Source organism: Ruegeria sp. CDSA034, assembly GCF_059612275.1.
Window position 1 is genome coordinate 1 of the sequence record NZ_JBXWQH010000014.1, and the last position, 54,291, is coordinate 54,291.

Below are 54,291 nucleotides of genomic sequence, written 5' to 3' on the forward strand. Positions count from 1 at the left end.
GTGGCAACCACCACCACGCACAAAACCCTGCGCGGTCCGCGTGGCGGCATGATCCTGACCAATGATGAAGATATCGCTAAAAAAGTGAATTCGGCGATCTTCCCCGGCATTCAGGGCGGCCCGCTGATGCATGTGATCGCAGCCAAGGCCGTGGCCTTCGGCGAGGCGCTGCAACCCGCGTTCAAGGACTACATCAAGCAGGTTGTGGTGAACGCACAGGCGCTGTCGGACCAGCTGATCAAGGGTGGTCTGGACACGGTGACCCACGGCACCGACACCCATGTGGTGCTGGTCGATCTGCGACCCAAGGGCGTGACCGGCAACATTGTCGACAAGGCTCTGGGCCGGGCGCATATCACCTGCAACAAGAACGGCGTGCCGTTTGATCCGGAAAAACCGACCATCACGTCGGGCATCCGTCTGGGCTCCCCCGCCGGCACCACCCGCGGCTTTGGCGAGATCGAATTCCGCCAGATCGCAGATTGGATCATCGAAGTCGTCGACGGTCTGGCCGCCAACGGCGAAGACGGCAATGGCGCGGTTGAAGCCAAGGTCAAAGCCGAGGTTGCAGAGCTTTGCGCTAAATTCCCGATCTATCCAAACCTGTAATCCACACAGGGATCACAAATCAGAACGGCGTCCAATGGGCGCCGTTTTTTTTGTTGGGAATGCAGTCAGATGTAACCGCGCCAGCGCAGAACAAACACGGCCAAAGCCGCCAGCGCCAGAAATCCCAAAGCAAGAGCCCCCAGAAAGTTCAGAAACCAGCCCCAGCGGCGATCGGCCAGGTTTATACCGCTCAGATGGGTCTGAACCTCTTCCGATGCCTTGGCCAGTTTCGGAGTGTCCAGCACCAACCGCAGTTTAGGGTGCGAGGCCATCTGCTCCGCACCGGCCAGCATCATGGCCTGCTTGTATACGCGGCGCGGCAATCGGCGCTTGGCCTTGCGGACAGAAGCCGTCAGCGTCTGGTCCTTTACACCCAGCTTTTCACGCAGCAATTGCACCGTCTGCGCGATCTGGCTTTGGATATCTGTGGTTTGCGACATGACGTGGCCTCCTGCCTGCGCAATCTAACCTCACCCCACAGGGGCGACAATGGGGGCTGGTCGTTTCAAACGCACGCAGGTATCAAACCAGAATGCTGAACACGATCATTCACGGTGAACCGACCTCAAACCCTCCTCTGCTGATCGCGCATGGGCTGTATGGATCAGCCCGAAACTGGGGGGTTATTGCGCGCCGACTATGTGACGAAAGGCAGGTCGTTGCAGTCGATATGCGTAACCACGCCTACAGCGAATGGACCAACGAGCACGGTTATCCCGATTTGGCCGACGATCTGGCCGAGGTGATCCTGCACCTTGGCGGCAAAGCGGATGTTGTCGGGCATTCTATGGGTGGTAAGGCCGCGATGATGCTGGCGCTGAGTCGCGGAGATTTGGTGCGCAAGCTGATTGTGGCGGACATTGCGCCTGTTACTTATACACACAGCCAAATCCAATTCATCGAAGCCATGCGAGCCGTGGATTTTTCAACGATTGAAAGACGCTCGGACGCCGAGGGACAGTTGGCGGCGCAAGGCGTCGAAAAAGCGTTGCAGAGCTTTTTCACGCAATCTCTGGACGTCAAGGGGAAGCGTTGGCTTCTGAACCTTGACACGCTGGCGGCCGAGATGCCCAAAATCATGGGCTTTCCGGAAACTGATGCATCCTGGGACGGCCCGGCCCTGTTTTTGTCCGGTGGCGATTCCGATTACGTCCTGCCCGAACATCGCAGCACCATCCGCGCGCATTTTCCCGCCGCACGATTTGCGAAAATCCCCGGCGCAGGCCATTGGCTGCACGCCGAGAAACCTCGTGAGTTTGAAGCCGCTGTCAGGACCTATCTGAACGCCTGATCAGGCTGCGTTCTGGTACAGTTTCTTCGCTACAAACCAAGACACTGGCAAGGCAGCCACACAGCCAGCTGCGGCTGCTGAAACGATTGCAACCGTAGACACCAATCCCGCGGACAGGACGGCAATAACGCCCGACCCGGCCAGAGCGGTTGCGATCAAAGTATAAAGGATAGAGGCAAGGCGTAGCATCGTCAGTTGTCCTTTTGTCAGAAGCCCGATTATCGCTTTAGACAACTGGTATGCTATACGCCTTGATCTGCGTCAGATTTCAATGGACAGAGGTCAGAAATCAGGTCACTTCGCCGCCACCGTTGACCCAGTCCGGCAACCCACCGATGTTGTAAACCTTTTCATACCCCATATCTCTCAACAGCTTGCCCGCCAGTGCCGCACGACCACCAGCCGCGCAATACAGCACGATTGCGCGGTCTTTGCGCAGCTCGGGGTCATGAGATTTCAGGGTGTCGTCAGCGCGGAATTCCAGCATACCGCGCGGGATATGATGCGCGCCTTGCGCACGGCCGGTTTGCTGCAGCTCTACCGCGTCGCGCACGTCCAGCAACAAAGCACCCTGCCCGATCAGTTCCTTTGCTTTGATTGTGTCAATCCGTTCAACGGCAGCGTTTGCTGCCTCCATCATCTGGCCTACAGTCAATGGCATAAAGCGTCCCCTCTGGTGAATCTCACCAGAGGCTAACACGCTGGCGCAGGAAAGAGCAGGCCGATAAGGCGATCAATGTTCGCGGAAGGCGCGAGACATGCTGTCGGTCACAGGTTTTGCGATATAGGCTGCAAAGGTGCGTTCCTCGGTCTGTATCATGATCTCAGCCGGCATTCCGGGTGTGGGAACAAATCCACGCACGCGGTCCATCTCATCGGGTTCCAGCGAGATGCGCGCCAGATAGACCTCTTGGATGACACCAGCCGAATCTTCGACCAGCGCGTCCGCCGAAACATAGAAAACCTCGCCGCTGAGTACTGGGGTGGTCCGCTGGTTCAGCCCCACAAGGCGTACCGTCGCCTGCTGACCGGTCACGACACTGTCGATTTCCGTCCGAGGAATCTGCGCCTCAATGATCAGGGGCGCATCCGAAGGCAGGATTTCCGCAATGGGTTCACCCGTTTCGATAACGCCACCAGCAGTGTGATAATGCAATCGCACCACCGTACCTGTGACCGGAGCGCGAACAACCGCACGGTCCAGAATGCTACGGGCCTGCCGGGACTTTTCGCGGACGCTTTCCAAATCAGCGGCAATCACGCCCAATTCGTCCAGAGCGGCCTCGCGATAGGCGGAACGTGTGCGAGATATCTGTTCTTCGTATTTCAGAATCATCTGGTTGATTTCGGCCGTTTCAGCCGTCAACCGCGCCTGTTGGCCCTCGGCCTCGGCCTGCACGCGACGGATCGTGTTGATGTCGCCCTTACGCACCAGCCCCTTTTCGAACAAGGCCTGTTTGGTTTCAAACTCTTCCTGCAGGATTTCCGAACGCCGGACCATGCTTTCCAACTGCGCCTCAAACCCGCTTGAACGAATTTTCAACGCTTCCATGTTGCGTTGCAGCAAAGCGATATCGTTCAGCAATGTCTTGCGAGAGACATCAAAGCTGATCTTTTGCCCGTCGAGGATAGCCATAACCTCGACATCGTCAGACGCCTCTATCAACTCCGGCGAAAACTCCAGCCGATCACGCTCATTATTTTCAGCCGACAAGCGTTCGGTCATGGCTTGCAGACGGGTCATGCGAATGAACAGTTCGCGTTCATTTGACTCGGCCGAGGTCTGATCAAGGGTCATAAGAACCTGCCCCTTGATAACGGACTGACCTTCGATGACTTTGATGTCGTCGATAATCCCCCCTTCAAGATGCTGTACGATCTTGTTCTGTCCTGTCGCAACAAAACTGCCCTGCGCGATCACCGCCGCAGCCAGTGGCGCACGGAAAGACCAGATGCCAAACCCGCCAAAGCAGACAACCAGCAAAACGATACCGATTACAACAAAGCGGTGGATCGTGCGCGGAACCTCGGCATACCAAACGGTTGGGTCCTTGGGATCGTTGTTTACGGGTACAAGTTCGTTCATGCCGGTCCCCCCTGCTGCGACTGAATGCCGGGTCTGTTCCCACGCGAGGAGTTCAGCTGTTGCAGCACCTGCTCACGGTGACCAAACAGCGCCACGCGACCATCGGTCAGCAGCATGATCTTGTCGACAACACTAAGCAGCGTCGGTTTCTGCGTGATCACCACGACGGTGATCTTGCTTTCCTTGGCCTGCGCAATCGCCCGCGACAGCGCTTGGTCACCGGCAACATCCAGGTTCGAGTTCGGTTCGTCCAGAACCACCATGCGCGGATTGCCAAAGAAAGCACGCGCCAGTGCGATACGCTGCTTTTGCCCGCCCGACAGCGGAGAGCCATCAGCCGCAACCACGGTTTCATATCCTTGCGGCAAAGTGGCGATCATGTTGTGCACATCAGCCAGAACAGCCGCGTCGTGGATTTGTTCATCTGTCGCATCGGCACGCATCCGGCCGATATTGTCCTTGATCGTACCGGGGAACAGTTGAACGTCCTGCGGCAGATACCCGATGCTCTCGCCAAACTGACGGGGGTCCCAGTTGCGGATGTCCATCAGATCCAGACGCACACTGCCGGATGTCGGCAGGATCGACCCAACCAGCGTTTTACCCAACGTGGTCTTGCCGGCGCCGGAATTGCCGATAACGGCCAGCGTTTCACCGGGGTTGAGCGAGAAGCTGATCCCATTCAGGACAACACGTTTGGTGCCGCCTGGGACGTAAAGCAAGCGTTCGACATCCATCCGCCCCTCGGGACGTGGCAGGCGCAGCTTTTCAAACTGAAGGGCTGAATTGGACAGAAGGTTTTTGATCCGACCAAACGCAGCCCGCGTCAGCAGGAATGAGTTCCAGCCTTCAATCGATCCTTCGATAGGCGCAAAGGCGCGCCCGGCGATGATCGAAGCGGCGATAACCATACCGCCTGTCATCTCGCCCTGCAGCGCCAGATACGCACCCCAGCCCAGAATGGCGATTTGTGTCAGCAAGCGCACAGCCCGCGAGATCGCCGCGAAAATCACGTTCCGGTCCTGCGCCCGCACCTGCCACGTCAGGGACTGAGCCGTGTCGCGGCCCCAGATGCGTACCGCCTCGGGAATCATCGCCAGAGCGTTGATGATCTGGCTGTTACGCGCCATCGAGTCGAGGTGCAGGTTCGCCATCGACTGGGATCTGTTCGCCTCGGCAAAGGGCTTGGCGGTCATTTTCTGGTTCACTATCGCGATAATCATCAGCAACAGCGCGGTGACGATGACGATTGATCCAAGCTGCGGATGGACCAGGAAAATCATCAGAATGAACAGCGGCGCAAAAGGTACATCAAGGAACGAAATCAACGTCCCTGACACCAGGAAGCCGCGCACCTGCTGAAGATCACCCAGCGTCTGGTATTCGCGCCCGTTGCCGTGCAGCGACGCATGTGCCGCTGCACTCAGAACGGGCGCGCCTAACCGTGCGGCCACCTCGACCGCTGTACGCATGAGAATAAAACGGCGCACCGCGTCGAAGGCCGCCTGAAAGATCACTGCCCCCGCAACAATTGCGGTCAGCATGATCAGCGTATCCAAAGACCGGCTGGTCAGCACCCGGTCGCTGATTTGAAACAGGTAAATCGGGATGGCAAGGATTAGAATGTTGGTTGCGCAGGTCAGAACCAGAACAAATGCGAGATTGCGCCAGATCGCCTTTAAAGAGACGCGCAGCGTATTTTGGAAATCCTCTGGCGGCGTGCGTTTGTGAAATGTCTGGGGTGGCCCATTGCCGTCACCTCCGCCCGTTTTTCGGAGTTGCATCGGCTCGTTCGCCTTAGCCTCGATAGTGGCACCTATGTGTTCACCGCCCTTCGAGCGCGTTTGGGGGGTCACCCGCGCTGTCGTTTCCGTGGCAGTGTCAGGATCGGGGCTTTGGGCTTCTTCGGCCACCCCAGCGTCGCGGCCCTGGGCATTCTGATCTTGAGCGGGCTGCGACTGTTCGCGCCGGGGGGAAGCCGCAGCACGAATTGGTGGTTCCGATCTGGGTTTGGTCGCCTGCTTTTTGGGCTTCACAGCTTTTGCGGCGACCGCATCATCCTTTTTCGCAGTCATCTTTGGACTGTCCTTTGGATCTGGCACACGCATTTCTTTGTTCAGGCGCAAACTTTGCGCCTCAGCTGTTTTTGGTTGGGGTCCATCGCTGCCATTTGGCTGCGCGGGAGTACCAACGCCCTCAATATCAAGCGGGCTGGCATCAGGAGAACGACGCGACGAAAAAACAATCGACATTTTAAAACTTTCGGAGCACTCGCAAAAAATACAGTCTTTACGCTAACACGGTTTGACTTAAACGGGTAGAAAATTCACGCCAACATGGTTTGCATCGCATCATCGGTGCTGGCAATTTCAGATGGCGTAAGGTTCGATTGTGCCTGTCCGATAGCGTTTTCGCCAATCGCTGCAGTCTCTTCCATAAGCACAGCAATGGCTTCATTGGCCAACTCAGAAGCGTCTGGCACTTCGGGTATGTCAAGCAACGAGGCCTGGTGCAACAGCAGTTCCGAATACTCGCCGCCCGCCGCCATAACCGTTGAGTCGACACCGACTTTGGTAACGTTGGCTGCATTTAACAGGGCATTGCCAGCCCCGTTGACCACCGCATCGACGGCAGCGGCAGCATCAACCGAAAGATCGTCCTGATCTTGCAACAATGTGACCTGTTCGACCGAATTGATCTGTACCAGATCGCCTTCGATCTTCAGTACGCGGATCAATTCCATTCCGGCATAATCGGGATTGGATGTTAGCGCGTCTTCAAACGCCTCGCGATCAACCTGCTGCAGCGGCATGGCTTCGGCATGGGCCATGTCCAGCTCTTCAACCGTGTCCTCGCCCGTCGTTGTCAGAGACGCCTGGTTCATGACCAGATTGTCGTCACCTTCTGCCGGCTTGCTACCGTTGCCATAGACGTCATCATCCAACAACGCGATAGTCTGGTGCAGCATATCGACCGAAATCATGTTCCCGCCGATCATGATCAAGTCATAGAAGTTACCCAACTGAACGATGTTTGTGACGTTGCTCAAAACGTTGTCGCCCAACGTGAACAAGCTGGTCGAAGCTGAGATTTCCGTGCTGATCTTGTCGATATCGGTGGCGTCAATCACCTGCTTGATAAAGTTCGTGACCCACAAGTCTCCTTGTATCCACGTGACCGAGACGATCGGATCCGCACCTGGTTCTGCAGCATCGTCGTCTTGCCACCACTGTTCGTTGGCTTCGGTCCCGATGTATGAGGCCTGAACTACATTCGTGTCGCTTTGCACACCGGGTTCACCCTGGTCGATGTCGGACACGACTGCCACCTGGCTGACAACCGTTAAGCTAACGGACTTACCACCCACTGCGATGACCGGCGCGTCGACCCAGGCTACTGTGATGGCAACCTCGTTGACCGCAAGGTTTCCGCCCGCAATGACCGTATGGCCCTCGCCGAACTCGTCGTCATCCGAGCGGTCCCATTCGGCCGGCAACATGTCCGGCGCATCATTTTCGTCCTCGTCTTCTTCAGTCTGATGATGTGCCGGAAGAAGATCGTTCCAATCCGGGATTTCCTCGACCACTTCGCCATTCACGATAACACCCAGCGCGTCTTCACCGTGGAACTGATGAATGGTCACGCCTTCGATTTGCGAAATCATCGGCGACTGCATCTGCTCGGCGAGACTTTCTAGGTATTCCAGTGACTTGTAGTCTTCAATATTCAGGGAAGGCGTAGCAATAGCGTGCATCGACAGAGCGACATCCAGCATCTGCTGGCCTTGTGCGATCTGGATTTCGACATCGCGGAAATCGCCATGTCCGACCACGTCGTTGTCGCTCATGACAATTGTCTGGAAGTTATAGGTCACGGCCGAGCCGATGATGAGCGGCGGGACCTGTGGGTCCAAAATCAATGTAGCTGTCTGGGCTTCACCAAACTGAGCATCAGGAATGTATGGGGCGGGTCCAAAAGCCGAACCGGAAAACATTTCGGACATCTCCACCGGCCCGTCGGGCATCGGCGGCAAAGGTAGGTCGGAAGGAGGCGGCAGAAGCATATAAGGGAGCGCATCATAGTCGCCCGGATCGAGTTTCAGATCTGCTTTGACCCGGATGGACATCGGGTCTTCGAGTTCGTCCAAGTCGTTCTTGCGCCGAAGCGCGGTAAATTCTTCGTACTGCTCCCGCAGGCGGGCTTGTTCAATGGTAAGCTGAAAGGTTCCAACAAAATGCGCAATCGTTTCTGTAATACTGTCGAGAGACATATCGGTTTCCTTTTCCCCGCCCCGGCCTAAAATTTCCGCTTTGGGTTTGTTGTGCCGAGGCCACTTGTCGCGGCCTCGGCAGTTTCATCAGATGGTCGGGGCCCGATAATTCGGGCCCTGACTGCGACTTATACGTCGTTGTCGTCGCTGTTGTGGGTCGCGGTCATCGAACCACCAACCATGGTCGTATCGACCGAGTTGCCAAGAACGTTGGCACCCATGACGATCGACTGGTTGAACGCCGATGTGTCGACTACGGCAGCTGCCGAAGCGTAGGACTCGCCGTTGACGATTCCGTCGCCCTGGTTGCCCGTGCCCCAGGATCCAGCGTTGCCGCCGGTTCCGCCAGCACCCGAGTATGCACCCGAAGCAGCGCCACCATCGACGTCAGCACCGTAGGTTTCACCACCGTTAGCCGTGCCTGCTGCACTGCCAGAGGTTCCACCGTATCCGGCACCGGCACCGCCGCCGCCACCGACACCTGATTGTGCTGCACCAGTGGCGCTGCCCATTCCGGTCGAGGTTGCGTCGTTGTCGGACATCGCGTCGCCGCCATACCCGGCAATGGCCTCTGCCATGCTGTCAGCCGAACCATCAGTGTCAGCCTCCGAGAAGACGTCGGACATTCCACCGTCGCCGGCAGTGTTCACCGCATCTGCAGAACCGGCACCAGTGCCCGAGGACATCGCGTCCTGCTGGACAGCACCGCCGCCGCCACCGACACCGTCAGCGGTCGCAGTACCGGTACCATTGGACTGTGCCCAACCATCGACATCGTTGGTTCCACCGTCACCGGCATTGTTTTCCGCACTCTGGTTGTTGTCGGCTTCACCGTTGGCGTCGCCTGGCGATTGCGTAACGACCGGACCTTTGGCGTCCTGATCACCTACGCCCTGAGCATCGGCTTGCGAGTCAGCTTCACCGCCGTCTGCACCAGCATCGCCTCCGGCACCACCGACACCAGCTGCGCCTGTGCCGTCGCCACCGTCGCCGTTGCCGCCGTCAGCTGCACCGCCGACACCTGTAGCACCGGCACCGCCGACACCAGTACCACCGGTACCCGTACCGCCTGGGCCGTTGCCACCATGGGCATCGCCGCCAACGCCAGTAGCACCGTCACCACCGTCGCCGTCGCCGCCATCACCACCAGGGCCGTTGCCGCCGTCACCAGCACCACCAACACCAGGGTTGCCACCGTTGGTGTCACCACCGCCGTTGCTTGCGCCAGCTGCGCCATTGTTCTGACCAATCAGGCCGTTTTGCTGGTTCAGAGCTGCAAGCGCACCGTCGACTTGACCGGATGTTCCTCCAGTACCGTCGCCGCCGTCACCGTCGCCGCCGTCACCGTCGCCGCCTTCGTCGCCGTCGCCGCCGTCGCCGTCGCCGCCATCGCCTTCACCGGCAGTTACTTCACCAGCGTCGCCGTCGCCACCTGGGCCGTTGCCGCCGTCACCGTCGCCGCCGTTGCCGCCGTCACCGTTGCCGCTGTCGGCATCACCGCCGTCACCGCCCTCGCCGTCGCCGTCACCGCCGTCGCCGTCACCGCCGTCAGCGTCACCACCGTCAGCATCTGCATCTGCTTCCGAACCTGCACCCGCAAGGCCAAGACCGATGTTACCACCAGATGTGGAGTCACCGTTTTCGGCTTCGGTTTCGCTTTCGTTCAAAGCACCGCCAAGGTTGCCAGCCAGACCGCTTCCGCCGTTTGCGTCATCGGCTTCCGATTCATTGTCAGCTTCGGAATCGACTTCAGTGTCGGCTTCAGAGTCATTGTCTCCGCCTTCCGATTCTCCGTCGTTGCTGGCCCCGGAGAGGCCCAGTCCAACACCAAGTCCAATCGAACCAGCGTTGCCACCGTCGCCACCATCGCTTTCGATGTCGACTTCGGTTTCGCTTTCATTTTCGGCATCCGATTCAGCGTCTGCGTCGCCACCTTCACCGCCGGTGCTGTCACCATCCGCATCTGCTGCAGAATGTCCGACTCCCAGACCGAAGTTCAGTGCGTCACCGGAGTCACCACCGTTGCCGCCATCGCCGTCACCGTCGGCATCACCGCTATGACCACCAAAGGCCGCTGTGTGCCCGCCGTAGGTTTCGCCATAAGCGTCACCCGCAGTGGTCTCGCCACCATCGCCAGAGTTTCCGCCATCAGCACCTGCGCTGATGCCGTCGCCAGAAGATGCGTCGCCGCCTTTGGCATCGCCCATCTGCTTGAAGGTACCGTCGTTGTTCACTTCGGCGTTTTCAAGAGTATCGTCATCGCTCAGGTTGGCATACTGGCTGTTGATCGCCGACATTGCAGTGGTCGTACCGCTCATGTCGATGTCCAAGTTCAGATCATCGCCGGGATCATAGTCAATGTCGCCACCAGCGGTGATCACATCACCAAATTCTGAACCGTTAGCGTCGATGTCAACGACATCATCATCGCTCGGCATACCTTCTTCGCCGAAATCGATGTGAACCCAATTTGAGTTGTCATTTTCATTGTCACCGTTGGTCTGACCTTGACCCTGGTGCTGGCCTTGATCCTGGCCTTGGCCCTGTTCCTGGTCTTGACCCTGACCTTGCTCATTTTCGACCTTCGTCTTCTGAGCTTGCTCTTGATCCTGACCTTGACCCTGTTCGTTGTCGACTTTGGTCTTCTGTTCGGTGTTTTCAAGTTCGATGTCAGCTTCTTCTACATCGACATCGGCATAAATCGGAACATAGACATCGCCGGTGTTAATTTCTTCGACGTCTACAACGTTATTATGATTTTGATTACGTCCACGTGACATATTATTTTCCACTTATAAAGCGCACGGGCCATCATTCATCTACAAAACGGCTACTGGCGCGGTTGAAACTAGGAAAAACACTCAGGCGCAAAACGCGCATGTGTGCGGTCTCGTTCAGTGAAGTATCTCCCACCCTCCTTTCTCGGCTTAGCCGACTTCGTGTCTGCGGTTATGACTCGCGGAAATGCGCGATTCGCCGACACATCAGGAATTAAGACTTCAAAATAGAAGCAGACTCATGGTTACAGGCCGAGGGCGAACTGCATAGCTACCCTAAAGCACTAGAACGCTCAGTGCCTTGTTTTCATTGCTCTAAAACTATGGTTGGTAAAAATGCCCGCTTTGTCCGCCTGCGTGACAAGATTGAAACCAGCAGTTTAGGAAAGCCAACGATTTCTTCTACTTAAGCGGGAAGTGGTATAGGTAACCTAGCCGAAAGTATTAGAACTGTTTTTTGTAAACCTGCCATCAGCGTTGATGAAACTTGTACTTTCCGCTATAGTGCAGCTCTATACAGTAAATCACTTCAAATTCTGCACTACGAGTACTGGTTACAATTTCGCCGCATTTTTCGCGGTGTGGGTTAATTAAGGGGGGAATAATGGGCATTCCGTTTCAGGATAGTGCTATTCCAAACAATTCTAATCCCGAAGACTTCTCGATCAATTTCGTCGGCAAAGAACTCTTCTATTCAGACCAAACGATCCATGGTGTTCAAACCGAATTTGGCGTGGTCACGCGCCGGATCGAAACAATTGACGTGCTGCCTGCGCCAAGCCGCTTGGACGTTGGAGCAGGAAAGGTGGTCGTCGTCGACCAGATGATGCTGGACGATCTGTTGAACCGACCGCAGACCTATATGGAAATCGCGGGATCAGGCAGCTTGGCCTTTGCTTATCGCAAGGAAGAAGCTGCCCGGCTCGCATTCGAAAAGTGGGATCGCGGCAAATTCGGCGACATCGGATATCTGCCGATGAACGTCGCGCCGGATGTATGGCGGTCTATTTTACGCCTGCTGTTACATGAAGAGCTGTACCTGCCGTGTTTTCTTGCGGATTGCGTGGCGCATGCACCGACGTCGTCAAACCGCGCGCCGGTAGCGACATCAAGACCCAGCGGTCTCCACCCGACATACTCAAAGCTGACGCGCCGGGAAAAGCAGGTGCTCAAACTGGTGTCAAAAGGTCAAAGCAACAAGATCATCGCATCGAACCTGGGTATCACCGAACACACGGTCAAACTTCATATGCACAACGTGGCGGGCAAGATCGGTGTCAGTAACCGGACCGCAGCTGCGCAGTTTTATTTCGAGGTTGCGCCGGACGAAACGCGAGAGCTGCCCGTTGACTGACGATTTCGAAGCCCGGTTTGACCGCCTGATCCTGCTAGTCGGAAAGTTGAACTACATGTGGACCAACACGGAAAGCCTGTTGATTCACCTGATCGCCGGGTTGACCCGCACCAACAAGGATATCTCGGTCATCATCTTTCTGACGCTGAACACGACCCGCGCCAGAATTGATCTGGTCGAGCGGCTGGCCAAGATGGAAGGCCGTCCGCCAGACATTCGTGACCCAATCCTTAAGCACACGCAGCGTCTCAGCAAGCTTTCGGGAATTCGGAACAGATACAACCATTGCATCTATTCCTTCGATCCCGACAGCGGCAATCCGAAGACAATCCTGATGCGCATTGCGGACCGGAAGACGGACATCAAACTGGGCCGTCAGGATACGGTTGATGAGGGTGCGATGAAAGAAATCGAAAAGGTGGTCGACCAGCTTTCTGTGGCGAATCGGGATTTGTGGAAACTGATTAACGATCTTGGGTTCCCGGCTTAGAAATGCGCTGGTGCGGGCGGTGGGACTCGAACCCACACGGGCGTACGCCCTTCAGATTTTAAGTCTGATATGTCTACCATTCCATCACGCCCGCTCAGCGTGCCAAGCCTCTGTTGGGCCTCAGGAACTCAGTAAGGCCAACAGATCACGAATTCAATGCGTTTCACTTGAGAAACTTAGGCGTCAAAACGTCCGGGTATCCCCTTCATTACCCATGCCGTTCCATCACCGCGATGCATCAATCACTTTCTCTTGGGTTGCATGACTCTTGCTTAACCTCCACTTGGAGTTAGGCTACGCTGCAAAGCAGAAAAGCAATTGAGTTACATCGTGAGCACTGAGCAAAAATCCTTTGATGATCGTATCGCGCAGATAAATAAACGCACAAAAGAAACGGCAAGTAGGAATCCCAAACCCAATACTGATAACATATGGAAACGCCTCGCCTATCCAGGCGCGTTCATTGGGGCTTTTGTGCTTGGCTCCATGGTGGTTTTCCTGACCCGTTTTATTCAGTTTCAAATGGTAGGTGTGCCGGAAGCTGGCAAAGTAAACACACAGGATTTTATCGGTATCGCGATGGCCAGTATGGCGGGTATGGTCATTTCGATGTTTCTCAGGGACAAGCAAAAAGAGTTCGCAAGCGCCAGTACAGTTGGCGTCTTGTTAACTACTTTCACGTTCCACAATCTGGTTTGGGCCTATCCCGTTCAATTCGAACGGATGTATAGTGAGGACTGGGTTGAGTTCATGCAAAAGATTACCGAGCCCTCCAGCCTTTACGTCTTTGGCATCACTATCGGCTTAACCTGAACATCAAGCGCCGATAAGGTCGCCATTTTTTTGGCGAACTGCTCCTGCAGGAACTCAAAGCTAAATACATTTACTTTGATGTCGCGAGTCCATCGTTATCTTGGGAGGTTTGGTGAACCCGGAAAACCTAAGTACCGAGGGTTGACGGATCGATGCTAACTTCTGTGGCTAAGCGTGTCGCGCCATTCGAAGTGGAATTTTGTTTCACAGTATCAACCGCCAACAAGAAACTAGGGCATTCGCGCTGACGGCGCCCCAGTCCGAATGGGACAGATTCAATCTGTTCACACGGTGGTTCCGGCAAGCTATAGAGATTTAGTGGTGCCCCCACACGGACTCGAACCGCGGACCTACTGATTACAAATCAGTTGCTCTACCAGCTGAGCTATAGGGGCGCTGGGTGTCGATTACTTTCTCTTTTAACGGACTGCAAGCCTCAATTTTCATCCAAACTTAGGGATTTTGGATTTTCGTTGTGATGCGACCGATCACCTTTAAGTGGGGGCTGTGGATTTGACTGTCCCTGGCACAGCCTGTAACTCGACAGGCAGGTTCAGGAATGCAAGGACAAGAACCAAACATGCAGGTTGCAATCCACGCAGGCGCGGCTTTTACCGATGAGGGGCGACTGCTCAGGTCGTTGCAAGCCAATGGGGACGTACTGGCTCGAAATGGTGCGACTTTATTTGGTCCTCGTCGTTACCGGCAAGTGTTCAAACCCGCATTTCAGGCCTTGAATACGCGCCCTCCATTACCGGATGAGATTGAAAGTATGCGGGGCAATCTTCCTATCCACCCAGAGGCAAAGCGCGCCATTTTCACCAGCGCCGAATTCATTGGCGAGAAAAACCTGGTTCTTGCCGGTGGGCAATTCTATCCTTCCGCGGGCAAACGCTTATCTGTTCTGGAAGAGTCCTTTAGCGATTGTCAGTTGGAATTGTATCTGGCGCTCAGGAACCCCGGTAGTTTTATCCCAAAACACCTGATGTCATTACCGGAACAGGCGCGCGAGGACGTGATCCGCAACAATGATCTAAGTCACCTCAGCTGGGTTGAGATGATCGAAGATGTTCGCGACTTTGCCCCCGCAGTGCAGATCACCCTGTGGTGCAATGAGGACATCCCGCTGCTGTGGGGGGACGTTGTACGCAGCGTCGGCGGGCTTGCTGCGGACGCCACGATCAAAGATGAGTATGACCTGCTGATCTCTTTGCTGACTGAAGAAGGTCAGTCACAAGCGCAGGCGATTCTGGACCAGGTTTCGACTCTTTCACAGGCTGAAACCCGAGACGTTCTTGCAGACATTCTGGCAAACCATGCTCAGCCGGACAAAATGGAAGAAGAACTGGACCTGCCCGGCTGGAGCGATGAGATCATCGACGCATTTTCCGAACTGTACGAGCAGGATCTGACCAAGTTGGAAACGATGGCCGGGGTGAAGGTCCTGAAACCCTAACCCCAGGCCCGGCTCACATGCCCAACGCTTCCTTATACATTTCAAGTACCGCCTCTTCTTCGGCGATATCGTCCTTGTCGCGTTTGCGCAGCGCGATGACCTTGCGCATCACTTTTGTGTCGTAACCGCGGGCTTTGGCTTCGGCCATGACCTCTTTCTGCTGCTCCGCCAGGTCCTTTTTTTCGGCATCCAGGCGTTCGATCCGTTCTACGAACTGACGCAGCTCGCCCGCTGTTACACGGTAGTTGGCGGCGGCCTGATCCTCGGTCACGTCTTCCATATTCATCTCTCCAAAAGGCTGCGATCTGATGCATTAGCAACGGCAGTTAGCCGGATACATTGCCGCTGCGTGGGCTGCAAGCATCCAATCCTCGATGGGCTTGTGCGCGGTCGGTCGATCCGCTAAGCGCAAACAGGATTTGCGGAAAAATGTGGGGAACCATGTTCGAATTCATCACCTGGGGCGGTGCCGCCCTGTCACTTGCAGGCCTACTGGGTCTGGTTTGGTGTATCCTGCGTGTGATGAAAGCGCGCAAATCCGGCCTGTCGGACGATGAATTGCGCGCCGCTGTTCAAAGCGTTCTGCCGTGGAATCTGGCTTCGCTTTTTCTTTCTGTGATTGGCCTGATGCTGGTGATCCTGGGAATCTCGTTCAGCTAATGCTTCGCCTCAGACCGGCATATTGTCGAACTGCGCCTCTATGGCATCTTCGCACAAAGCCGCATCCAGGTGACGCAGGCGCGATGGCACGTGCATGCCTTCCTGACGCATCCGATCAATCACTTTGGTTACACTGGGCTGAAGCGCAAGCCGGGTCTCAAAACAGGCATTCTGCAGCTTTTGCTCCAGGTGTTCGGCTTCGGAATACAAACTTTTTGCAGACATTTTATTCCTCCCAATTTCTATCACTGTCGCCGATATAGGTAACGGATTTAAGACCTGGTTATCGTGGCGAACAAACGCGCGGAAAACTGCCTGTCGCCCACCCGGTATCGGCAACCTAAGGCAGAATGATTAAATTCTAATCGGATTTGGATTAACTTGCCTTGACACGCATCAAATCAAAGAATGCCGGTTGCATCATATTCTGAAAAACATATATGATAAACTGCGCGCTGACGGAGAGCCAGATGACACCAATTGTGAAAGCGTTTTTCGACCCTGAAACCAATACGGTCTCATACCTTGTGCAGGAACTCGAAGGGACGGCCTGCGCAATCGTCGACAGCGTTCTGGACTTCGATCACGCCTCGGGCCGAACGAAGACCGACTCGGCGGATCAGATCGTCGCTTATGTTCGCGACAATGAGCTAAGGGTCGAGTGGATTCTGGAAAGCCATGTGCATGCCGACCACCTTTCGGCGGCACCCTATCTGCAACAGGAACTGGGCGGAAAGATCGGTATCGGTGAACAGATCGTTACGATCCAGGAAACCTTCGGGAAAATCTTCAATGAAGGGACTGAGTTTCAGCGCGACGGCAGTCAGTTCGATGCTTTGTTCCGCGATGGCGACAGCTTCCATGTTGGGCAGATGCGTGGCGATGTTTTCCACACGCCCGGCCATACGCCCGCCTGCATGACATATGTGATCGGAGACGCGGCATTTGTCGGTGACACGCTGTTCATGCCGGATTTCGGCACCGCGCGATGCGATTTTCCCGGTGGGTCTTCGGAAATGCTGTTCGAGTCGATCCAGAAGATCCTGGCCCTGCCGGATGAGACGCGCATCTTTGTTGGCCATGACTACAAAGCTCCGGGGCGTGATGAATTTGCCTGGGAGACCACTGTCGGAGAGCAAAAAGCCCTGAACGTCCATATCGGACAAGGCAAATCAATCGAGGAATTTGTCGAGATGCGTGATGCCCGCGATGCGACCCTGCCCATGCCGCGCCTGATCCTGCCGTCCCTGCAGGTCAATATGCGGGCCGGACAGATGCCGCCTGCGGACGAACAGGGCGACGTATTCCTGAAGGTGCCGATCAACAAGTTGTGACGCAGACCCATCAGGCGAACTGAGGATAACGAATGTACATTGAATGGATTTGGGGGCTTGCCGGTGGCCTGCTGATCGGCCTGGGCGCCGCAGTCTACCTTCTGGGCAATGGGCGCATTATGGGCGCCAGTGGGATTCTAGGCGGGCTGGTTGATGGCAGTGACCGCACGTTAGAACGCCTAAGCTTCATTGCAGGCGTCATCGCGACACCGCTTGTTTTGAGCCCCCTGCTCTCTTCTGCGCCCATGACACATCTGACCGACAATTTCGCAGTGATCGTCATCGCCGGCCTTTTGGTTGGCGCAGGAACGCGCATTGCCAATGGATGCACCTCGGGGCACGGGGTATGTGGTATTTCTCGATTCTCCGTCAGGGGCATCATCGCGACGTTGATCTATATCGGCGCAGGTGGGGCAACAATTGCCCTGATGCGCCATGTATGGGGGCTGATTTGATGCGGGTTCTCATATCGATGCTGGCCGGATCTCTGTTTGGTGCCGGCCTTTTGATTTCGGGCATGACCGATACCACCAAGGTTCAAGGGTGGCTGGATGTGTTTGGAAACTGGGATCCCACCCTGGCATTTGTGATGGGCGGCGCGATCCTGCCGATGCTCATCGCGTGGAGAATGACGGCCCACCGCAGGCCGCTGACCGGTGGTCAGTTTCCTAAGATGAGCCCGCCCGAGTTGGACCGTCGCCTGATTATCGGTTCCGTGATGTTTGGCATGGGCTGGGGCTTGTCCGGGCTTTGTCCTGGACCTGCAATTGCGTCCATAACCTATGGCGGCCTTGGCGGCCTCGTGTTTCTGGCTGCGATGATCACAGGAATGTTTGCGGCGCCCGGGCTTGGTGCACAACTGGACAGATCCGCAAACGCGGCCTAAGCAATTGCCATGGAGATTCGACCAATAACCCCCCGCTATGCCGTCTCGCCCCAAATCACGGTCGAGGACGTCCCAGCCATCGCCGCAGCAGGTTTCGTTAAGGTCATCTGCAACCGTCCCAATACGGAAGTTCCACCAACCATGCAGTCGGATGCAATCGGACAGGCCGTCCGGGCAGCCGGGATGGAATATGAGGTTCTGGAACTGACCCACCAGACCATGACACCCGGCAATGTTGCCCTGCAACGAGAATTGGCTGAAAGCTGCTCTGGCCCCGTTTTGGCCTATTGCGCATCGGGCACCCGCTGCTCTGTGGTTTGGGCTTTGGGTCAGTGCGACCACATGAGCGCGGATGAGATCCTCGAGGCCACAACCAAAGCCGGTTATATGCTGGACAACCTGCGCCCCGCGCTTGAGCATATGCGCGGTTCTGACGGCTAAGGACCTATGGCAATCAGGTTAGGTTGGGTCAGCAATGTCGTCCAATCCCGTCAGACCTGCCAGTTGCGAAATTTCGGCCGCCATCTGATCCGGGCTGCCAAAGCCTAGATCGCCCTCCAATTCGTTCAATGCCACTGCATCTATCGGCACGATTTCATGTGTGGGATCGATTGGCATCGGATCTTTCAGAGCCTCCGGCCCTGGCGCGCTGCTTCGCGCTTCCAGAAACTCGGGCATTTCAGCTTGCTCCAATGCCACAGCCGAAGCACATTCGTTCAACCGTACTGCGCGCATTCCTCCGCATTGTCCCAAACGTCCAATTGCAGCCCGCGTTCGACCAATTGTCAGGATTTCCGCACGATCCAGCCGTGATCCGGTCAACGGAAGGACATCCCCAACTGACAGCCCGGACAGGGTTGCCAATGGCACTGACATCCTACCGATCACCGTATTCAATTCGGCCCGGACAACCCCCGACGCTTGCTCAAGCTTCGGGCCGGCAGCAACTTGATTTTCATCATCGGCCCCCTGCTCTGACGGTGTATCGGGCAACAGGACTGTGATCTGCCCCTGTCGTAGCCCGCCGCCAAGTTCTACCGTCAGGTCAAACACGCGATATGCGTCTTCGACCATAGCCAGCGACAATGAACGCAGATCCGCCATCCGCGCCCGGAATTCATAATCGGCAAGACTGGATTGATCGGCGGCTGTATCGACCAGTGCGACGGCCCTGGTCAAAGCGTCTTCGACCAGCGGCGCCACCATTGCTGCATCCGTATCTGTGTACTCCCGTGCTGTTGGCGGGTTCGGCATAACTTCACCAATTGTCTGCACTTGGACGATCGCTGACACGACCCCCATATCCACGCAAATCGCAGCGGACATCCCGTCCGCGTTGCCCAGGCGCAGCAGCATCCAGTCCGCATCAATCACCTCAGCCAGCGTGTCCTGAGCTTTGAGAGACTGCCTTGCACCGATCACCGATAGCGGCAGCTGGAACTGATCCCCTGCCGTTCGCGCAAAGGCCAGTCGAAGGGCACGAAGAACGGAACGCGGCTTTTCACCTTGCTCTTCTTGTCCCGCTGAAAGTTTGCGCGCCAAAGCTGTGCTGACAGACTGCGTCATGCCCGATACCGATTTGAGTTTCTGAACCTGGTATCCGGTCTAACCCGAGGCGGGTTACCAATGTCTTTATGCTCGTATTATTGCGCAGCTTGCCGGTGCGCCAGCGGAAGGCGGACGCGAAAGGCCGCACCGCCCTGGCCGGGAAGATAACTGATCTCGCCGCCCAGACGCTGCATGATCTCGCGACAGATCGCCAACCCCAAACCAGCGCCACCCGCCTTGTCCCCACCGACACGGGCAAACTTTTCGAACACCATCGACTGCGCTTCGGGTGGGATGCCACTGCCGTTATCGGTGAAATCAATAACGACCTGCCCTCCGACATCATGGGCCGAGATGGTCAGAACGGGTTCATCCGCGTCGCAGTATTTCTGCGCGTTCGAAATCAGATTGATAAAGACCTGCCCCAACCGATCAAGATCCGTGTTCAGCGGAATACGCTCGGACGGTCGCGAGCGGCGAATCCTGAGTTTTGGATGCGACCCCGCCAATGAGCTTGAGACCGCCCGATCCAAGACCGAACCAAGGGTATCCCCACCCATATTCAGGCTCACACGACCGCTTTCCAGAACGCTCAGGTCCAGCAAATCGTCCAGTAGGCGCGTCAGCCGCAGGGCCTCATCATGGATGATCGCGGCATAGCGCGTTTGCTCTTCGGCACTCAGACCATCCGTATCGCGCATGATCTCGGAAAAGGCCCGGATTGAGGTCATCGGCGTCCGCAATTCATGGCTGACCTGACTGAGGAACCCGTCTTTTTGTTCCGAGATCTGTGTCAGTTTGGTATTCGCTTCTCGCAGTTGGCGCGCGGTTCGGCTGAGCTCGGCAGATTTGGCCTCAAGCTGGCTGGAATATTCCAACAGTTCCGCCGACTCGTCAGCCACCGCTAGCAAGTCTTCAACCGAAACGGACGATCCACCGACAATCTGCCCGATCATCGCATGGGCCGTGGCCGCGCCGACCGAGCCGCTGAGTTCACGTTCCAGTCTTTCCAAAAACCCCGGCGTGGGTTCCGGCAGGCTTGTCCGTCCACCCTGTGCTTCGGCCTCGTGCTGAAAGAACTCCTGCGCCGGGCCAGAGCCCAGAATGCGCTGTGTCATGATCATCAGGTCTTCGCTTTGCGCAACCGACCCGGTCCAACCAGCAGGTGAGACCGAGTGGTCAAAAACATTGACGAACTGCGCGCCCTGAAGACGCTCCAACGGGCTGGGAAAGCTCAACAATGACGCGGCGCAGAACGCAGCCGTATTCAATGCCAACGACCACATGACCGAGTGGACCATGGGGTCCATTCCTTCGATCCCGAAAAGGGCCCTTGGGCGCAGCCAGCCCCACCCGAAGGGACCGTTCTGCAACACCGAGTCGGGCATTATTGCCCCGCCCATCCCCGGTAGTAACAATGTGTAAATCCACAGCACAAAACCAACCGTCAGCCCCACCAACGCCCCGGTTCGCGTGGCCCCGCGCCAGAACAACCCTCCTACCAGCGCTGGCAGGATCTGGGAAATGCCCGCGAAGGCCACCAGCCCGATCGACGCCAGTGCAGCCCCACCGCCCGACAAGCGGTAGTAATAGTAACCCAGCGCCATGATGACCGCGATGGACACGCGCCGCGCCATCAGCACCACGTTGCGCACATCACCCGAGACCGAACCCGCCCCCCCTTGCGTGCTTAGCCAGATCGGCATGACCAGATGGTTCGACACCATGGTCGACAACGCCATTGCCGTCACGATGACCATAGACGTGGCCGAGGAAAACCCGCCGATAAACGACAGCATCGCCAGCCAGTCGTTCCCCTGCGACAAGGGCACCGTCAGCACGAACAGGTCAGGGTTCGAGCCTTCGGGCATCAAATCCAGCCCCACGACGGCGATGGGCACGACAAACAGGCTCATCAACAGCAGATATAACGGGAAAGCCCAAGCAGCGGTTCTCAGATGCCCCTCATCCGCATTTTCAACGACCATCACCTGAAACATCCGCGGTAAACAGATGAAAGCGGCAGCCGAGAGGAAGATGAAGGTCGTCCAACGTCCGGCATCCACATTCCATTGCCCGATTTCTGAGGCATCGATGCGATCCATCATCGGGCCGATCCCACCCGCAACCCCCCAAACCACGAAGACACCAACCGCAAGCAAGGCGAACAGTTTGACGACCGATTCCAACGCAATGGCGGTGACCACGCCGTGGTGACGCTCATTCGCGTCCAGATTTCGAGTGCCAAATAGGATAGCAAATACCGCCAGGCCCGCAGCTACCCAAAACACACTGGAACCTTCTCGGTAGAGGCCCGAGGGATCAGCCTCTGCAAAGATGGAAAAAGACAGTGTAATGGATTGCAGCTGCAACGCGATGTACGGCGTTCCACCCAAAACGGCCAGAATGGTCACGCAAATGGCCAGCGTGTTGGATTTTCCGTATCGCGAGGAAATCAAGTCTGCGATGGAGGTTACCCGCTGGGTGCGTCCGACCCGCACGAGCTTGCGCAGCCCCCACCACCAGCTGAGCATCACCAGCGTCGGGCCAAGATAGATGGTGACAAATTCCAACCCGGACCGCGCAGCATTTCCGACCGCGCCATAAAAGGTCCAAGCCGTGCAATAAATCGACAGCGACAATGTATAGATCAGCGGAGACCGCAACCACGCCCCTCGGCCAGCGGCCGCCATCCGGTCAGCGGCAAAAGCCACCGCGAACAACAGAACGACATAGCCGAGGCAAACCAGGATCAGAACGTTTAGTGTGGCCATCAATCCGACTCTGCCTCGGCATCGTCACTTACAACCATTCGTCTGGCTGCAAATCCAAAGATCAGACTGATTATGATCAGCAAAGCCCAGCACGCGAAGATATACAGAATTGCTGAAGACAGCGGCACACCATCATCAGATGAGCCTTGGCTTGGCCAGAGCAGCGGAATGGCAACAAGAGCCGCCCCCAGAATGGGCAAAAGACGCGCGGCATCCATCAACCTGCGGCGGCGATAACTTTGACGCTCGAGAAATAGCGAAGGCCGGACCCCTTGGGGTTTGCGATCTTCGCCCGAGTTCATGACCGCGTTGCCTGCGCGTGCAGGTCTCGCACCGCTGTCAGCACTTCGGCGTTGGAAAACGGTTTGGTCATAAAGCGGCTGACCCCGGCATTTTCAGCCATTTCCCGGTCGCGCGATTGCCCGCGCGCTGTCAGCATCAAAACGGGCAAATGCTGCATGCCCTCAAGCTCGCGCAGGTTGCGCAAAATCTCCATCCCGCTTTTGCCGGGCAGCATAACGTCCAGAATGACCAGATCAGGGTTTGCGCCCTGAATGACTTCTATCGCATCCGACCCTTCTGCGTGCGTTTCAACCTGCCATCCCTCGCGGGTCAGCAAAAATCGAATGGCCTCAGCGATGTTGGGCTCATCCTCAATTAACAGAACCTTACGGCTCATATGTTCCATTCCTCCCCATGACAGGTTCTGTCCGTGAACCTGTCGGCGTCAGCTTAAGCCTTCTGTCAGGAAACTGTCAAAAACCTTCGCTCAAAATCGACGGCTCTCGGCGCGATGCACAGGCGTCATTCGGGCAAACCCGGCAGCTTGGGCCGACCCGGGTCACGGATTGCGCGCTCGGAGCCCCCTCTTCCACCGCTCGGACAAGCATGACTGAATGATAGGCCGGCGCATCGTCATATCCTGAAACCGCCTGCGGCCACGCGTAGGCATAGCAGTCGAACTCGGCCGCCGTTCGCCCCAATTGCACAACACGTTTGCGGATCGGAACCAATGGTCTGTTCAGCGCCTGAAAGATGGGCCAAAACGGGCAGGCTTCGCCAAAGCGTGGCATGGCGAAACCCGGCACGGATTTACTGAACAAGATACTACCGGACGCGTCACAGACCACCAACCCGGTCGGCCGCCCCAGATATCCTTCGGGCAATGTCGCCAGCCGCCGCAGGACTGTCGGGATATCTACTAAAAACCGTGCCGCCAGAGCCAGCGGATCAGGCTCGGTCTCGGTGAGAGCCTTCTGCACGTCGTCCAGAGGCATGGCTCTGACATCTGCGGCGTAGGTATCCAGATATCCCTTGGTCACAGTCCGCGCTGCCGCCGATTCAATCGCGCTCAGGTCAATGTCCGCACCGCTTCCGCCTGCTTCGATCTGCGGGAAATGGTGGCTGTTGGCCTGAAAAAAAGCCTCGGCATCCTCCGAGGGTACACCGCGACGGTCATCGGCCGCCTCAGAATCATCCAAGTATGCCACCAGAGACTTGGAACTGTCGGCCAACCGTTCGGCATCCTGGTGCAGGTTGCGGTGAAACCGATCGCGCCACTCGGGCTCGATTTCCTGCGTGTCGGCCAGAATCGCTGCCGTTGAACGAATGGCAGCGGCCGTGGACAGCACCTCGTGCATCGACGCGGCAAGATGTGGATCATGCGTCAACCGATCGGACAGGGTTTCAACCGTGCGCTCAAGCGAGACGACCCGACGATGCATCTGCGCCAGAACTCCGGCCCATCCGGGAAACCGGCCTGCGAACTCTTCCAGCGCGTCCACTTCGGCCTGCTGTCCGACCGCATCTGCAGCAGCCTCGCGCAGCGCTGAAATCAGCGTAGCCTCAATCCCTTGAGTGAGTAGCGAAGGCTCAACAGACAGGGCATTGGCGATGTCCACCAGCAGCTTGCCCCCGATCCGGCGACGATTGTGTTCGATCAGATTCAAGTAAGACGCCGAGATGCCGACCTGCCGCGCAAGCTCGGCCTGCCGCAAACCTGAGATTTGGCGTCGCTCGCGAATGCGGCTACCCGTCAGCGTGTCGCGCATGTTCCATCACCCAATTCGATCCATTCTTTTCAAAACTCCCATTAAATTTCTAATGCTTAAAGGCTAATTTTCATAGCCCATTTACAGCATTCACAACTGTGGTTGCGGATGGCCATTCCCTTCCACCCCAGCAATCGGTGCCCAATCTGCCAAATCTGCATCCACCCTCTTCTAATTTTCCCGAATTCCTTGCACGATAGCCGGATGAGCGACCCAGCTTTCGAATATGCCCCCATCGGATTGGTCGAGTTGGAAAACCGCATCATCCGACGCTGCAATCTGCAATTTGCCCGCACCTTTGGCGGCGAGGAGGCAGAGTATCGTAATATGCCTCTGCTGCACCTCTACCCGTCGGTCGCGGACTGGGAGAGGATCGGACAGCGCGGCCTGAAAGCGATGCAGGACACAGGATATTATACCGACGAACGAGTTATGCGCCGTCGCGACGGTGACCTGTTTTGGTGCCGTGCACGCGGACGATCCCTGACGCCGGACGACCCGTTTCGCCATGGCATCTGGAGCTTTTCTGATATCTCCGAAGACCGCCCGCTGGTCGAACTGACAACCCGCGAACGCGAAGTTGCCATCATGTCCTGCCGTGGTCTGTCCGCCAAGGAAATCGGCGTCGAGTTGGGGCTGAGCTATCGCACAATCGAGGCTTACCGCGCCCGTCTGCTAGAGAAGTTCGGCGCGCGCAAACTACCTGAACTTGTGGCAAAACTCTCAGGCATGCCCCTTTAATCCGTTTCCCCCCGAAATATTGGGCAAAACCCCCATCTGACATGCCGAGACTGCGCTTTTCATGACCGTCCGCATAGCTTATAACGCTGCGTAATCAGACCAAAGCCCGCGAGAACAGACGGGCCAAAGGGGAACCGTCGAGGACACTCATGACAGATACCAAACACGAAGCGGACGTGGCATTCATCAAGGCACTGGCCGAACTGCTGCGCGAAAATGACCTGACCGAACTCGAAGTCATGCGCGAATATGGTGATGACGACAGTTTGAATGTCCGCGTCAGCCGTATGTCACAGGTCGCGCCCGCCCCTGTTCAGATGGCCGTACCGGCAGCGGCACCAGCACCCGTAGCAGCGGCCGCTGCACCTGTCGAAGCTCCGGCGGCACAGGAAGATCCGGCCAGCCACCCGGGCGCTGTCACCTCGCCCATGGTAGGAACCGTTTATATGCAGCCCGAACCGGGCGCACCGTCCTTCATCAGCGTCGGCGCATCGGTGTCCGAAGGCGACACTCTGCTGATTGTCGAAGCGATGAAAACCATGAACCACATTCACGCGCCCAAATCCGGAACCATCAAACGCATTCTGGTCGGTGACGGTGATGCGGTGGAATTCGGCACCCCTCTGGTCATCGTTGAGTAAGGCGGTCCCATGTTCGACAAGATCCTGATTGCCAACCGAGGCGAGATCGCCCTGCGGGTCATCCGCGCTGCCCGCGAGATGGGGATTAAGACGGTCGCCGTCCACTCCACCGCCGATAGCGACGCGATGCATGTGCGCATGGCGGACGAATCGGTCTGCATCGGCCCTCCGCCCAGCCCGCAAAGCTACTTGTCGGTGCCCGCGATCATCTCGGCGTGTGAAATCACTGGCGCGCAGGCGATCCACCCCGGCTATGGCTTCCTGTCCGAGAATGCCGAATTCGTGCAGATCGTCGAAGACCACGGCATCACCTTTATCGGCCCCACTGCCGAGCACATCCGCGTCATGGGCGACAAGATCACCGCCAAGGACACGATGAAGGCGCTGGGTGTGCCTTGTGTTCCGGGTTCGGACGGCGGCGTGCCCGATCTGGAGACGGCCAAGAAAATCGGCGAGGAATTTGGTTACCCCGTCATCATCAAAGCCACCGCTGGCGGCGGCGGTCGCGGCATGAAAGTCGCGATGAGCGCGGATGAGATGGAAAGCGCATTTATGACCGCACGTGCCGAGGGCAAAGCCGCCTTTGGCAATGACGAGGTCTATATCGAGAAATACCTGACCACGCCCCGCCATATCGAGATCCAGGTCTTTGGTGACGGCAAGGGCAAGGCTGTGCATCTGGGCGAACGCGACTGCTCGCTGCAGCGCCGCCACCAGAAGGTGTTTGAAGAGGCACCCGGCCCCAGCATCAGCCCGGAAGAGCGCGCCAAGATCGGTAAAGTCTGCGCGGACGCCGTGGCCAAGATCCACTATATTGGCGCCGGAACCATCGAGTTCTTGTATGAGAACGGCGAGTTCTACTTCATCGAGATGAACACCCGCCTGCAGGTAGAACACCCGGTGACCGAGGGCATCTTTGGCGTCGATTTAGTGCGCGAACAAATTCTCGTCGCAGCTGGCGAACCGATGTCGTTTGGTCAGGACGATCTTGTGATCAACGGCCACGCCATCGAGGTCCGGATCAATGCAGAAAAGCTGCCGAACTTCTCACCCTGCCCGGGCAGGATCTCGGCCTTTCATGCCCCCGGCGGCCTGGGTGTGCGGATGGATTCGGCGCTGTATGATGGGTATTCGATTCCACCATATTACGACTCGCTGATTGCCAAGTTGATCGTACATGGCCGCGACCGAGCCGAGGCGCTGGCACGGCTAGATCGCGCATTGGGCGAACTGATCGTGGACGGTATCGATACAACCGTGCCGCTGTTCCATGCGTTGCTGCAAGAGCCGGAAATCCACAACGGTGATTACAACATTCACTGGCTGGAACACTGGCTTGCGGCGAATATGGCCCAATAAAACCAAGGGACCAGAGGGCACTTGCGCTCTGGTCCCCGGGTATCGCGCATGAGCCTGACCCCTGAACTTTTGCTACACGGCTATTCCATTGGAATTTTCCCGATGGCCGAACACCGCGATGACCCGGAACTGTTTTGGGTCGATCCCAAGTTTCGTGGCGTTTTTCCTTTAGATGGCTTTCATATCTCGCGCAGCCTCGCACGCCGCATTCGAAAGTCCGGCTTTTCCATCTGCATCAACCGCGATTTTGCCGGAGTGGTCGATGGCTGCGCTGATCGGGCAGACACCTGGATCAATGCAGAATTGCGCCACCTTTATCAGCAACTCCACCTCGCGGGCCGGGCCCATTCGCTGGAGGTCTGGGATGAGGACGCACTGGTCGGCGGCGTTTATGGCGTTACGCTGGGTGCGGCGTTTTTCGGCGAAAGCATGTTTTCCCGCCGAAAGGATGCCTCGAAAATAGCGCTGGCCTATCTCGTGGATCGCTTGCGCCAAACCGGGTTTCGCTTGTTTGACACCCAGTTTCTGACCGCTCATCTGGCGTCTCTGGGAGCGATCGAGATTCCGCGCACGCAATATCGGAACACGCTTGAAGAGGCGATCAATGCCAGTGCAGATTTCGTGGCAGCAGTGCCTCAGTCGCCCGATGCAGTGATACAGCGCATCACCCAGACGTCATAACGCGCATGGTCCAGCGCGTTCAATGCGGGCGACGTGGCAATCATCCAACCGTCAAACAGTTGATCTGTCCTGCCTTTTTCCCAGATCGTCAGATAGGCAAACGCATCACCGGTTGGGTTGTCCGCTGGATAGCGACAATCGCCCAAGGCCACATCCAACCCAAAAACCGGCAGTGTCTGACCATTCCGCATTTCAACATCGACGGTCTGACCGCTGACCTTGTCCAGACCACGCAGCATTGCGCCAGGACCGGATTGGGCTTTTTGCTGGGCCGTAGCCCCCGTCGCGACCAGCAACGCTGCAATCAGGGCAAATCGCTTCATTCGCTTCCGTCCCCGGCGACAAACTTGACCAGCAGGGAAATCAGACTGACGGCACCTTGCGTATCTTCGACTTGATCGCCCGCTTCAAAGTAGAAAGGCGAACCACCCGGCATAACCTCGACAAAGTTGCCGCCCAGCAGCCCTTCGGATGAGATGACAATCGCGCTGTCGTCCGGCACCAGAATTCCGTCAGAGATCGAGAAGGTGGTATCGGCGCGATAGGTTTCGGGATTCAGGTCTACACCGGTTACAGTGCCAATCTTGACACCAGCAAGGCGTACGTCGGTGCCGACGCCTACCCCTTCCAAGGAACGGAAAGAGGCGCCCAGTTCATAGCCGCCACTGCTTTGCGACAGGCCGGTGGATTGGCTGGCGTAAACGCCAAATGCGACGGCACAGGCTAAGACGACCCCACCGACCAGAACTTCGGTTGCATTATAACTCGACATTGCTCGCCTCGTGTTATTCCGGGCTCCAGGCCTCGTAGTCCTTACGCTCGACCGGGTCCGGGCGGCGCAAAGAACCTGCTGGTGCATAAGCCAAAGCAGAGCCTGTCAGATTTTCCTGATGCGGTTTTTCCCAGGATTTGTGTTTCAGCGGTTTGTCCGTCGGCGGCTCATCCCAGGTGCGGTGCAGCCAGCCATGCCAATCCGGATCAACCCGGCTCGCCTCAGCCTCACCATTGAAAATCACCCAACGTCTACTGTCGTCAGCATTGTGGTAAAACACGTTGCCTTCGTCGTCTTCACCGACCTTGATACCCTTACGCGATGTGTAAATCTGCGTGTTCAATGTGGATCCGTTCCACCAGGTTACGGCCCGCAAAAGACTGTTTAGGATTCCCATCAGCTGCCTCCGGCATTTCTGTACCCGCAGATATGGACCAAAGCCTCACTAAGGTCCAGTGTCACAAGGATCGCAGACCCTATTTCGGCAGAACCGCGGTCACTTCAATCTCGATACGGTCTTTTGGCGTTATGAGATTGCATTCGACAACTGTCGCTGCAGGTGGGTTGTCACCAAATGCGTCAACCAACAACGGCCAGCAAAGTTCGAACTCATTCATATCCGGCAAATAATAGTTTACCCGAACCACGTCTGCAAAACCGGCTCCTGCCTCGGCCAGCGCTTTTCCAATCGCCTCCAGGGACGATTTGCACTGTGCCACGATATCATCGGGCACGTCATCACCTTGGGCACAGGTTCCGGCCACGAAGACGAAGCCATTTGCAACCACAGCGCGACAATAGCCAACTTTGGCCTCGAATTCTCCGCCAGATGAAATGCGTCTGATTTTCATGCTTCCCTCCAATAGAAAACGGCGCGGTGAATGCCGCGCCGTCTTGGTAATTCTTTTTGTGCCTTATCCTGCCGAAGCTGATTCCGCGGCATCCGCGTAGATGATCAGGGGCTGCTTGTCAGATGACACCGCCTCTTCGTTCACCACAACCTCGGTCACGTTTTTCATGCCCGGAAGTTCGAACATGGTGTCCAGAAGGATATCTTCGAGGATCGAGCGCAACCCGCGTGCGCCGGTCTTGCGTTCAATGGCCTTCTTGGCGATCGACTTGAGCGCATCATCGGTAAAGGCCAGCTCGGCATCTTCCAGTTCGAACAGGCGCTGGTACTGCTTGACCAGAGCGTTCTTGGGCTTGGTCAGGATGGTCACCAGTGCATCTTCGTCCAGATCTTCCAGCGTAGCCAGAACCGGCAGACGTCCAACGAATTCCGGAATCAGGCCGAACCGCAGCAGATCCTCGGGCTCGAGATCCTTGAAAATCTCACCTACGCCGCGTTCGTCATTGTCCCGCACGTCCGCGCCAAAGCCCATGGCCGAGCCTTTGCCGCGTTGCGCGATGATCTTATCCAGACCTGCAAAAGCACCACCGCAGATGAACAGAATGTTCGTGGTGTCCACTTGCAGGAATTCCTGCTGCGGATGCTTGCGTCCGCCCTGCGGCGGCACACTGGCCACGGTGCCTTCCATCAGCTTAAGCAGCGCCTGCTGAACACCCTCACCCGATACATCGCGCGTGATGGACGGGTTTTCGGATTTGCGCGTGATTTTATCGACTTCGTCGATATAGACGATGCCGCGCTGCGCGCGTTCAACATTGTATTCGCTGGACTGCAGCAGCTTGAGAATGATGTTTTCAACATCCTCACCCACATACCCGGCTTCGGTCAGTGTAGTTGCGTCTGCCATGGTGAACGGCACGTCCAGAATACGCGCCAGCGTCTGCGCCAGCAGCGTCTTACCGCAGCCGGTTGGGCCGATCAGCAGAATGTTGGACTTGGCCAGCTCAATATCGCTGCCGGCCTTTTGGGCGTGGTTCAGACGCTTGTAGTGGTTGTGCACAGCAACCGACAGAACCCGCTTGGCGGTGGCCTGACCGATAACGTAATCGTCCAGCACCTCACAAATGTCTTTGGGCGTCGGAACGCCATCGCTGGACTTCAGGCCGCTGGCCTTCGTCTCTTCGCGGATGATGTCCATACACAGTTCGACGCATTCATCGCAGATGAAAACGGTCGGGCCGGCAATCAACTTGCGCACCTCATGCTGGCTCTTGCCGCAGAAGCTGCAGTAGAGCGTGTTTTTGCCGTCACCGCCTGAATTCGTCGCCATGTTCTACCTTTCGGGCTTCGTCCCTGCGGTCCGTGTCGGACCGCGCATGCCACATGTTGGTGCAGCTTAGGCCACCACCGGGGCGGCTACAATCTCAAAAATGGCCCCCACGCCTGGGACGTGGGGAGATATTCTTAGGCCTCGTCACCGTCCATTTTGGCGCGATTTTCGACGATTTCGTCGATGTGACCCCAGTCTTTCGCCTCTTCCGGGCTCATGAAATTGTCACGGTCCAGCGCTTTTTCAACCGCCTTTTTGGTCTGACCTGTATGACGCACGTATATGTCATAAAGGCGATCCTTCAGCTTTTGCGTCTCGGCCGCGTGAATCATGATGTCGCTGGCCTGGCCCTGATAGCCACCGCTGGGCTGGTGCACCATGATCCGGCTGTTGGGCAGCGAGAAACGCATTCCCTTCTCGCCACCGGCCAGCAAAACCGACCCCATCGAGGCTGCCTGACCGATTACCAATGTCGAACATTTGGGCTTGATATACTGCATTGTATCGTAAATCGACAAACCGCTGGTAACCACGCCGCCAGGCGAATTGATGTAGATCGAGATTTCTTTGTTTGGATTTTCGGCCTCGAGGTGCAGCAATTGCGCGACGATCAGGTGGCTCATCCCGTCGTGGATCGGACCGTTGATGAAAATGATCCGCTCTTTCAGAAGGCGCGAGAAAATATCATACGCGCGTTCACCCCGGCTGGTCTGCTCGACGACCATGGGAACGAGCGTATTCATATAGGTGTCAACGGGATCGAACATGAGAACCTGCCTGTTTTGCTATGGATCGGGACATTACCCGAAGAAACGTTACCCGAGTCTTAGTGTCGCCACGGGGGGGCTGCAAGGGGGGCTCAACAGATCGCACTCCAACCGTCCAAAATAGGTGGATAGTCTGATGTCGAACGCACCGAGGCCGCCGATGTCAATGCGCGGTTTGATGCTCTAAACAATAAGTTCCCCTTTTCCCATCACGGCATTTTGATCCATGCATATGGAAATTCATGCACAGAACGTGTAGCAATGCGAACCGCTTTAGCGAACCACTCACAAAAGTGCCCCCACACCAGGGCCCAAAAGGAAAACAGCAATGGCATTGCCTCAGATTTCACAGAATATGACGTCTGACGATTTCGACCGGATGGCGGGAAATGCGACCCGCGCATCGAATTTCCTCAAGGCGATCAGTCACGAAGGCCGATTGATGATCTTGTGCCATCTAGTCTCTGGCGAAAAATCCGTGACCGAGCTTGAGGATCTACTGTCCGCACGACAGGCTGCTGTTTCGCAGCAGCTGTCCCGCCTTCGTCTGGAAGGCCTTGTGATTCCCCGACGCGAAGGCAAAGCAATTTACTACCGTCTTGCTGATGACAGACCGCGCCGTATGCTTGAAGTGGTGTACGAACTGTTCTGCGCGGGCGATAAGGACTGATTTCGTTCATCTTTCCACCGCACCCGACGCGTAAGTCCAATCTTTTCGATCGGAACGATCCGTCGTCGGTGCGGCCACGCCCCACCTTCACAATCCATGCGGTCAATTGGCTCGGCAGCTTCGTGTTTCTACGCCCGTTGCAAGCACGGTAAAATACTGGTTCCAGCAAATAAAAGCTGCTACGCCATGTATAGAAAATCAAATGGAGGTACTGATGATCCGAGCAATTCTAGTAGGGCTGGCAGTGTTTACCCTTGCAGCGTGCGAGACGACCAAGGGTGCAGGCAAAGATATCGAAAAAGCAGGCGATGCCATCCAAGAAGCCGCGACTGACGTTCAGCAAAATATCTGACGCAATTCAGGATGTTGTGAAGGCGCAACTTCCGCATACAAGATATGGTTGAAGATTGCAGCCAAACAAGGTACAATCTTTGGCACAGGTGCATAGACGCGGCATTGCATATCTGACACTTCGGGGTTCTTGTGCATCCACAAGAACCCCGTTCCCGTTTTGCGGGGGGTGACAGAGTGGTAGCCTGGATAGACCTGAGAAAAGGAAAAGGCGTCAGGTGCGCAGACGCGGTCCATGCATGTACCCTCACGGATACTCCTGACGCCTTGCCGGGTCGATGCGCCCGAGGGACGCCCCGATCCAGTTGCCCCGACCCTGTTACAGGCCACGGCCGCTGCACGGCACCCTAAGATGCTTAACAGCACGCATCGACCTTCTGAGAGTCTGATCATCTGACCCGGGTCCGACACCCAATTCAGCTAACCATCCACCGGTAAGCCTTTGCATATAAAAGCCAATCCTAAGACTTGCCTTTATTGCCTCGACCCCCTTTGGCCTTTGCGTCCCACCCTGGTTCCTAAGAACCGTTGCGGTAATAGAACTGTTACATCCGGGTCATGTTCCGACAAGGAAATAGCACTGCAGCATGAGAATTAGACGGGGATAAAGTGTTGATATCCGCTGGGAGAAAATTGTGGATAACTCCGGAAATTGAAACACCGTGCGGTCTTGGCAATGGAAAACGCTGAATTCGACGAAATGACCCGATTTTCCCCGTTTTCTGCACCTGCAAAAGCCATTTTGCTGCCAATTGTGGATATTCACAGCCTCGGAGCATCGAATCAGGCGTATCTTGTGATTGCCCAGCCAGAGATGATCAGAGGATCCGGGGCCGGACGGCCCTCAGACCACAAGCAAAGCCGCGCTGAAGGTTCGCGAGAGCCTAAACCACAGGTGCCAGGGAACGCCGCAATCCGGCACCGTGTGTTCAGGACCCTGTCACTTGCAGCCAAGATGCCACCCGACCCGTCCCCCCTGAGGAGACACTGTGTCCGTTTATGAGAAGCGTTCCGACCCGACCGAGATTACCTACTACGCGCTGCAACACGGTGCAGCCAGTACCCCCTACGGCCGGCCGGGCCGGAGACGCTTCAGTTCACCTGACGTTCGAGTACAACGCTGTACGTTGTCCCGCGACGCAGGCTACGGAAATCCGCGTAAATCTTGCCGTCCTGATAGCGCGCATCCACCAGCGCATTCACACCCACCTGCGGATCGGCCGAGCTTTCGACGATGCCGATGGTGCCTGACCCATCCAGACTGATGGTGCCGGTGGCGTCAAACACGCGCCAATCTGTGCCAGCATCCGGTCGCCACATGCTGGGCCCCCAGAACAAGTTGTCCTGCTGCTGCTGGATATCCAGCACCCACTCCCCCTGATGAAAGCGCGGCGCATCGCCGGTTGCCACCCGAGACGGTGAAACCTTGGTATAGGTGCCCGTCCAGGCACCGCGCAGATCCGGTGTGGTTTCGGCCATCGAGGCCGTGGCAAGGCTGAGGCTTGTCGCCAGAGCGGCTGCTCCGGCAGTCATATATCTGGTCATGGGCTCTCCTCCAAAGTTCAGGGCCGTTGCTGGCCTGTTGAACAGATTGGAAGGGAGTGCGCGGGTTGCAACTTACCTAAGGGAAACTTCACAAACCGGTAATGTTTGCCTCAGGCCCAGGCCAGCGCGGTACCGAGGATGACCAGTCCAATACCAGCCGCCTCGCGATACGAAAAGTTTTCGCCAAACAGAAAGAACGAGGCGATGGCGATCAGAACAACCTCGGCCCCCAGAATACCGGTATAGATGATGCCCAGCCGCTCCTCGCGCAGGGCAGCCAGTTCCAGCGTCGCCCCGGCCAGCAGCGTTGCGACGATCAGCAGGCCAAGACCCACACCGGGGAGTTTCCACCAGAACTTCATCGAGATCATGGCCACGGAATAGAGACCCGCCGACCCGAGGGCGATAAGGGGGATCATGGATGTGGACATCTGCGCCTCCTGCCGAGGTTGCCGGTGGGTCAAGTGTAGCAGGAGGGGAAGGTTGACGCTGTGAGGTGGGTCACAACCCTCGGCTAGAACACAATCGCGATGAGTTCGGCCAGTCCGATCAGGCAGAGCAGTGCATTCGACGTCAGGACCAGCCCTTTCAAATTCCGCGCCTTTAGCCCGCGGGCGAAACTGGTCTGTGCAAACTCATCGGTCATGTCATCCCGCAGGTTTTCAACGTCTTCCAACGCAGTCTTGCCCGCTAGAACGCCATAGGCCGTCACCGCAATCACCAACACAATCAACGGCAGAGCAAGCCCTTCGGGCCCAAACCCGATGATCGCGGCGATAGCGACATAGGCAAAGATCGAGGTGCGCATGATGTCGTAATAGTGGTCGAGACGGCTCATCGAAATCTGAGAACGCAGCTGTGGGTCCATAACTCTTCCCCCTATGAAAAACTTGTTTGGAATGAGGGGAGTGTATCACTTTTTGCGGGATATCAGAAACTTGGGGGCTGGGCTGGACTGAGGGCAGCGCTGGCCCGAGGGGGTGAGGCCCGTCTTGGAAACTGTCCAGTGGACCGTTTCAGGGCCGAACGGGCGGAGCCCCGGGGCGCAAACGGGCCGCCCGTTTTGCCGGAGGCAAACCTTCGGTTTGAAGGGGCGCGTCGGCGCGGCCCCGCCGTGCCGGACAAGTGTGTTTAGTGACCGAATTACATTAACGATACCGACAGCGTCGACCGCTGGATTTCACCCTTGGCGCCTTGCAACTCGACGAGCTTCAGCGAGCTCAACCCTTTTTGGCTCTGTGTAAAGCCTACGCATCAATTCAAAACAGAAGTCATGTAGATCGTCTGCGTCTTCTTTTACTAGTGTTCCGTCGTGCGCCCCATCGTTTCCATCTTGCTGGAGGCACTCTGCAAGGCCCTTCAAATCCAAGGGTAATTTTTGCTCATCGAAAAGCCACTGGATTCTAAGGCCCAAACTTCGCCTCACTTTAGCAGCAGGCTCACCTTCGTTCGGTAGCAATGACTTCGTCGCCATATCAAGCGCTAAGCGATACATCGCAGCTGCGGCATTCCAACATTCGCTAGCCAAACAAGCGTTTGCTTCACGGATTACATTTTCAATCTCTTCCGGAACATGTTCGGGAGGAGCAGCCTGGCTCTTGTCGCTCAGTGTGACATTGCGATGGAACTCGACTAAGTCGTTCAGCGATCCATTGTAACTGCTAAGGGCATTGATAGACCCTACGGCACCAAACCAGTTATTCAACTGCTTACTTGAATTGAGCCGCGATACAATTTTGACACTCATTTGTCCGCAAGTTCGACAGATACCCGGGACCTCAACGAATTGCTTCCAACCGTACTGCATGCCTACTACAACGCTCGAAAACACGTCGTGCGTCGAGCGGATGGCACCACAGCGCGGGCAATCCACAACAAATTCAGCCATTTAGAGTGCCTCAAATATCTTCATAAACGAAAGTTCTGATCATTAGGGAGAGTTCTAATCAGGACTACTGTGGATCGCAATTAGTGGCTGTCAATATAGTCAAGAGTCCATCTTCAACGCTGAAATAAACGCCTCCTGCGGGATATCAACCTTCCCGAACTGGCGCATCTTCTTTTTCCCCGCCTTCTGCTTGTCCAGCAGTTTGCGTTTCCGCGTGGCGTCGCCTCCGTAGCATTTGGCGGTCACGTCCTTGCGCAGGGCCGAGAGGGTCTCGCGCGCGATGACCTTGCCTCCGATGGCGGCCTGAATCGGGATTTTGAACATGTGGCGCGGGATCAGGTCCTTGAGCTTTTCGCACATCGCCCGGCCCCGCAGCTCGGCCCGGTCGCGGTGAACCATGGTCGACAGCGCATCGACCGGTTCATCGTTCACCAGCACCGACATCTTGACCAGATTGTCCTCGGTATAGCCGGTCATCTGATAATCAAACGAGGCATAGCCCTTGGTCACCGATTTCAGTCGGTCGTAGAAGTCAAAGACAACCTCGTTCAGCGGCAGGTCATAGACGACCATGGCGCGGCTGCCGGCATAGGTCAGGTCCAGCTGGATACCGCGGCGGTCCTGGCAGAGTTTCAGAACGTCGCCGAGGAATTCGTCCGGAACCAGAATGGTCGCCTTGATGCGCGGTTCCTCGATATGATCGACCTTCGATGGGTCGGGCATATCGGCGGGGTTGTGCAGCTCGATCATCTCGCCGTCTTTCATGTAGACGTGATAGATCACCGACGGCGCTGTGGTGATGAGCTCGATATCATATTCGCGTTCGATGCGGTCGCGGATGACCTCAAGGTGCAAAAGGCCCAGGAAGCCGCAGCGGAAGCCAAAGCCAAGTGCGGCCGAGGTTTCCATTTCAAAGCTAAAGCTGGCGTCGTTCAGGGCCAGCTTGTCGATCGCATCGCGCAGGTCTTCGAATTCGGAGCTGTCGACGGGGAAGAGGCCGCAGAACACCACCGGCTGCGCGGGTTTGAAGCCTGTCAGAGCCTCTTCGGTGCCGTTGCGGTCATTGGTGATGGTGTCACCGACGCGGGTGTCGCGGACCTGTTTGATGGACGCGGTGAGAAAGCCGATCTCACCGGGGCCAAGCGAGTCCACCATCTCCATCTCGGGGCGGAAAACGCCGACGCGGTCGACATGGTGCAGGGTGTTGTTCGACATGAACTTGACCCGCATGCCCTTTTTCAGCGTGCCGTCCATGATCCGGACCAGCACGATGACGCCGAGATAGGCGTCGTACCAACTGTCGACCAGCATCGCCTTGAGCGGCGCGTCGAGCGTGCCTTTAGGCGCAGGCAGATGGGTGACGATGGACTCCAGTGTCTCGTGGATGCCCTGCCCGGTTTTGGCCGAAACCTGTATGGCCTCGGACGCGTCGATGCCAATCACATCCTCGATCTGTTCGGCGACCCGGTCACAGTCGGACGCAGGCAGGTCGATCTTGTTGAGCACCGGAACGATCTCATGATCGGCGTCGATGGCCTGGTAGACATTCGCCAGCGTCTGCGCCTCGACGCCCTGCGTCGAGTCCACAACCAGCAGCGATCCTTCGACCGCGCGCATCGACCGCGAGACCTCATAGGCAAAGTCCACGTGGCCCGGGGTGTCGATCAGGTTCAGCACGTACTGCTCGCCGTTGTCAGCGGTATAGTCGATGCGGACTGTGTTGGCCTTGATGGTGATGCCACGCTCTCGCTCGATATCCATGCTGTCGAGCAGCTGTTCCTTCATGTCACGATCCTTGACTGTCCCGGTCTCTTGGATGAGCCGGTCAGCAAGGGTGGATTTGCCATGGTCGATATGCGCGACGATGGAGAAATTGCGGATATGAGCGAGGTCTGTCATGGGTTGGGATATGTCCGGAGATTGGGGCCTCGTCAAGCCGTGAAGCGTTGCAGAAAAGGCTGCTATGGTGTCTTTCTGCTCTGACGCATTTACCCAAAATCAGCCAGTGGGTAGGATAGTGGCGCTGAATGGCCGGCGCACCAACAAGAAAGCAGAGTAGTCTTTGGCCAATTATTCGATATTCGTGCTGGGTGAAAGCCAGCTTTCCATCTCTGTTTCGCAGGGGTTGGATGGTTTGGACCAGGGTACAGGTATCCACCTTATCGGACAGACCATCACGATTGACACGCGAACCGCTACCGAGGTCTTCATCAGCGATGGCGGTAGCGACACGAATTTTGCCGACAATGACACCAATCAGCTCCTTGACGGTGATCAAACTATCGACGGCGTCAACTTCAACGACGGTACTCGGGTTGAGGCTGAATACGGCATTACGCTGACGGATGGTACAAACACGTGGCAGGCCATTGCGTTCAACGTGAACAACTCGTCCCCATCCTTTGCGACGGTGGAGGGGATCGCCTTCATCGGTGGCCCGGGGGAGTTTCCCCCAGCAGGCGTTACACTGACGGTTGTTGACACCCAGGAAGGTCCAAGCTTTGCGGTTGCGGACTACGTCACGCCGATCTGTTATGGCAGTGGCACATTGATAGAAACCCCAAATGGCTATGCCCGTATCGAGACATTGCGTCCGGGCGACAAGGTTTGGACGCAGGACAATGGCTATCAATCGGTGAAATGGGTCGGATCGCAGGATGTCATAGCTTCAGGACGTTTCAAGTTGGTCGAGGTTCCGGCCGGAATAATACTTAACTTCTCGCCACTAAAGGTTTCGCAACAGCACAGGTTGGTAATCTCGCATCCAGTAGCGGAACTGTTGTTCGCAGCACCCGAGGTGTTTGTGCCAGCGATCAGTTTCGTAGATGCAGGCGTTGCAACCCTATCCAACGAGAAAACCGCCCGCTATCACCACCTACTGCTGGACAACCATAGCATTATACGCGCCAATGGCGCCGCATCCGAGAGCCTTTTGTCAACGCCAACGACCCAATGTGATGACCCCGACAGATTGTTCTTTCGTGACCTCGCAGGGTGCGCGGCAGGCCCAATGGAAACTGCCCGACCGGCTTTGACCCGAACCGAGGCGGCGCTGTTGCTGCGAAACATCTTGGCCATTGATCACAATTCCAGTTTGATTCATACTCCGCCGCAGACCGAGAGGGGCATCAGACCCGTCCGGGCAGGCAAATACGAGGCATGAGCATGAAAAAGTTCCTCTTAATCGCATTCTGTGCCACGTCGATGGTGGCGGTAGCTCCGGTCGCAGACGCGGCGCAGATCAAACGGGCGTGTCTGGCGTCTGACCGGTCGGCGGCGACGCGGGATCGGTGCAGTTGCATTCAGCGGGTGGCCAATCAGGCGTTGACCCGCAGCGATCAGAAGACCGTTGCCAAGTGGTTCCGCGACCCGCATCAGGCGCAAGAGCTCAAGATGTCGAAGACCCAGCGCGACGATGCGCTCTGGGATCGGTATCGGAACTTTGGCCAGATGGCGCAGGCGATCTGCAACTAGGCTGATCAATCCTTGACCTGACCCGAACTGCGCCCCAGAAAGGCGCAGCGAAAGGGATATCTGATGGTTATGAAAGGGCTGACCCTGCGCGGCCTCGAAGTGTTCGAGGCATTGGCGCGGACCGGATCGGTGGCGCAGGCCGCCGAGATCACGGGGCTTAGCCAGCCGTCAGTGTCCCAGCAGCTGCGCAATCTGGAAAAGGCAGTGGGCACCGATTTGGTGGATCACGGACGACGTCCGATGCGCCTGACCCAGGCCGGGCGCAGCTTTCTGGCCCGCGCACAGGCGGTTCTGGCCGAACTGCAGATGGCCCAAAGCGAGCTGACTGTGATGGACCTGGGTCACCTTGCAACCCTGTCTGTCGGCCTGATTGACGATTTCGACAATGACCTGACCCCGCGGCTCGCCACTCTGTTGGCTGAAAGTTTGACGCGATCAAAGTTCAAACTGATCACACTGCCCAGTCTTGACCTGTTCGAAGAACTTGAGGCGCAGCGCCTTCAGCTTGTGGTGTCAGCCCATAGCGGCGAGGTGCTGGAAGGCGTGGTCGAGTACCCGCTGGTTCGCGATCCCTTCATTCTGGTGACGCCCAAAGGGGCCGAAAACGCCATGGAGGATCTGCCCTTCCTACGCTATGCCCGCGAGCAGTTGATCAGCCGCCAGATTGAGGCCCATCTGGCGCGCCAGCAGCTGGAATTTGAAGAACGGTTCGAAATCGGTTCGCATTTGGCGCTGATGGCAATGGTCGCGCGTGGCCTCGGCTGGGCGATCACGACGCCGCTGGGCTATATGCGGGCGGCGCGGTTCCATGACGGGCTTGAGGCACACCCTGCCCCGATCGGAGATGTCTCGAGGACGATTTCCTTGTTCACCCGCACCGACTGGTCAGGTCAGGTTCCGCAAGAGGTCGCAGGCATGATGCGCCGCCTAATGGGCAGCCAGATTGTTGACCCGGCCCTTGCGCAGTTGCCATGGCTGAACAATCGCCTAAAGCTGATGAGCTAGCTGCGCAGATGCGCGTCGAGACCTTCGACCGCTGCCTCGATTAGATCCAATGCTCCATCGAAGTCACGGGTATAGTATGGGTCCGGGACGTGGTCTGTGCCGATATGTGGCGCAAAATCCGTCAGCAGACGCACTGGGGTTTCGTTCCCGGCTGGCCTCAATGCCTCAATATCCGCGAGGTTTTCGGCATCCATCCCGATAATCAGATCGAACCTGTCGAAATCCGCGGGCACAAATTGGCGCGCCCGCAAATCATCCAGTTTTATGCCACGCGACAGAGCTGCCATTTGCATCGGTCCATAAGGTGGGTCACCAATGTGCCAGCCAGAAGTCCCGGCACTATCGGTAGCGTGATGCGGCGCACGGGCGCGAAAGGCGCCCTCGGCGGCGGGAGAACGGCAGATATTGCCCAGACAGACGAACAAGATACGGTGGGTCATGAACCACGGTGTAACGCGAAGGGCCAAGATGGAAAAGATCGTCATTCTGACAGGGGCCGGGATTTCCGCCGAAAGCGGGTTGGGCACGTTCCGCGACGAGGGCGGTTTGTGGGCCCAACACCGGATCGAGGACGTTGCCACGCCCGAAGGGTTCGCGCGTGATCCCGCGCTGGTGCACGGGTTTTACAATGCCCGCCGCGTACAGGCCGCCGAGGCGCAACCTAACGCGGCCCACGATGCACTTGCCCGACTACAGCAGGACTGGCCCGGCGAGGTTGTGATCGTCACACAAAACGTCGACAGCCTGCACGAGGCCGGTGGCGCGCAAAACGTGATCCACATGCACGGCACGCTGGCCGGAGCGCTTTGCGCGGCCTGCGGCCACCGCTGGACGGCACCGCCGGAGATGGCCGTGGGCGAGCCCTGCCCTGCCTGCGCAGCCCCCACCGCACGCCCGGATGTGGTGTGGTTTGGTGAGATGCCTTATCACATGGGCGCCATCTATGATCATCTGGCAGGCGCAAGCATCTTCGCCGCCATTGGCACTTCGGGTCAGGTCTATCCCGCCGCGGCTTTCGTGCACGAGGCCATGATGTCCGGGGCAAGAACTGTCGAACTGAACCTCGAGCCGTCGACCGGCGCATCCAGTTTCGACGAAGTCATACTGGGCCCCGCAACAGAAGCCGTTCCGCGCTGGGTTGATCAGATCCTGAGCTCGCAGTAGGGCGATACCCGCAGACAAGCGGCGAATTTCCTTGCTATACTAGTGCCCTAACAACCCGAGAGGTCCCCATGACAGACCCAAAAAACCAACAAGGTGAAATCCTTGACGATGATAGGCTCGATACGCGAGGTGCACTTGGTGATCAGCTAACGGACCTGTGGTGGACATTCTTGCTGCGCGGAATCCTGGCCGGTGCGCTCGGAATCGCAGCGCTATTCTGGCCGACGGGCAGTATCTCGTTGCTGATCCGTCTGGTGGGCTTGCTGTTGGTCCTCGATGGAGGCCTGACGCTGCTGGGGTTTGGCCGGCGTGGCCTGATCGGCGGTTTCGGCATTGGAGCGCTTTTGATCGGACTGATCCTGCTGATCTGGCCGGAAGGCGTCGCGCGACTCGCGTTCTTCCTGCTGGGAGCCTGGGCTTTGATTGTCGGGATAGGCTCGCTGATGGCCTGGCGGCAATTGCCCGATGCTCATCCTGATGGATCCACCATGCGCAACTCCGGCATTGTCGCGCTGTTGATCGGCCTCGTTCTGTTGTTCTGGCCGGGCAGCGGCATGGTGGCGCTCGGCTGGGCGATTGCTTTCTCGGCGCTGGCGTTTGCCGCAGTGATGCTCTGGCTGGCCATGCGCTTCAAACGCGCCCATGACCGCGTGGCGATGCGGGTGGTCAACCGCTGAACCTTTTCCACAACGACAACAGGCCGGGAATATCCCGGCCTGACGCATAGATGACGGTCGCAGCGCGGCCTGAGTTCAGACGTAGCCCTAGTTCGAATGCGAACTGTGACCTCCGGTGTCCTTACGCTCCAAATCCACCGGAATTTCGATCTCGACTTCGCCTGCTGTCTCGAAGATCAGCGTAACGGGAACCATTGCATCCTGCTCAAACGGGACTGTCAGGCCCATGAACATCACGTGGTCGCCGCCGCGCTTCAGCATGTGCATTTCACCGGCGGGTATGACAAAGCCTTCTTCGACATGGGTCATCTTGGCAACACCGTTTTCGTCAACAAGATGGGTGTGCAGCTCGACCCGAGCTGCGGCGTCCGATTCCACGCCGATCAAACGGTCATCGGTCGCGCCGGTGTTCTGGATCATCATGAAGGCCGCGCCAGCTTTGGCCGTTTTACCCGACGACCGAGCATAAGCGTCATCGACGGTGATCGTGTCCTGCGCAAAAGCAGCGGTAGCAATAGTTGCGGCGGCAAGGGTGGTCAGCATTCTGGATGTGAGTGACATAGCGCCTCTCCTGTAGTTTGGTGTTTGATAAGAATTGATAATGAATCAAACACTTGCAGGAGGTGCCCGGGCTGGTTGAGACGGTATAGGCAGAGCGATCAGATTCTCCGCGATACGCGATGGCATGGGTCGATCGATGTCCGGGGCCACCGGCAGGGACGGTTCCGCAATGCTCACCGCGCCCAACAGGTTCAACGCATAATCCGGACAGAAATGCGGGGCCTTTGTCGGCTGCCCTTCGGCATCCATATAGACCACAACCGGTCCCGAGCCGGTGCACAACACCATATGTCCGACCGCCCGGTCCACACCGCGCGATGCAGCAACGCCCTGCCCGGTCAAAACGACCAGCAGCGACAGCACAAATGGCAGAACTTTGTTCAGAACGGGTTTCATCCTGTCCCCGATATAGGCCAGAGACAAAACGGGCTTCAAGCGCAATCAGACGCGCCTGAAGCCCAGGGCCGGGAGGACAATGTCAGCGGTCCAGTTCTGGACGCTTGACGGACCCTTTTGTCAGGCTTGTATGCAGCCGATTCACCCGACGCTGCATCCGCAGACATGCCCCAAATGTTTTGCCGAAAAAGCCGGCTAGAAGGGAGAAAGAAGGTAATGATTTGAACGACATGAGGTTGAACTCCGCCAGATGAATATGCCTAAACATAATACGGGTAGAGCAAACGGTATGTGAACAATTTCACCCAATGCGAAAATTTAATTCCAAATTAAGAACAGCACTCTGCACAAAAGGAAAAAGCCCTGCACCATAAGGTACAGGGCCTGAATTCTTGCAGGAATAAGGTTTTAGGCCGAAGCTTGCGCCTTGGCGATTTCCTTTTTCACTTTCAATGCGTTGTTGGACAGCTCATCGTCCTTGGCTTTCGCCAGGAACGCGTCCAGACCACCACGGTGGTCCACCGAACGCAGGGCAGCCGCCGAGATGCGCAGCTTGACGCCACGTCCCAGCGTTTCCGACTGCAACGTAACATCGTTCAGGTTGGGCAGAAAACGACGACGAGTTCTGTTTTTGGCATGGCTGACATTGTTGCCAGTCATCGGGCCTTTTCCGGTCAGTTCGCAACGGCGCGACATGGTTTCTTCCTTTGTTTCTGGAGGCCAGGCATTACACCCTCGGCCAAATCACAAGGGGCACAACCCGAAGTCGCGCCCGAAAACTGGTTGGATGCATGTAGTGGGAATCACAGACGGGGTCAAGCCATATGCCAAGGATTCACAGCACCAAGTTTTCATTTAATTCTCCCAGCCGTTTCAGGGCGTGATTTTCCAACTCAGGGCTACCTGTTTTTGCCGCTGCGGCCGCCAGACGCGCCCAGTAATGGGGGCTTTTCAGTCGTGCTGCACGATGCAAATGCGCATACCCCACCTGTATGAAAGTTGCCGCTGACCGGGGTTCCGAAAACTGTCCCGGATCAGACACCCGGTGGCGAAAGGTGACATACAAGCGAGACTGACCTGGATTGAAAAAGCGTGGCACGCAGTCGATTTCCATCAAAAATCCGACATTGCTGCATTCTTCAACTGCGCTTTTTTGACCAGAATCGCCTGTCTGATCGGGTTATTTCATTCAGTCACGTATTCAGAGCGGGTTCTACATAACTGCTTTTTTGGGATGTAAACAACCAAGGGGCGTTTCCCTGTACGTCATAGCTCTGCAGCAGTGGCTTTTCATTTTTCAGGTGCCGAGCCACGAGGCGCGCTTGTTGGGGGCTTTTCGGGATGTAACGGGCCGGGTTGGGATTGTGGTTCATATCCGCCAATTCCGGAAAGATATCGAATATTTCACGTCGGGCTTCCAGGCTGAGGGTCTTGAGAGCTTCAGGCCCGGTAAACAGGCTTTCGCTTGGGGCGTTTTCGGCAAAAATAACCTCATGCCTATCAAAAAGCAGGTGGTAATATTCGACACTGTCCACCGTATCATCGACGAATATCCTTGGCAGCGCGGTCAGTTTTATCGCTGGAATCAGAACTTCGGGCTCGCCAAACATCCGTTCTGCGATTTTCGACTGCACCAGCATTCTGTGCTGCCGTGACACCAGCAGATCCCGTTTGGGCAAACCGTTGCCCAGCGCGCCTGCCAATATGCGGACGGGGCGACGTTTCGGATCGCCTGCCAATGCCACCGAGTCAAATTTGCGGCGCCCGATCCAGCGGATCGGCTGCATCCCGTTGCCCTGCGTTGGGAGCATATCCCCCTGCCGAAGATCCTGAATAAGGACCGGACCACGTTGCGCCTGAATTACTGTATCGCGGGTAAAGCACAAAAACCCTGTGCCGGATTCAAACCCGCTATAGTTTACCACGATCCCTGAGGGCAATTCGAAGCTGCCGCTGGACAACGAATAGGATTGCCCGGCAACAACGGTGAAAGTTCCGAAATTTGCGTCGGTTACAACTGTGCCCACCGGAAGGTTCAGCGCGTCCTGCCCGCCGCCGCCCTGAACATCCCCGGCGACCTGGGTTCGGATAAAGTTCAGGGTGTCATTGCCCTGCCCCAAACGGATATTTCCTACACCGACGTCAAAAACCGTGACGGTATCCGCATCGCGACCAGCATTGATCTGCCCATCGATCTGGGCGTTGAACACGGTGATTTCATCGTTTCCGGCGTTGCCGCGTACACTCCCGGAAATAGCACTGCTTACAATCGTAATCTCATCGTCACCGCCACGGGCGCGAATATTATCAATGGGCGTGCCTTGGGGCGTGCCGTTCAGCGTACCTTCGTCGCCGGTGACTTCGATATCGTCGTCACCATTTGTCCCACGTATATTGGGCATGTACGGCTATCTCCGACGCGTTCATTTGTTGACTTGCGCAACAACGAGACTATCGCCTTCCCCTCGAAATAGCACAATCAGAAATTGTATCCCTTCCCCTAATACATAATTTTGGCATACCCTCCACCTCTGGCGCTAACAGGCGTCTAGTGTGTTGCCAGGATACTAAGCATTCGTTCCGCAGCCGCCGTCGGGCTGAGATTGCCGGCACCAACATCGGAACCAAGGCGATCCATTTCTGCGCGCGCGGCCGGCGTATCCAACCGAGATAGCAGCGCGTATCGCACCTCCTGATCGAACCAGAACCGCGCCTGTGCCGCGCGGTTGCCATCCCAGTGGCCGTTTTCACGCCGCCAGCCTGACAGGGTGGTCATTTCGTCCCAGGCTTGGTCAAGCCCATGTTCCTCGACCGCGGAAACGGTCATCGCTTTGGGAAAACCCTCGGGGTCCTGCGGGCGTTTTCGCAGCAGGCGCAAAGCCCCCGCGTAATCCGCACAGGTTCGGGTGGCCGTGGCTTTCAGATCTCCATCCGCCTTGTTCACAAGGATCATGTCGGCCATTTCCATGATGCCGCGCTTGACCCCCTGCAACTCATCCCCGCCCGCAGGAGCGAGCAGCAGCAGAAACAGATCGGACATTTCAGAAACGACGGTCTCGGACTGCCCGACCCCTACAGTTTCAATCAGCACCACGTCGAATCCCGCCGCCTCGCACAGGGCAATCGCCTCACGTGTACGGCGGGCCACGCCGCCCAAATGGGATTGACTGGGGGATGGGCGGATAAAGGCGTTCTTCTCGCGACTCAACCGCTCCATCCGGGTTTTGTCGCCCAGAATAGATCCACCTGAACGGGTCGAGCTGGGGTCGACGGCCAGGACCGCAACGCGCAAGCCCTGCTCGATCAGCATCATGCCAAAGCTTTCGATAAAGGTGGATTTGCCCACCCCCGGAGTACCGGACAACCCAACGCGCAGGGATTGCCGCCCGGCTTTGGCCAAATGCGCCAGCAATTCAGACGCCTGCGCCCGATGATCGGCGCGGCCACTTTCTACCAGAGTGATTGCCCGGGCCAGCGCACGCCGGTCTCCGTCCAAAATCTTATCACCTAGGCTGTCCATATCCATTCCGACCCCGATCTTTTGCGGCACGACTACTTGCCGCCCCGACAGGTGATTTGTCCAGACCGGACCGCGAAGGAAACCTGCCCGATACCTGCATTTCGCACCTATGTGTTGCTGTTGATCCTCTTTGACCGGACCGCTGTTGGCTCTATGCCGTAGCGGCGCGATCATCGTCATTGGGAAACAGCGGAACTGGACGTTGCGCCGTGGTTGGCTGATAAAGCGCCAATGACAACACACCTGCCCATTGATGACGCCATCCCCGAATTGCTTGACGCCCTGAAGGCCAATGGCCGGGCCGTTTTGCAAGCCCCTCCGGGCGCGGGCAAGACAACGCGGGTGCCTCTTGCGATGCTCGAGGCCGGGTTGCGCGACGGCAAGATCATAATGCTCGAACCCCGAAGGCTTGCTGCGCGTGCCGCGGCAGAGCGGATGGCTGAAACACTGGGACAACGTGCAGGCGAAACCGTTGGTTACCGCGTGCGGGGCGATGCGAAAACCTCAAAAACAACCCAAATCGAAGTGGTGACCGAAGGTATTCTGACCCGAATGCTGCAATCTGAACCGGATCTGCCCGGCGTCGGCGCGGTGATTTTTGACGAGTTTCACGAACGATCTTTGAACGCTGATCTCGGGCTTGCCCTGTGCCTTGAGGTTACGGGCGCACTACGCGACGACCTGATCCTGCTGGCGATGTCCGCCACACTCGACGCCGAACCGGTCGGCCAATTGATGGACGCACCGCTGGTGACGTCCGAAGGGCGCAGTTATCCGGTTGAAACCAAGTGGCTGGACCAGCCACTGGGTGCGCAAGCACGACGACTGGATGCACTGATAGATCTGGTCGCCAAGGCTGAGCGTGAAACCGAAGGCGGCATGCTCGTGTTTCTGCCCGGCGAGGGTGAAATCCGCAGGGCCGAGGCCGCGCTATCCAAACGGTTGCCTGGCAATTGCGCAGTTAAACCTCTGTTCGGAGCAATGCCCTTTGCCGCCCAGCGCGCAGCGATCTCGCCAGCCGAGGCAGGGCGCAAGGTCGTGCTTGCGACGTCAATCGCCGAGACCTCGCTGACCATTCCCGACATCCGCGTGGTTGTGGATATGGGTCAAGCGCGCCGGGCGCGGTTCGATCCGGGCGCTGGCATGTCGCGGCTGATCACGGAACGGGTGACGCGGGCCGAAGCAACCCAACGCGCAGGTCGTGCAGGGCGCGTGGCCGAGGGCGTGTGTTACCGGCTGTGGTCCAAGGGGGAAGAAGGCGCGCTGGCCGCCTACCCCCCTGCCGAAATCGAAGCCGCCGACCTGACAGGCCTTGCGCTGGAACTGGCGCTTTGGGGGGCCGAACCAGATGACCTCGCCTTTTTGACACCACCACCCGAAGGAACGATGGCCGAGGCCCGCTCATTGCTGAACATGCTGGGTGCGTTGGATGCAAAAGGGCGGATCACCGACCACGGACGGGCCTTGGCTGCGCTACCCCTGCATCCTCGGCTGGGGCATATGCTGGTGACTGCCGGGGAGAGTGCCGCTTCGTTGGCTGCGCTGATGGCGGAACGTGATCCGCTAAAGGGCGCTCCGGTAGATCTGTTGCTGCGGCTCGAAGCATTGCGTGATGCCCGCGCCTTTCAACGCAACCGGGTGTGGCAGATCAACATGGGCGCGTTGGAACGGATCAAAGCCGAGAGCAAGCGGCTGAAAACACGAAACAGCAAGACAGACCTAAGCCCAGCCGCGATGGCCGCATTGGCCTATCCCGATCGCATTGGGCAACGCCGCAAAGGCGATGTGCCGCGTTACGTTCTGTCCGGCGGCAAGGGCGTCGTGCTGGACAACGGTGACACATTGGCGGCCGCGCCCTATCTTGTGGTGACAGATACGGACGGAAACCCGCGCGAGGCCAAGGTGCGCATGGCCGCACAAATCTCGGAACGTGAAATCCGGGACCTGTTCGCGGATCAGATCGAATGGGTAGACAGCTGCGCGTGGTCGAAACGCGAACGCCGGGTCATTGCGCGCACGCAGGAACGCCTTGGCGCGATCACTCTGGATGACCGTATCTGGAAGGACGCGCCGGACGAGGCCATCGCCCGCGCCATGCTGGACGGAGTGCGTGATCTGGGATTGCGGCTGGACGGGGCCGCGGCGCGATTGGCGGCGCGAGTCGAACTGGTACGCGCCGAAGGAATCGACCTGCCGGACTTTTCATTGGACGGGCTGATGGCCGCTCTGGACGACTGGCTGCTACCCATGCTGTCAGGTCAGCGCAGTGCAGACGACTGGAAAAAGTTTGACCTGCTGCCCGCCCTGCGTGCCCGGCTGGACTGGTCCCAAACGCAGGAGCTGGACCGCCGCGCGCCGCGATCATTTGAAACACCGCTGGGCCGCAATGTGCCGATTGATTATGGGGGAGCGGTGCCCGAGATTTCGGTCCGCCTGCAGGAACTGTTCGGTGTCACCCGGCATCCGCTTATCGGGGGCGAAGCACTCAAGATCACTCTGCTGTCCCCTGCGCGGCGACCAATCCAGATCACGCGCGATCTGCCGGGATTTTGGGCCGGATCTTACGCGGATGTGCGCAAGGACATGCGCGCGCAATATCCCAAACACCCCTGGCCCGAGGATCCGACGCAGGCCGATCCAACCTTGCGGGCCAAGCGGCGGACCTGACGTTCGTTTGCTTCAGAAAATGCGTTCGTTCAATAGATGCATTGAAGCCCCGGTTTATAGTTGTTATGTCACTTTTCCTTGAACCTAAGAAAAGTACTGGCACTTAATCGATGGCATCTTGGCTGAACAATATCTGGGAAGAAGTTGGCAAACCCTTCTTTCAACGCCCACACAGGGTACAGTTTGCAGCCTTGTGCGTGCGCGGAACCGGCGACGACAAAAAAGTTCTGTTGATCACCAGCCGTGGCACAGGCCGTTGGGTCATCCCAAAGGGATGGCCGATTGACGGCATGGACGGGGCCGAGACTGCCAAAGAAGAAGCATGGGAAGAAGCCGGCGTAAAAGTGAAACACCTGGGCCGCAAGGCGGTGGGCCATTTCACCTATGACAAGATCCTGGATGACGGAACGGCCCAACCCGTGCGCACCAATGTGTATCGCATAGATGTCAAAGATCTGGCCGAGGAATTCCCCGAGGTCAGCGAGCGTGAACGGCGCTGGTTCTCGCCGAAAGAGGCCGCAGAGCTGGTGCAAGAGCCGGAGCTGCGCGAAATGCTGCGGCAAATGTAACGCTTTCGCAACAAACTTCTGTGAGGCCGGTTGCCACAAGACCGGGCAACCGTTAACCGCGCCGGTTAAACCGTATCACCCACAGAAAACCGATGTCGAACACGAACAATAAAAACCGCTGGCAAGCCCTGGACAGCGACCTGCACCGAATTTCCCGCCTTGAGCATGCGAACGTGCACGTGGCGCGGCCGCTGCTTGCGCCGGGTATCGCGCTTGCCTTCATAGTTATTGCCGGATTGATTGCTGCGATACTATTCGGTCGGGCAGACGGCGGGCTGATCGTCATCGCGGCTGCCGGTTTTGGGGCCTATATGGCGATCAACATCGGCGCTAACGACGTTGCCAACAACATGGGCCCTGCCGTCGGAGCTAACGCCCTGACCATGGGTGGGGCAATCGCCATCGCCGCAGTCGCGGAAAGCGCGGGGGCCCTGCTGGCCGGCGGAGACGTGGTCTCAACCATCTCCAAGGGCATCATCGACCCTGCCTCAGTCCAGAATAGCTCGGTCTTTATCTGGGCGATGATGGCGGCGCTGATCTCATCGGCGATGTGGGTCAACCTGGCAACTTGGGTCGGCGCGCCTGTTTCCACAACCCATTCGGTCGTGGGCGGCGTGATGGGGGCTGGTATCGCTGCAGCAGGCCTTAGCGCGGTCAGCTGGGGCACGATGAGCGCGATTGCCGCCAGTTGGGTGATCTCTCCGGTCCTGGGCGGCGCGATTGCTGCCGGATTTCTGGCGCTGATCAAGGCGAAAATTCAGTATCAAGACGACAAAATTGCCGCGGCCCGTCGCTGGGTGCCTATTCTGGTGGCTGTGATGGCTGGTGCATTTGCCACCTATCTCTCTGTCAAAGGCCTGAAGCGGATCGTGAAAATCGATCTGGAAATCGCGCTACTGATCGGTCTGACCTCGGGCATTCTGGCTTGGGCCGTGACCGTGCCTTGGGTTCGCCGCAAATCCGAAGGGCTGGAAAACCGCACCAAATCTCTGAAAGTTTTGTTTGGGTTGCCTCTGGTGATCTCGGCCGGGTTCCTGAGCTTCGCCCATGGCGCCAATGACGTTGCCAATGCGGTTGGCCCGCTGGCCGCAATCGTGCACGCCGCCGAGTTCGGCGATTTTGCCTCGAAAGTCACGATACCGACATGGGTAATGGTGATCGGTGCCTTTGGGATTTCGTTCGGCCTGTTTCTGTTTGGCCCCAAGCTGATCCGGATGGTGGGTAGCCAGATCACCAAACTAAACCCAATGCGCGCATTCTGCGTCGCTTTGTCGGCGGCGATCACAGTGATTGTTGCAAGCTGGCTTGGGTTGCCGGTCAGCTCGACCCACATCGCGGTGGGTGCGGTGTTCGGCGTCGGGTTTTACCGTGAATGGAATCAGGATCGCCGACGCAAGCAAAGTAATGATCGCCGTCCGCCCGAGCTGCGGCTGGCCCGTGAAGAGCAGCGGCGGCGCAAGTTGGTGCGGCGGTCGCATTTCATGACCATTATTGCCGCTTGGGTGATTACCGTCCCGGCCGCGGCTGCAATGTCAGCTGTGATCTTCTGGATACTGACCGCATTCACCTGAATGTGGTCAGATCACGGGATGATCTGATCCGGTGACAGACTTACATCCGACTTCTGTTCGATCAGAGCCTGTACCCTAGCGCAAATCGGTGTAGGCCGCCCATGTTGCTTGCCCAGTCGGACAATCTCACCTTGCAGACTGTCGATTTCCGTCACGCGCCCCGCCGCGAGGTCATAGGCCATCGACGTGCGCGCGCTTGGGTCGATGGTCAGCATGCGCGCGGCAATCCGGGTGAACAATGGCGTTGGCAGACGCAGGATATGCGGCGTCATCCAGGCAGGCAAAGGTGTGGTTGAAGCAACAGGGTGGCGTGCGGCCTGAAGTACCCTCAAAGCCTCGGCCATCTGGTCGGCCATCAGGCGTCGCCACTTACGGTCCAGCAATTGATTTTTCAACGTCAGCCCCGACAACGCGTTGAGTGCGTTGTTCAGGTTGATGACCAGCTTACCCCATTGCACAGCTTCGATCTGATCGCTTTCGGTCACCAGCAGGTTAGGTGAGCTAAGTGCCTGCCCCAAACGGCCCGGGCCGGACTGGATCACGATATCGCCGGAAGTGGCGCGGTGAAAGCTGGCGGGTTGAGGCGGCACGACGTTGAAGGGCACCATTCCCGCGCGAACGTCATGATCCGGAAGCGCCGCCCGCAGCACCCGGGCGTTTTCCATCCCGTTCTGCCAGGACAACACCGGCGCACAGGCCGGCGCGAACCGCGCGATCTGTTCTGCCATATCCGCCGTGGCCGCGGCCTTGACGGCCAGGATCACCAACTCTGCGTCTTTCAGGCAATCCGGGGTTTCGGATATCGTCAGCGTCTCAGCCGCCACATGAACGTGCAGGCCGGAAAAATCAGTGACGGTCAGGCCCTCCTCACGGATTGGGTCCAGAATGCGTGGGCGACCCAACAGCGTGACCGAGTGACCGGCATCAGCCAAAAAGGCTCCGCAATAACATCCAATGCTGCCCGCGCCTGCGATTATGATCTTCATGGCAACCCTCCCGTTGAGGCGAGGATTGCCGGTATCGCAAGTTCGGACAAGGCCCCCTGACGTCTGGTTAACGTGCCCGTCTTGGGCTTGTGCGCTCCAACTCGTCTGAAATCGGAATGAACTCCTGATCATCGCCGGGGGGCAGGTGGAAGGCACCGTTGGCCCAATCGGCGGCTTTCCATTCGCGAGTGGCGTTTTCGATTTTTTCCTTCGAAGAGGACACGAAATTCCACCAGATATAGCGATCCTCATTCAATGTGGCTCCGCCCAGCAGCATCAACCGCGCGCCAAACGGACCCGCCTTGACCGAAAGGCGATCGCCCGGGCGGAACACCATCATGCGACCTTCCTCGAACGTGTCGCCCGCAATCTCAACCGATCCCTGAATGACATAAACCCCGCGATCTTCGTGGTCGTCGGGCAATGGAAAGGCGGCGCCGGGTTCAAGCTGCACATCCAGATAGAAGGTTTCCGACAGCATCGTCACCGGGCTGGTTTCGCCATAAGCCGAACCAAGGATTAGCCGGGCACTGACGCCATTGTCCTTGATATGCGGCAGCGCGCCCTGCTTGTGGTGCTCAAAATCCGGGGCCATGTCCTCGTACACCTCAGGCAGTGCAATCCAGGTCTGAACACCGAACAGGCTGTGCCGCTTAGCCCGCGTTTCTTCACTGGTACGTTCCGAATGGGTCACGCCGCGGCCAGCCACCATCCAGTTCACTTCACCTGGATAGATCATCTGATGGGTGCCAAGGCTGTCGCGATGCTCAAACTCGCCCTGATACAGGTAGGTCACTGTACCCAAGCCGATATGAGGGTGCGGCCGCACGTCGATGCCACCGTCGGTGATGAACTCGGCGGGGCCCACCTGATCGAAAAAGATGAACGGGCCGACTAATTGCCGTTTGAGCGAGGGCAACGCGCGCCGCACTTCGAAACCGCCCAGATCACGGGCACGAGGGATGATCAGTGTCTCCAGAGGCGAATTCTTGGGGTTTTGGGTAGGATTCCAACTCATGCCTGCTCTCCCGCGATCAGTTCATTCGGTTCACTGATGTAGGTTAGGCCTGACATACTCGCCTTTCAATTTGCAGAAACGCACAGAACGGGTGCGGACCCGGACCATACATCAGGCACGGCGCGGCCAAAGCTGCGGGAAAAACGCCCCATCAATTCGATCACCTTCGCGATATCCTTCGGCTTCGAACTGCGCCCGTTCATCCTTGGCCCAATCCCCCCGATACCGGATCCTGCCATCCGGAGCGGTCATCCGCAGGGTAAACCGGCGTACCGTTTCCGTTGGGGTGACTGATGACAGCCCACCGTGCAAGGTGCGCATGTCGAAGAAGATGCAGTCGCCCAGATTCATATCCCATTGTAAAAGATCGAATGCACCCGGATCGGCATTGACGTCAGGCGGCGGGTGATAGGTCAACCCTGCAACTTCGGTGGGTTCGTAGCTGGGATGCCCGTCGGCGAACCTGACCCGCATGAACAGCTTGTCCCACAGATGCGAGCCTTTGACGAAGGCGATACCGTTTTCTTTGGTAACCGGCTCAAGCGGCAACCACAGGACGCACATCGTGCCTTCGAAGTCGAAATAGGACAGGTCCTGATGAAACGGTGGACGCGAAGTTGATCCAGCCTCGCGCAGGAACCAGTTGTCCATGACAAGATTGATCGATGGTGCACCCAGCAACTGTGCGG

At 57.3% G+C, this 54,291-nt stretch carries 60 protein-coding genes and 2 tRNA genes (1 of these 62 only partly in view); 25 read left to right on the forward strand and 37 right to left on the reverse strand.

Annotated elements, in window-relative coordinates:
• On the forward strand, positions 1-609 hold a 609-nt coding region (locus AC2FLJ_RS18510; RefSeq protein ID WP_496706124.1), incomplete at its 5' end, for a PLP-dependent aminotransferase family protein.
• A 65-nt stretch (positions 610-674) separates the two neighbouring features.
• Here AC2FLJ_RS18510 and AC2FLJ_RS18515 read toward each other — a convergent pair.
• A complete protein-coding gene (locus AC2FLJ_RS18515) occupies positions 675-1,049 on the reverse strand; it encodes a hypothetical protein (protein WP_496707093.1) in 375 nt (124 codons plus the stop codon).
• A 92-nt stretch (positions 1,050-1,141) separates the two neighbouring features.
• On the opposite strand from AC2FLJ_RS18515, the gene AC2FLJ_RS18520 reads away from it, so the two are divergent.
• Positions 1,142-1,900: an alpha/beta fold hydrolase gene (locus AC2FLJ_RS18520; protein ID WP_496707094.1), complete on the forward strand. Its 759-nt coding sequence runs from the start codon at positions 1,142-1,144 to the stop codon at positions 1,898-1,900.
• On the opposite strand, the gene AC2FLJ_RS18525 is transcribed toward AC2FLJ_RS18520, so the two are convergent.
• The 6 genes from AC2FLJ_RS18525 to AC2FLJ_RS18550 all read right to left on the reverse strand — a co-directional run bounded on the left by AC2FLJ_RS18525 (position 1,901) and on the right by AC2FLJ_RS18550 (position 11,036).
• On the reverse strand, positions 1,901-2,089 hold the full coding sequence (locus AC2FLJ_RS18525; RefSeq protein ID WP_282119956.1) for a hypothetical protein: 189 nt from the start codon (positions 2,087-2,089) through the stop codon (positions 1,901-1,903). It lies immediately after the preceding gene.
• Between the two features lie 100 nt (positions 2,090-2,189).
• A complete protein-coding gene (locus tag AC2FLJ_RS18530) occupies positions 2,190-2,561 on the reverse strand; it encodes a rhodanese-like domain-containing protein (protein ID WP_282169177.1) in 372 nt (123 codons plus the stop codon).
• A gap of 72 nt (positions 2,562-2,633) precedes the next feature.
• Positions 2,634-3,986, reverse strand: coding sequence for an HlyD family type I secretion periplasmic adaptor subunit (locus AC2FLJ_RS18535; RefSeq protein WP_282119958.1), 1,353 nt, complete (start codon positions 3,984-3,986; stop codon positions 2,634-2,636).
• Entirely contained in the window at positions 3,983-6,061 is a 2,079-nt protein-coding gene (locus tag AC2FLJ_RS18540) for a type I secretion system permease/ATPase (RefSeq protein WP_496699760.1), read from the reverse strand. The genes AC2FLJ_RS18535 and AC2FLJ_RS18540 overlap by 4 nt, the downstream gene beginning before the upstream one ends.
• Before the next feature lie 251 nt (positions 6,062-6,312).
• Positions 6,313-8,256: a type I secretion protein gene (locus AC2FLJ_RS18545; RefSeq protein ID WP_496699761.1), complete on the reverse strand. Its 1,944-nt coding sequence runs from the start codon at positions 8,254-8,256 to the stop codon at positions 6,313-6,315.
• A gap of 128 nt (positions 8,257-8,384) precedes the next feature.
• On the reverse strand, positions 8,385-11,036 hold the full coding sequence (locus AC2FLJ_RS18550) for a hypothetical protein (protein WP_496699762.1): 2,652 nt from the start codon (positions 11,034-11,036) through the stop codon (positions 8,385-8,387).
• A 601-nt stretch (positions 11,037-11,637) separates the two neighbouring features.
• On the opposite strand from AC2FLJ_RS18550, the gene AC2FLJ_RS18555 reads away from it, so the two are divergent.
• Together AC2FLJ_RS18555 and AC2FLJ_RS18560 are read left to right on the forward strand one after the other, a co-directional pair.
• Positions 11,638-12,387: a helix-turn-helix transcriptional regulator gene (locus AC2FLJ_RS18555; protein ID WP_496707096.1), complete on the forward strand. Its 750-nt coding sequence runs from the start codon at positions 11,638-11,640 to the stop codon at positions 12,385-12,387.
• Positions 12,380-12,877, forward strand: a complete 498-nt coding sequence (locus tag AC2FLJ_RS18560) for a hypothetical protein (RefSeq protein ID WP_058272340.1) — start codon at positions 12,380-12,382, stop codon at positions 12,875-12,877. The genes AC2FLJ_RS18555 and AC2FLJ_RS18560 overlap by 8 nt, the downstream gene beginning before the upstream one ends.
• 8 nt (positions 12,878-12,885) lie before the next feature.
• Here AC2FLJ_RS18560 and AC2FLJ_RS18565 read toward each other — a convergent pair.
• Positions 12,886-12,971 (reverse strand) — tRNA-Leu (locus AC2FLJ_RS18565).
• 236 nt (positions 12,972-13,207) lie between these two features.
• Between AC2FLJ_RS18565 and AC2FLJ_RS18570 the strand changes: the two genes are divergently transcribed.
• Positions 13,208-13,690, forward strand: coding sequence for a hypothetical protein (locus AC2FLJ_RS18570; protein ID WP_282119964.1), 483 nt, complete (start codon positions 13,208-13,210; stop codon positions 13,688-13,690).
• A 319-nt stretch (positions 13,691-14,009) separates the two neighbouring features.
• On the opposite strand, the gene AC2FLJ_RS18575 is transcribed toward AC2FLJ_RS18570, so the two are convergent.
• A tRNA-Thr gene (locus AC2FLJ_RS18575) sits at positions 14,010-14,085 on the reverse strand.
• Positions 14,086-14,270: 185 nt separating this feature from the next.
• On the opposite strand from AC2FLJ_RS18575, the gene AC2FLJ_RS18580 reads away from it, so the two are divergent.
• Positions 14,271-15,146, forward strand: coding sequence for a hypothetical protein (locus AC2FLJ_RS18580; RefSeq protein ID WP_496707098.1), 876 nt, complete (start codon positions 14,271-14,273; stop codon positions 15,144-15,146).
• Positions 15,147-15,159: 13 nt separating this feature from the next.
• Here the strand turns inward: AC2FLJ_RS18580 and AC2FLJ_RS18585 are convergent, their stop codons facing one another.
• Positions 15,160-15,426 (reverse strand): DUF2312 domain-containing protein, encoded by a 267-nt coding sequence (locus AC2FLJ_RS18585; protein WP_058272185.1) that lies wholly within the window; start codon positions 15,424-15,426, stop codon positions 15,160-15,162.
• A 161-nt stretch (positions 15,427-15,587) separates the two neighbouring features.
• On the opposite strand from AC2FLJ_RS18585, the gene AC2FLJ_RS18590 reads away from it, so the two are divergent.
• Positions 15,588-15,806, forward strand: coding sequence for a hypothetical protein (locus AC2FLJ_RS18590; protein ID WP_170417849.1), 219 nt, complete (start codon positions 15,588-15,590; stop codon positions 15,804-15,806).
• 9 nt (positions 15,807-15,815) lie between these two features.
• On the opposite strand, the gene AC2FLJ_RS18595 is transcribed toward AC2FLJ_RS18590, so the two are convergent.
• Positions 15,816-16,031: a hypothetical protein gene (locus AC2FLJ_RS18595; RefSeq protein ID WP_058277021.1), complete on the reverse strand. Its 216-nt coding sequence runs from the start codon at positions 16,029-16,031 to the stop codon at positions 15,816-15,818.
• Between the two features lie 245 nt (positions 16,032-16,276).
• On the opposite strand from AC2FLJ_RS18595, the gene AC2FLJ_RS18600 reads away from it, so the two are divergent.
• From AC2FLJ_RS18600 to AC2FLJ_RS18615, 4 genes are read left to right on the forward strand one after another with little or no spacing between them, the layout of a single operon-like run.
• Positions 16,277-17,140, forward strand: coding sequence for an MBL fold metallo-hydrolase (locus AC2FLJ_RS18600; RefSeq protein ID WP_496707100.1), 864 nt, complete (start codon positions 16,277-16,279; stop codon positions 17,138-17,140).
• Between the two features lie 32 nt (positions 17,141-17,172).
• On the forward strand, positions 17,173-17,595 hold the full coding sequence (locus AC2FLJ_RS18605; protein ID WP_058272188.1) for a YeeE/YedE family protein: 423 nt from the start codon (positions 17,173-17,175) through the stop codon (positions 17,593-17,595).
• A complete protein-coding gene (locus tag AC2FLJ_RS18610; protein ID WP_496707102.1) occupies positions 17,595-18,026 on the forward strand; it encodes a DUF6691 family protein in 432 nt (143 codons plus the stop codon). Before AC2FLJ_RS18605 ends, AC2FLJ_RS18610 begins: the two co-directional genes overlap by 1 nt.
• Positions 18,027-18,035: 9 nt before the next feature.
• A complete protein-coding gene (locus tag AC2FLJ_RS18615) occupies positions 18,036-18,467 on the forward strand; it encodes a protein tyrosine phosphatase family protein (protein WP_108861797.1) in 432 nt (143 codons plus the stop codon).
• 18 nt (positions 18,468-18,485) lie between these two features.
• On the opposite strand, the gene AC2FLJ_RS18620 is transcribed toward AC2FLJ_RS18615, so the two are convergent.
• The 5 genes from AC2FLJ_RS18620 to AC2FLJ_RS18640 form a co-directional block, all read right to left on the reverse strand.
• Positions 18,486-19,592: a FliM/FliN family flagellar motor C-terminal domain-containing protein gene (locus AC2FLJ_RS18620; RefSeq protein WP_496707104.1), complete on the reverse strand. Its 1,107-nt coding sequence runs from the start codon at positions 19,590-19,592 to the stop codon at positions 18,486-18,488.
• 77 nt (positions 19,593-19,669) lie between these two features.
• Complete coding sequence (locus AC2FLJ_RS18625; protein ID WP_496707106.1) at positions 19,670-22,348, reverse strand: ATP-binding protein; 2,679 nt, start codon at positions 22,346-22,348, stop codon at positions 19,670-19,672.
• Positions 22,348-22,650: a hypothetical protein gene (locus AC2FLJ_RS18630; protein ID WP_496707108.1), complete on the reverse strand. Its 303-nt coding sequence runs from the start codon at positions 22,648-22,650 to the stop codon at positions 22,348-22,350. The genes AC2FLJ_RS18625 and AC2FLJ_RS18630 overlap by 1 nt, the downstream gene beginning before the upstream one ends.
• On the reverse strand, positions 22,647-23,027 hold the full coding sequence (locus tag AC2FLJ_RS18635; protein ID WP_058272302.1) for a response regulator transcription factor: 381 nt from the start codon (positions 23,025-23,027) through the stop codon (positions 22,647-22,649). Before AC2FLJ_RS18635 ends, AC2FLJ_RS18630 begins: the two co-directional genes overlap by 4 nt.
• A 76-nt stretch (positions 23,028-23,103) precedes the next feature.
• Entirely contained in the window at positions 23,104-24,399 is a 1,296-nt protein-coding gene (locus AC2FLJ_RS18640) for a helix-turn-helix domain-containing protein (protein WP_496707110.1), read from the reverse strand.
• A 204-nt stretch (positions 24,400-24,603) separates the two neighbouring features.
• Between AC2FLJ_RS18640 and AC2FLJ_RS18645 the strand changes: the two genes are divergently transcribed.
• From AC2FLJ_RS18645 to aat, 4 genes are all read left to right on the forward strand, one after another.
• Positions 24,604-25,140: a LuxR C-terminal-related transcriptional regulator gene (locus AC2FLJ_RS18645; protein ID WP_058272193.1), complete on the forward strand. Its 537-nt coding sequence runs from the start codon at positions 24,604-24,606 to the stop codon at positions 25,138-25,140.
• A gap of 149 nt (positions 25,141-25,289) precedes the next feature.
• A complete protein-coding gene (gene accB, locus AC2FLJ_RS18650; protein WP_058272194.1) occupies positions 25,290-25,781 on the forward strand; it encodes an acetyl-CoA carboxylase biotin carboxyl carrier protein in 492 nt (163 codons plus the stop codon).
• A 9-nt stretch (positions 25,782-25,790) separates the two neighbouring features.
• Positions 25,791-27,140 (forward strand): acetyl-CoA carboxylase biotin carboxylase subunit, encoded by a 1,350-nt coding sequence (accC, locus tag AC2FLJ_RS18655; protein ID WP_496707113.1) that lies wholly within the window; start codon positions 25,791-25,793, stop codon positions 27,138-27,140.
• A gap of 48 nt (positions 27,141-27,188) precedes the next feature.
• The gene (gene aat / locus AC2FLJ_RS18660; RefSeq protein WP_496707115.1) at positions 27,189-27,821 is read left to right on the forward strand and encodes a leucyl/phenylalanyl-tRNA--protein transferase; all 633 of its coding nucleotides are present in this window, start codon (positions 27,189-27,191) and stop codon (positions 27,819-27,821) included.
• Here the strand turns inward: aat and AC2FLJ_RS18665 are convergent.
• The 6 genes from AC2FLJ_RS18665 to AC2FLJ_RS18690 all read right to left on the reverse strand — a co-directional run bounded on the left by AC2FLJ_RS18665 (position 27,776) and on the right by AC2FLJ_RS18690 (position 31,540).
• Entirely contained in the window at positions 27,776-28,144 is a 369-nt protein-coding gene (locus AC2FLJ_RS18665) for a DUF2155 domain-containing protein (protein WP_108861789.1), read from the reverse strand. The genes aat and AC2FLJ_RS18665 overlap by 46 nt on opposite strands.
• Positions 28,141-28,593 carry an outer membrane lipid asymmetry maintenance protein MlaD gene (gene mlaD, locus AC2FLJ_RS18670; protein WP_058272198.1) on the reverse strand — a complete coding sequence of 151 codons (453 nt, stop codon included), beginning with the start codon at positions 28,591-28,593 and terminating at the stop codon, positions 28,141-28,143. Before mlaD ends, AC2FLJ_RS18665 begins: the two co-directional genes overlap by 4 nt.
• 13 nt (positions 28,594-28,606) lie before the next feature.
• Positions 28,607-28,990, reverse strand: a complete 384-nt coding sequence (locus AC2FLJ_RS18675) for an NADH:ubiquinone oxidoreductase subunit NDUFA12 (protein ID WP_058272199.1) — start codon at positions 28,988-28,990, stop codon at positions 28,607-28,609.
• Between the two features lie 79 nt (positions 28,991-29,069).
• Entirely contained in the window at positions 29,070-29,444 is a 375-nt protein-coding gene (locus AC2FLJ_RS18680; RefSeq protein WP_058277008.1) for a RidA family protein, read from the reverse strand.
• Positions 29,445-29,507: 63 nt separating this feature from the next.
• On the reverse strand, positions 29,508-30,773 hold the full coding sequence (gene clpX / locus AC2FLJ_RS18685; protein ID WP_058272201.1) for an ATP-dependent Clp protease ATP-binding subunit ClpX: 1,266 nt from the start codon (positions 30,771-30,773) through the stop codon (positions 29,508-29,510).
• Positions 30,774-30,907: 134 nt separating this feature from the next.
• Complete coding sequence (locus AC2FLJ_RS18690; RefSeq protein ID WP_108861785.1) at positions 30,908-31,540, reverse strand: ATP-dependent Clp protease proteolytic subunit; 633 nt, start codon at positions 31,538-31,540, stop codon at positions 30,908-30,910.
• Positions 31,541-31,868: 328 nt separating this feature from the next.
• Here AC2FLJ_RS18690 and AC2FLJ_RS18695 point away from each other — a divergent pair, with 328 nt between their 5' ends.
• Together AC2FLJ_RS18695 and AC2FLJ_RS18700 are read left to right on the forward strand one after the other, a co-directional pair.
• Complete coding sequence (locus tag AC2FLJ_RS18695) at positions 31,869-32,210, forward strand: ArsR/SmtB family transcription factor (protein WP_109313386.1); 342 nt, start codon at positions 31,869-31,871, stop codon at positions 32,208-32,210.
• 214 nt (positions 32,211-32,424) lie between these two features.
• Positions 32,425-32,562: an entericidin A/B family lipoprotein gene (locus tag AC2FLJ_RS18700; RefSeq protein WP_186437378.1), complete on the forward strand. Its 138-nt coding sequence runs from the start codon at positions 32,425-32,427 to the stop codon at positions 32,560-32,562.
• Between the two features lie 1,091 nt (positions 32,563-33,653).
• Here AC2FLJ_RS18700 and AC2FLJ_RS18705 read toward each other — a convergent pair.
• The 5 genes from AC2FLJ_RS18705 to lepA form a co-directional block, all read right to left on the reverse strand.
• Positions 33,654-34,106 (reverse strand): hypothetical protein, encoded by a 453-nt coding sequence (locus tag AC2FLJ_RS18705; RefSeq protein WP_496707118.1) that lies wholly within the window; start codon positions 34,104-34,106, stop codon positions 33,654-33,656.
• Positions 34,107-34,216: 110 nt separating this feature from the next.
• Positions 34,217-34,537 (reverse strand): hypothetical protein, encoded by a 321-nt coding sequence (locus tag AC2FLJ_RS18710; protein ID WP_496707120.1) that lies wholly within the window; start codon positions 34,535-34,537, stop codon positions 34,217-34,219.
• A gap of 83 nt (positions 34,538-34,620) precedes the next feature.
• Positions 34,621-34,974: a hypothetical protein gene (locus AC2FLJ_RS18715; protein ID WP_496707121.1), complete on the reverse strand. Its 354-nt coding sequence runs from the start codon at positions 34,972-34,974 to the stop codon at positions 34,621-34,623.
• Between the two features lie 312 nt (positions 34,975-35,286).
• Positions 35,287-35,994, reverse strand: a complete 708-nt coding sequence (locus AC2FLJ_RS18720; protein WP_496707123.1) for a DUF4145 domain-containing protein — start codon at positions 35,992-35,994, stop codon at positions 35,287-35,289.
• 99 nt (positions 35,995-36,093) lie between these two features.
• Complete coding sequence (gene lepA, locus AC2FLJ_RS18725) at positions 36,094-37,893, reverse strand: translation elongation factor 4 (RefSeq protein ID WP_496707125.1); 1,800 nt, start codon at positions 37,891-37,893, stop codon at positions 36,094-36,096.
• A gap of 163 nt (positions 37,894-38,056) precedes the next feature.
• Here lepA and AC2FLJ_RS18730 point away from each other — a divergent pair, with 163 nt between their 5' ends.
• From AC2FLJ_RS18730 to AC2FLJ_RS18740, 3 genes are all read left to right on the forward strand, one after another.
• Positions 38,057-39,157 (forward strand): Hint domain-containing protein, encoded by a 1,101-nt coding sequence (locus AC2FLJ_RS18730; protein WP_496707127.1) that lies wholly within the window; start codon positions 38,057-38,059, stop codon positions 39,155-39,157.
• A gap of 2 nt (positions 39,158-39,159) precedes the next feature.
• Complete coding sequence (locus tag AC2FLJ_RS18735) at positions 39,160-39,468, forward strand: hypothetical protein (protein WP_058276999.1); 309 nt, start codon at positions 39,160-39,162, stop codon at positions 39,466-39,468.
• 63 nt (positions 39,469-39,531) lie between these two features.
• Complete coding sequence (locus tag AC2FLJ_RS18740; protein ID WP_282169156.1) at positions 39,532-40,473, forward strand: LysR family transcriptional regulator; 942 nt, start codon at positions 39,532-39,534, stop codon at positions 40,471-40,473.
• On the opposite strand, the gene AC2FLJ_RS18745 is transcribed toward AC2FLJ_RS18740, so the two are convergent.
• The gene (locus tag AC2FLJ_RS18745) at positions 40,470-40,913 is read right to left on the reverse strand and encodes a low molecular weight protein-tyrosine-phosphatase (protein ID WP_282169411.1); all 444 of its coding nucleotides are present in this window, start codon (positions 40,911-40,913) and stop codon (positions 40,470-40,472) included. The two genes, AC2FLJ_RS18740 and AC2FLJ_RS18745, sit on opposite strands and share 4 nt — an antisense overlap.
• Before the next feature lie 28 nt (positions 40,914-40,941).
• On the opposite strand from AC2FLJ_RS18745, the gene AC2FLJ_RS18750 reads away from it, so the two are divergent.
• The gene (locus AC2FLJ_RS18750) at positions 40,942-41,637 is read left to right on the forward strand and encodes an NAD-dependent deacylase (protein ID WP_282169155.1); all 696 of its coding nucleotides are present in this window, start codon (positions 40,942-40,944) and stop codon (positions 41,635-41,637) included.
• Between the two features lie 68 nt (positions 41,638-41,705).
• Positions 41,706-42,314, forward strand: a complete 609-nt coding sequence (locus tag AC2FLJ_RS18755) for an HdeD family acid-resistance protein (protein WP_282119983.1) — start codon at positions 41,706-41,708, stop codon at positions 42,312-42,314.
• Between the two features lie 87 nt (positions 42,315-42,401).
• On the opposite strand, the gene AC2FLJ_RS18760 is transcribed toward AC2FLJ_RS18755, so the two are convergent.
• From AC2FLJ_RS18760 to meaB, 6 genes are all read right to left on the reverse strand, one after another.
• On the reverse strand, positions 42,402-42,875 hold the full coding sequence (locus tag AC2FLJ_RS18760; protein WP_496707130.1) for a copper chaperone PCu(A)C: 474 nt from the start codon (positions 42,873-42,875) through the stop codon (positions 42,402-42,404).
• A gap of 45 nt (positions 42,876-42,920) precedes the next feature.
• Positions 42,921-43,316, reverse strand: coding sequence for a hypothetical protein (locus tag AC2FLJ_RS18765; protein ID WP_496707133.1), 396 nt, complete (start codon positions 43,314-43,316; stop codon positions 42,921-42,923).
• Between the two features lie 363 nt (positions 43,317-43,679).
• Positions 43,680-43,967 (reverse strand): 50S ribosomal protein L28, encoded by a 288-nt coding sequence (rpmB, locus tag AC2FLJ_RS18770; RefSeq protein WP_058272217.1) that lies wholly within the window; start codon positions 43,965-43,967, stop codon positions 43,680-43,682.
• Between the two features lie 139 nt (positions 43,968-44,106).
• Positions 44,107-44,385, reverse strand: coding sequence for a hypothetical protein (locus AC2FLJ_RS18775; RefSeq protein ID WP_496699781.1), 279 nt, complete (start codon positions 44,383-44,385; stop codon positions 44,107-44,109).
• Positions 44,386-44,464: 79 nt separating this feature from the next.
• Positions 44,465-45,673 carry a Hint domain-containing protein gene (locus AC2FLJ_RS18780; protein ID WP_496699782.1) on the reverse strand — a complete coding sequence of 403 codons (1,209 nt, stop codon included), beginning with the start codon at positions 45,671-45,673 and terminating at the stop codon, positions 44,465-44,467.
• A 146-nt stretch (positions 45,674-45,819) separates the two neighbouring features.
• Positions 45,820-46,797 carry a methylmalonyl Co-A mutase-associated GTPase MeaB gene (meaB, locus tag AC2FLJ_RS18785; protein WP_496699823.1) on the reverse strand — a complete coding sequence of 326 codons (978 nt, stop codon included), beginning with the start codon at positions 46,795-46,797 and terminating at the stop codon, positions 45,820-45,822.
• A 225-nt stretch (positions 46,798-47,022) separates the two neighbouring features.
• Here meaB and hrpB point away from each other — a divergent pair, with 225 nt between their 5' ends.
• From hrpB to AC2FLJ_RS18800, 3 genes are all read left to right on the forward strand, one after another.
• Positions 47,023-49,458 (forward strand): ATP-dependent helicase HrpB, encoded by a 2,436-nt coding sequence (gene hrpB, locus AC2FLJ_RS18790; RefSeq protein ID WP_496707136.1) that lies wholly within the window; start codon positions 47,023-47,025, stop codon positions 49,456-49,458.
• A 110-nt stretch (positions 49,459-49,568) separates the two neighbouring features.
• A complete protein-coding gene (locus AC2FLJ_RS18795) occupies positions 49,569-50,027 on the forward strand; it encodes an NUDIX hydrolase (RefSeq protein ID WP_108861772.1) in 459 nt (152 codons plus the stop codon).
• 92 nt (positions 50,028-50,119) lie between these two features.
• Positions 50,120-51,598, forward strand: a complete 1,479-nt coding sequence (locus AC2FLJ_RS18800; protein ID WP_282119987.1) for an inorganic phosphate transporter — start codon at positions 50,120-50,122, stop codon at positions 51,596-51,598.
• 11 nt (positions 51,599-51,609) lie between these two features.
• On the opposite strand, the gene AC2FLJ_RS18805 is transcribed toward AC2FLJ_RS18800, so the two are convergent.
• From AC2FLJ_RS18805 to AC2FLJ_RS18815, 3 genes are all read right to left on the reverse strand, one after another.
• On the reverse strand, positions 51,610-52,584 hold the full coding sequence (locus tag AC2FLJ_RS18805) for a 2-dehydropantoate 2-reductase (RefSeq protein ID WP_496707139.1): 975 nt from the start codon (positions 52,582-52,584) through the stop codon (positions 51,610-51,612).
• A 67-nt stretch (positions 52,585-52,651) separates the two neighbouring features.
• On the reverse strand, positions 52,652-53,602 hold the full coding sequence (locus tag AC2FLJ_RS18810; protein WP_282169148.1) for a pirin family protein: 951 nt from the start codon (positions 53,600-53,602) through the stop codon (positions 52,652-52,654).
• 111 nt (positions 53,603-53,713) lie between these two features.
• Positions 53,714-54,291, reverse strand: partial view of a phytanoyl-CoA dioxygenase family protein gene (locus tag AC2FLJ_RS18815; RefSeq protein WP_058272224.1) — the 3' portion only. Its footprint extends 262 nt past the window's final position; only the last 578 of its 840 coding nucleotides appear in the window; its start codon lies beyond the right edge, outside the window — the gene reads right to left on this strand; it ends in the stop codon at positions 53,714-53,716.

Bases quoted from the DNA above. Each gene is read 5' to 3' on its own strand.
- accB (WP_058272194.1), top strand. From the start codon at position 25,290: ATGACAGATACCAAACACGAAGCGGACGTGGCATTCATCAAGGCACTG.
- AC2FLJ_RS18720 (WP_496707123.1), bottom strand. From the start codon at position 35,994: ATGGCTGAATTTGTTGTGGATTGCCCGCGCTGTGGTGCCATCCGCTCG.
- AC2FLJ_RS18545 (WP_496699761.1), bottom strand. From the start codon at position 8,256: ATGTCTCTCGACAGTATTACAGAAACGATTGCGCATTTTGTTGGAACC.
- AC2FLJ_RS18780 (WP_496699782.1), bottom strand. From the start codon at position 45,673: ATGCCCAATATACGTGGGACAAATGGTGACGACGATATCGAAGTCACC.
- AC2FLJ_RS18520 (WP_496707094.1), top strand. From the start codon at position 1,142: ATGCTGAACACGATCATTCACGGTGAACCGACCTCAAACCCTCCTCTG.
- AC2FLJ_RS18590 (WP_170417849.1), top strand. From the start codon at position 15,588: ATGTTCGAATTCATCACCTGGGGCGGTGCCGCCCTGTCACTTGCAGGC.
- AC2FLJ_RS18600 (WP_496707100.1), top strand. From the start codon at position 16,277: ATGACACCAATTGTGAAAGCGTTTTTCGACCCTGAAACCAATACGGTC.
- AC2FLJ_RS18680 (WP_058277008.1), bottom strand. From the start codon at position 29,444: ATGAAAATCAGACGCATTTCATCTGGCGGAGAATTCGAGGCCAAAGTT.
- AC2FLJ_RS18635 (WP_058272302.1), bottom strand. From the start codon at position 23,027: ATGAGCCGTAAGGTTCTGTTAATTGAGGATGAGCCCAACATCGCTGAG.
- AC2FLJ_RS18540 (WP_496699760.1), bottom strand. From the start codon at position 6,061: ATGACTGCGAAAAAGGATGATGCGGTCGCCGCAAAAGCTGTGAAGCCC.
- hrpB (WP_496707136.1), top strand. From the start codon at position 47,023: ATGACAACACACCTGCCCATTGATGACGCCATCCCCGAATTGCTTGAC.
- AC2FLJ_RS18525 (WP_282119956.1), bottom strand. From the start codon at position 2,089: ATGCTACGCCTTGCCTCTATCCTTTATACTTTGATCGCAACCGCTCTG.
- AC2FLJ_RS18690 (WP_108861785.1), bottom strand. From the start codon at position 31,540: ATGTTCGATCCCGTTGACACCTATATGAATACGCTCGTTCCCATGGTC.
- AC2FLJ_RS18605 (WP_058272188.1), top strand. From the start codon at position 17,173: ATGTACATTGAATGGATTTGGGGGCTTGCCGGTGGCCTGCTGATCGGC.
- AC2FLJ_RS18795 (WP_108861772.1), top strand. From the start codon at position 49,569: ATGGCATCTTGGCTGAACAATATCTGGGAAGAAGTTGGCAAACCCTTC.
- AC2FLJ_RS18755 (WP_282119983.1), top strand. From the start codon at position 41,706: ATGACAGACCCAAAAAACCAACAAGGTGAAATCCTTGACGATGATAGG.
- AC2FLJ_RS18700 (WP_186437378.1), top strand. From the start codon at position 32,425: ATGATCCGAGCAATTCTAGTAGGGCTGGCAGTGTTTACCCTTGCAGCG.
- AC2FLJ_RS18620 (WP_496707104.1), bottom strand. From the start codon at position 19,592: ATGACGCAGTCTGTCAGCACAGCTTTGGCGCGCAAACTTTCAGCGGGA.
- AC2FLJ_RS18695 (WP_109313386.1), top strand. From the start codon at position 31,869: ATGGCATTGCCTCAGATTTCACAGAATATGACGTCTGACGATTTCGAC.
- AC2FLJ_RS18735 (WP_058276999.1), top strand. From the start codon at position 39,160: ATGAAAAAGTTCCTCTTAATCGCATTCTGTGCCACGTCGATGGTGGCG.
- clpX (WP_058272201.1), bottom strand. From the start codon at position 30,773: ATGGCGACGAATTCAGGCGGTGACGGCAAAAACACGCTCTACTGCAGC.
- AC2FLJ_RS18705 (WP_496707118.1), bottom strand. From the start codon at position 34,106: ATGACCAGATATATGACTGCCGGAGCAGCCGCTCTGGCGACAAGCCTC.
- AC2FLJ_RS18775 (WP_496699781.1), bottom strand. From the start codon at position 44,385: ATGGAAATCGACTGCGTGCCACGCTTTTTCAATCCAGGTCAGTCTCGC.
- AC2FLJ_RS18550 (WP_496699762.1), bottom strand. From the start codon at position 11,036: ATGTCACGTGGACGTAATCAAAATCATAATAACGTTGTAGACGTCGAA.
- AC2FLJ_RS18645 (WP_058272193.1), top strand. From the start codon at position 24,604: ATGAGCGACCCAGCTTTCGAATATGCCCCCATCGGATTGGTCGAGTTG.
- AC2FLJ_RS18805 (WP_496707139.1), bottom strand. From the start codon at position 52,584: ATGAAGATCATAATCGCAGGCGCGGGCAGCATTGGATGTTATTGCGGA.
- AC2FLJ_RS18630 (WP_496707108.1), bottom strand. From the start codon at position 22,650: ATGAACTCGGGCGAAGATCGCAAACCCCAAGGGGTCCGGCCTTCGCTA.
- accC (WP_496707113.1), top strand. From the start codon at position 25,791: ATGTTCGACAAGATCCTGATTGCCAACCGAGGCGAGATCGCCCTGCGG.
- AC2FLJ_RS18585 (WP_058272185.1), bottom strand. From the start codon at position 15,426: ATGGAAGACGTGACCGAGGATCAGGCCGCCGCCAACTACCGTGTAACA.
- AC2FLJ_RS18665 (WP_108861789.1), bottom strand. From the start codon at position 28,144: ATGAAGCGATTTGCCCTGATTGCAGCGTTGCTGGTCGCGACGGGGGCT.
- AC2FLJ_RS18595 (WP_058277021.1), bottom strand. From the start codon at position 16,031: ATGTCTGCAAAAAGTTTGTATTCCGAAGCCGAACACCTGGAGCAAAAG.
- rpmB (WP_058272217.1), bottom strand. From the start codon at position 43,967: ATGTCGCGCCGTTGCGAACTGACCGGAAAAGGCCCGATGACTGGCAAC.
- AC2FLJ_RS18625 (WP_496707106.1), bottom strand. From the start codon at position 22,348: ATGGCCACACTAAACGTTCTGATCCTGGTTTGCCTCGGCTATGTCGTT.
- AC2FLJ_RS18515 (WP_496707093.1), bottom strand. From the start codon at position 1,049: ATGTCGCAAACCACAGATATCCAAAGCCAGATCGCGCAGACGGTGCAA.
- AC2FLJ_RS18710 (WP_496707120.1), bottom strand. From the start codon at position 34,537: ATGTCCACATCCATGATCCCCCTTATCGCCCTCGGGTCGGCGGGTCTC.
- AC2FLJ_RS18555 (WP_496707096.1), top strand. From the start codon at position 11,638: ATGGGCATTCCGTTTCAGGATAGTGCTATTCCAAACAATTCTAATCCC.
- lepA (WP_496707125.1), bottom strand. From the start codon at position 37,893: ATGACAGACCTCGCTCATATCCGCAATTTCTCCATCGTCGCGCATATC.
- AC2FLJ_RS18530 (WP_282169177.1), bottom strand. From the start codon at position 2,561: ATGCCATTGACTGTAGGCCAGATGATGGAGGCAGCAAACGCTGCCGTT.
- AC2FLJ_RS18675 (WP_058272199.1), bottom strand. From the start codon at position 28,990: ATGGGAATCCTAAACAGTCTTTTGCGGGCCGTAACCTGGTGGAACGGA.
- AC2FLJ_RS18760 (WP_496707130.1), bottom strand. From the start codon at position 42,875: ATGTCACTCACATCCAGAATGCTGACCACCCTTGCCGCCGCAACTATT.
- aat (WP_496707115.1), top strand. From the start codon at position 27,189: ATGAGCCTGACCCCTGAACTTTTGCTACACGGCTATTCCATTGGAATT.
- AC2FLJ_RS18750 (WP_282169155.1), top strand. From the start codon at position 40,942: ATGGAAAAGATCGTCATTCTGACAGGGGCCGGGATTTCCGCCGAAAGC.
- AC2FLJ_RS18610 (WP_496707102.1), top strand. From the start codon at position 17,595: ATGCGGGTTCTCATATCGATGCTGGCCGGATCTCTGTTTGGTGCCGGC.
- meaB (WP_496699823.1), bottom strand. From the start codon at position 46,797: ATGGATATGGACAGCCTAGGTGATAAGATTTTGGACGGAGACCGGCGT.
- AC2FLJ_RS18800 (WP_282119987.1), top strand. From the start codon at position 50,120: ATGTCGAACACGAACAATAAAAACCGCTGGCAAGCCCTGGACAGCGAC.
- mlaD (WP_058272198.1), bottom strand. From the start codon at position 28,593: ATGTCGAGTTATAATGCAACCGAAGTTCTGGTCGGTGGGGTCGTCTTA.
- AC2FLJ_RS18740 (WP_282169156.1), top strand. From the start codon at position 39,532: ATGGTTATGAAAGGGCTGACCCTGCGCGGCCTCGAAGTGTTCGAGGCA.
- AC2FLJ_RS18535 (WP_282119958.1), bottom strand. From the start codon at position 3,986: ATGAACGAACTTGTACCCGTAAACAACGATCCCAAGGACCCAACCGTT.
- AC2FLJ_RS18715 (WP_496707121.1), bottom strand. From the start codon at position 34,974: ATGGACCCACAGCTGCGTTCTCAGATTTCGATGAGCCGTCTCGACCAC.
- AC2FLJ_RS18640 (WP_496707110.1), bottom strand. From the start codon at position 24,399: ATGCGCGACACGCTGACGGGTAGCCGCATTCGCGAGCGACGCCAAATC.
- AC2FLJ_RS18745 (WP_282169411.1), bottom strand. From the start codon at position 40,913: ATGACCCACCGTATCTTGTTCGTCTGTCTGGGCAATATCTGCCGTTCT.
- AC2FLJ_RS18810 (WP_282169148.1), bottom strand. From the start codon at position 53,602: ATGAGTTGGAATCCTACCCAAAACCCCAAGAATTCGCCTCTGGAGACA.
- AC2FLJ_RS18615 (WP_108861797.1), top strand. From the start codon at position 18,036: ATGGAGATTCGACCAATAACCCCCCGCTATGCCGTCTCGCCCCAAATC.
- AC2FLJ_RS18580 (WP_496707098.1), top strand. From the start codon at position 14,271: ATGCAGGTTGCAATCCACGCAGGCGCGGCTTTTACCGATGAGGGGCGA.